Raw genomic sequence first — 57671 nt, forward strand, 5'->3', positions numbered from 1 at the left:
GGCTGCGCGGGCTGCGCGGGAGCCAACTCCATTGCCCGCTCGGCCAGTTCCGCCAGTACCGCCTCCAGCTGCTCGAACCACGCCGCCACGTCCTCGTACGGCTCGGCCAGCACCTCGGCCTCGCGCAGGCGGGCGACGGGCTCGCCGAGGCGGGCGGCGAGGCGCTCCGGGGTCTTGATGCCGTCCAGGTCCGTGCGCAGGGGGGCGAGCACCTGGTCGTCGAAGTCCTCGATCAGGCGGCTGACCGGGCGCGGGTTGGGCACCTCGGGCGTCGGCGGCTCGTCCCCCGGGTCGCCGGGGGCGGCCGGCTCCGCGGTCCAGCGCCGTACCTCGTCCACCAGCTCCTTGAGCGTGGGCGGGGCCGACTTGGGCAGCGAGATCGCGGTGACCTCGTCCTCGCGGTCGATCCGGACGCCCGCCACGGGCAGCAACTTACGCTCCCCGCCCGCCTGTTCACCGAAGACGAAGAGGAGCTGGTCGCCGGTCTGGAGGGAGTTCGCGGTGCCCTCCACGAACAGTTCGGAGCGGCGGTCGAGGTCCTCGGGCGTGACGAGTGAGGGGCGGCGGCGCCGTACCTTCAGCTCGTTCCAGTCCCAGCGGGCGGTGAGGTCGCGGGCGGTCTCGAAGGTCAGCGACTGCTCGTCGGCGGAGGCGGGCACGCTGTGGCTGCGCGCCCCGCGCGGGACGAGCACCTGCAGGGCCTCGGCGCGCGCGTCGCGTTCGAGGGTGTACGCCAGATGGGTGGAGGCCGCCACTCCGGGGCGCGGCCGGTGCCCGACGAGCCGCCCGAGCAGCACCAGGGAGCGGTGTTCGTTGGCGGTACGGATGTAGGCCTCGTCGGCGATCCGCTCGGAGTGGAAGGTGAGCAGGTCACCGAGGACGGCGGTGGCGTCGAGCAGGCCGACGGCCGGGTCGTCCGGGGTGCGGACGGTCAGCCCGGCCAGGGCCGGGTAGGCGGGCGAGGCCAGCCGGTCGAGGAGGGCGGCGAGGAAGGAGCCGTACTCGCCGACCCGGTAGTCGAGCGCGGTGCGGCCGGGCGGGTTGTGCAGGGGGGCGGGGGCAAGGCGCTCGTCGTGGCCGCCGCACGCGCCCCCGCAGGAGCAGGCCTGGCTCATCGGGCGCCTCCCAGGGATATCGCCAGCCGGCCCTGTTCGGGCCGGTCCGGGTCGTTGTCACAGGTGGCGATCTCCAGCGGGCCGAGCCGCAGCACGCCGTCCTCCTTCTCTCCTCGGTCCTGTTCGAACAACCGCCGCAGCCGGGTGACCTCGACGCTCTCCACCCCGGGCACGGCCGCCGCGACGGCGACCAGACGGCTGAGCCGGACCGGCTCGCCGAAGGTCAGCGCGTCGGGGTGGAAGAAGCCGAGCCGTCCGCCGGGGAGGCGCCCGCTGCCCAGCACGCGGTACAGCTCCGCCAGAATCTGCCCGTGCTGATGGCCGGGCAGGGCGCACACGGTGAGCGCGATGTCGAGCGGCACCAGCCGGGCGGGGCCGACCACCAGGTCGTGACCGATGCGCCGGTACGTCTCCAGGGCCTGCGCCGTCGAGGTGAGCAGCTCCTCTGACGGGGTGCCGCTGCCGTACGCGTCGATCGCGATGTGCGCCTCCTGGACGCTGCCGGTCCAGCGGATCTCGGCGGCCGCCCGCTGCACTCCCGGCAGGGCGGAGGCGAGGGCCGCGTAGTCCTCGGCGGTGACCGCGCGCAGCCGGGTGCGGCGCAGGTCGAGCGGTGCCAACTGGCGTACCTGCTCCAGGGGTTCGGGCTCGGTTCCGCCGGTGGCGGGAAGCGGGTTGCGGACCGTGGCGGCCGGTGCCGCGCCGCCCGCCTCGACGACGAGGTGGTTGATGGCCTCCGCGCCGACGTTGCCCGTCAGGCCGCCGCCCAGCCGGTAGCGCACCGCCAGACGTGCTCCGGGCGTCGGCTCGGCACCGTGCCGTCCGTCGCCGAAGCGCAGGGCGAGACGCCCGTCGTCCTCAGGCTCGCCGACGAAGTGCCGGTCGCGGGCCGCGCTGTCGAGCAGGTCGCGGCGCGGCTCCCAGGTCGCGTCACCGTCGTGGAGTCGTACGGCGGGCAGGGCGCGCCGTGGGTCCTGGGCGAGGGCGGCGGTCGCCGGGCCACGCAGGACCGGCTCCTCCGGGTGGAGTCCGGCCGCGTACGCCGGGCCCCAACTGTGCGCGATCTCCCAGGCGATGTGCCCGTCGAGGACCGTTCCGGCGCGGGCGCGGGCGCTGAGGATGTCGACGCGGCGCAGCTTGGCGTCGAGCAACTCATCGGTGCGGTGGAGCAGTTCGCGCAGGGCGCGGACCGGGTGGCGGCGCAGTTCCAGCCGCTCCAGCACCTTCAGGCCGTAGATCAGGGCGAGTTCGGTGATCTCCTCCTCGCCAAGCCCGTCGCGGTCGCGGGCGCTGCGCCACAGGTCGACGAGCCGCTGCCGGACCCGGCCGGGGATGGCGGCGATCCGCTCGGCCTGCCCGGCGGCGACCGTGCCCGGGTCGGGGAACGGCACGGCCTGGGTGACCGGCGCCCGGCCGAGGACGGGGCGGAACCGGGGGCGGATGCCCGGGTAGACAGACTGTGCGAGCAGCGTCCGCAGGGCGGCGGCCTGCGCGTACGCCGTGCCGGGCACGACACTCCCCCAGCCTCCGGCCGGGGGGACCCCCACGTGCCGCTGCCCGGCGCGCTCCAGGCCGAGCCCGGCGCGTACGGTGGCCCGCTCCCCCACGAGCTCGAACAGCTCGCGGATGTCGTCGGGGGTGAGTTCCCGGCCGCTCTCCGCCTTGTCGGTGAGGGAGTCGATGAGCCGTGCGGGTGCGTTGCCCTCGCTGCGGTCGTGGCAGCCGAATACGGGCGGGTCGCAGGGCGCCACGACAGCTGGTACCGGCGGCACGGTGACCGGCTCGTGGAGTCCGGAGCGGCCGTGGTCGACCAGGACGGCGTTGCCGCGGGCGAGGGTGACGTCCTCGACGGGCAGGCAGTCGCGTCCGCCGCGGGTGGCGAGGCAGAGCGGGAAACGCAGGGCGTCCTCGGCGGCCCAGGTGACCTCCAGGACGGGCTGGTCCTCGATGCGGTCCAGGCCCGGGGTGACGGAGGTCAGGCGTACGGCCTGGCGGTGGGCGGGGTCGGCGTCGCCGGGGGTGCCGGTGCGCGGGCCCTTGACCTCCTCCAGGACCAGGACGTCGCCCGGTTTCAGGTCCAGCCGGCGTTCCCGGCAGGTCTCGGGGTCCACCCACTCGTCGCGCAGGGTGGCCGCGGTGGCTCCCCGGGGCAGGGCGCACACCTCGCCGTCCCAGGTCCACAGCCGGATCGCGTTGTGCGCGAGCCGCAGCCGCAGCGGGTCGGCGGTGACGACCGGTTCGAAGACCTCCACCGAGCCTCGCTCGTCCAGGTCGCCGAGGTCGTTCTCGTCGATGACGGTGCCGGGCTCCGGGCGGTCGTGCGGGTCGAGGGTGCGGACGTCGACGGAGGCGAAGCGGTAGGTGCCGGGCGCCAGGGTGTGGTCGGCGGCGGTCTCGACGGTCACGTAGGTGCGGGCGTTGGAGCCGTCGTGCATCGCGTAGTCGATGAGCCGGACGTGCCGGCGCACCGAGACCCGGCGGCGCGCGGTGTCCAGGTACGCCTCGGTGGCGACCGCGTCCTGGTGGTAGCTGATCTGGTCGCCGGTGTGGGCGAGCAGTTCCACGAGGGTCGTGCCCAGGTCGGCGGGGTTGCGCTCCACCCAGTCGGGGGTGGTCAGCGCGAGCCGGTCGAGCAGCAGCTTGCGGATGGTGTCGTAGTCGCGGGCCGTGTAGTCGACGACCGGGGCGGCCGGGAAGGCCGGGGGCTCCTCGGTCTCGTCCACGCAGTCGAAGGGGGTGGGGCAGTCGGGCCGGAAGGCGAAGGACGCGCTGTGGTAGCGCTGGTCGAAGCCGCGGTACGGCACGGTGCCGGGGCGGCCGTAGGGGTCGGCCTCCACCAGGGACAGCCGGTAGCGGGAGGTGTCGCCGGCCCGGTCGAGGGTGACGTAGAGCCGGTCGTCCAGCTCCGGGTCCTCCTCGCGTTCGACGCTGACGTCGACGGCGGTGATACCGATGATGCGCCGGCCGCCGTCGATGCGGACGTTCTCGGGGCCGAGGCCGTGCGGGGCCTTGCCGAGGAAGGTGACGGTGAGCAGCAGCCCGTCGTCGCTGACCTCGACGGCGTCGACCCCGTTGAGCTGCGCGGCCCGTACCTTGGCCCGCCGGGTGGTTCCCGCGCTCATGCCGCCCTCCCCTCGAAGACGTCCTCGCGGACCGCTCCGGTGGCGCGGACGACGTACGACAGATGCACGCGTACGACGTCGTCGCCGCTCTCGATGTCGAGGGCCACGACCTCGACCAGGTCGCCGAGCCAGCGCTGCAGCGCGGCCTGGACGGAGAGTTCGAGGGTGCTGACCAGTTCGGGGCTGCTCGGGGCGAAGACCAGGTCGAGCAGTCCGCAGCCGAAGTCGGGGCGCATCACACGCTCGCCGGGGCTGGTGAACAGCAGCTGTTCGATCAGGTCGTGGACGTGCTCGGCGGGGCGGGCGTGCGCGGTGCGTCCCCGGCGGTCGGTGCGGAAGGGGAACGCGATGTCGGTGCGGATGCGTGGGCTCGTCGGCGTCATCGGACGGTGACCTTTCGCTGCGCGGCCTGGACGACGGGCGGTCCCTGCGGGACGAGGGCCGCGCTGAAGCACTGGGCGGCGGAGGTGTCGAGCAGCACGGGCGCGCCGTCGACGGTGACGCCGGTGGTGTCGGCGGTCCAGCGGACCGCGACGCACGGCGAGGGCACCCCGTCGAGCGTGTGCGGGCAGCCGGTGACGACGTACGTGTGGGCGGCCGTGGCGACGGCGGCGCCGGCGATCCGTGCGCCGCCGGAGGGTGTGGTGGCGGGCGTGGCGCGGCCGCCGTGCGGGCAGCCGATCACGGCGCCCGCGTCCAGCAGACTTCCGGACAACTTCTTTCCCCCGTTGTCTATCGCTTGGAGAGCACGGTCAACTGGCCCTCGTTGATGGTCACTTCGCGGCCGCGCAGGACGACCTCGGCGCCCGCGCCGGTGGCGATGACCACGGCTTCCTTGGTGATCCGGATATAGGCACCGCCCTGCGCCTGCAGGAGGATCCCCTGCTCGGCGCCCGCGGTGTCGTTGAGCACGATCTTGTGGTTGCCCGGGGTCTGCACGACGACCGGCTTGTTCGTCGCGTTGCCCTGGAGTTCGCGGCGCGCGTCGGGCGGCAGTTCACCGGCGTCGCCGTACCAGCAGCCGGTCCACACCGGAAAGCTGGGGTCCCCCTGCTCGAACTCCACCCACACACCCGCGCCCGGCGGCGGCACCACGAACTGCCCCGACTCCGGCCCGGTGAACGGCAGGCAGGGCAGCGCCCAGGTGGACGCCTCGTCGCCGAGGACGTCCGGCACCTCGGCCGTGATCCGGCCGATGTGCAACGGGTCGTCGTTGCTGACCACCCGGCCGCGGAACTTGCCGAGGTAGCGATTGTTGGGTGCCGCCATACTGAACTGCTCCTGGTCGGTGGGTGGTTCAGGTGCTTCGGTCGGTTCGGTCGCTTGGCGCTCTTCGACCGCTCGGGGCGCTTCTTTCGCCCCGGTCGCGTCGGATCACGCTCACGGTCACGGGTCCACGCGGTTGCTGCGCGCCTCCAGCCCCTCCCGGGTGAGGGTGAAGTTCTGCTGGAAGGAACCGGGGCGGAGGTTGTGGGTGACGGACTTGACGTAGTAGTCGCCGTCGTACGCCCGCCCCGCGCCGCGCACGCCGACGAGCCGGCGCGGCTGGAGGAGGTAGCCGTGCCGGTTCACGTCCAGCGAGCCCGAGCCGGAGACGACGTCGGCGGAGACCGCGGCCCTGGCGAGGAGTTCGGCCTCGGCCTGCTCGCGCTGCTGCTTGGCGGTGCCGGACAGCGTCCTGCGCTTGAGGGCCGGCGTCGGGCGCCTGCCGAGAGGCGGGCGCAGGGGGCTGATCGGCGGCTGGGGCAGGAGGGTGGCGTGCCGGGTGCCCGGGTCCTGCCAGCGGGCCTGCGGCTCCTCGCGCGCGGTGCCGTCGTAGGCGAAGGTCAGCTGGTCCACCGTGGAGTTGGCGTCCATGTTGACGTTGAGGGCGTGCTGACGCGCACCGAGACGGACCTCGGGTCCCCAACGGGCGGACGACTGACCCGGGTTGGGACCGGGCTCCAGATAGAAGGTGTATCCGTTGGCTCGGGCCAGGTCGGTGACGTACTGGAGATCGGTACCCGTCTGGTAGTGCACGCGGAGGTCCTGGTGCGGGGGCTGGGACACCTTCTCGGTGTAGACGTCCGGCCGGATGCCGTAGTCCGAGTACCGGCGGAGGATGGCCAGCACGCGCTCGGACGGGGGCAGGTTGGGGTAGCGGGCGGTGCGCTCCTCCAGGTCCATGAGCAGGGTCAGGTCCTCACCGGTGACGGTGAGGGTGGAGTGGCCGGGGATGTTGCTGGCGCCGACCTCCTGACGCACGATCAGCCCGTCGAACAGCACCTCGGGCGTACCGCTCACGCTCACCTGGACGATGACGCGGGTCTTCGGGTCGAAGAACCCCTCCGGCAGCAGCCGCGTGCCGATCATCCCGTTCTTGGTGAGGTCGAACGCGATCTGGAATCCGCTGCGTTCGCCCGCCGTGGCGGTGATCTGGGCGGACAGCAGCGCCTCGGCGACCTCGGCCGGGACCGGGCGGGCCAGCGTGGGCCCCATGAGGAGCTGTATGTGTACGGGGCCCTGCCCCACGCTCTGTTCAGACACGCCGGTCTCCGCGCGAGAACCCACCGGCCGAAGGTATGTCGATCACGCGGCCGGTCTCGTCGGTCAACTCCCGCGGATCGAGGACGGGATTGGCGTCGGCGATCCGCCACCACTGCCCCGGGTCGCCGAAGAACCGCCGCCCGAGCAGATCGGGCCGGTCGCCGGCACCGACGGTGTGCGCCTCGGTCTCCTCACCACTCTGGTCGAGCGGTGGCAGCAACCGGCGCTTGGCATACCGCACTTCGGTCCCGTCGTCCCTCCGATACACCCCGATCTCTGCATCGTGGTACCGGCTGGTGCGCGGGTAGGGATGCGCCCCCGGTATGGAGTCCAGGGCACTCTCATAAGGCTCGATGGTGGACATGGCGTGCTGTGCTCATCCCCTTCCGGTCACGAGGTCGGCGCCGCCGAGCCCGAGCAAGCCGAGGCTGCCACCGCGGGCCATGGCGGCGAGCCGTTCCTTCTGCGCGAGGTGCGCCATGTACAGATCGGCACCGCGATGCCCCGCGGGCAGGTCGCTGACGGTCAGGATCTTCATCCCGATGCTGAGCGAGGCCCGGATGGGGTTGAGATTGACGTCGAAGGCGGACTCATTGACGGACAGCTCGGTCAGTCTGACCGGCATGACCCGCTTGCTCCCCCACGTGAACAGCGTCAACGGCATCTCGATCGGACTGATCTCGATGACGCCCTTCTGCGTCAGCTTGCTCGCGGCCCGCAACTGGGCCGTGGTCGGTTGCACGAGCATCTCGAGCGTGGCCAGTTGGGGGTGGATCCCCTCGGGTGCGGCGATCTCCAGCTGGTCGGTCGCGTCGATCTCGGCGGTGAACTTCCAGGTCTCCTGGGCGGGACCCTTGAGCCGGAGGGCCTCATTGCGGTCCCCACTGCCGGTTCCGCCGCCTCCCGCGTCACCGCCGTCGCCGGCGGACTGCGGCGCGATGCTGCGCTCCAGGGTGTCCGGGTTGAACTGCAGCACGATGATGCGCTGGGGGGTGCCGGTGTCGGGGGCGACGACGACTATTCCGGAGCGGATGGGTTTGGGGATGTCGGCGTAGCGGGTCACAGACGGGCCTCCAGACGCTCACGCAACGGGGTGTAGTCGTACTGGGGAAATGCGACCGGGAACACCTCGAGCATCGCTTCGAGGTTCTCGCTGACCTGTCCGCTGAGGCCGCTCAAGGTTACATCGGAGAAGAGGTATTGCCACCCGAAAGTTCCCTTGGTGACCGAGAGCATCTTCATGTACTCACGATAGTCCAGATCCAAGCGAACATAATCGGAGGAATGACCCGGATAGCGACTCAGATCCTTGTCGTAGTACCAGATCTCAAGCGGGTCGACATTAGGTTGAACTCGGATAGCTGCAAGCAACCCGGCCCCAGAACGAGGCGTGTCGTCAATCGTACGGAACTCTGCAACCAATCGCTTCTCGGAGTCGGGAGCCTTCTCCCAAGCAAGGTCCGGCGCAGACCTCAGAAGCGATTCATAAATGTTACGCACACGGAACTCTCCGTGAATTTCCGGCATTTTCTTTCGGCGCACCGATCGCCAGCAGCACGCGAGCTCAGTGATCCACGGCGTCGCCTCATCGAGGCGCGGAGAGAGAATCACACCGTTCCACTCCGACTGCACTTCGAATCCCGAGGGCCTGCCGGCCGACGGGTCAGTGAAGGCTCCGACCTTCTCGAAGTCCACTTCCAGGGCTTCGGATTCCAGGATCGCATCGAAGGATGCATACAGTTCCGATTCGATCGCCGAGTATTCACGCATTTCTCAGTTCCCTTGATCGTGGAGCACTCACGGCTTCTTATCGAAGGTGAGGTGCCCTGCCGCCGCGGCTTGGATGAGTTTACGAATCTGCCCGTCCCAGCCCTTCTTGCGCCGGCGCTTGAGCATCCTGAGCGTCTTCAGGTCCTCGAGCAGGACAGACAAGTTCGGGATGTTATGACTGTGAGCCTCGGCGACATCCTCGATATCTTCAGAGATCCCCTTTGGAATATTTAGCATGTTTTGCATACGTACGGCTGTGTCGTAGTTGACGTAAACTCGATCTCCGGGGCCGGGCGGCATCTCGAGATCCGACCTCTCGTTGTAATCACGCGCCCGCCTCTCCTTCACCCACTTGTTGTTCTTGTAGTCAGGATAGTAGGCCCCCCATTCCGTCTTGAGGAACGACGGGAAGCCCTCTGGCACTCCGGAGTGGTAACTCACCTTGACGTCGTACCAGGCAATCTTGTTCTTCCCGGATCGAATCCACTGCTCGGCCGGAATCTCAACCTCGTTCTTGAAGTTCTGGTTCACCCTGTTTCTAGCCGGAACGAGATTCCTTCCATCGGCCGTTCCGCCCAGAAGTTCCGTCAGCAAATGCTGCCGGACCCAGAAATTGCTCGAGTCTGCGTTGAGATCGTACTTGTTGATGTAGCGGAACCCCTTGGGTTCATCCTTTCGAGCCTTGTCCGCTTTCTCGCCGCGCCTCTTCGCCCACCCTTCACTTATGGCCTCCGCCGTGAAGTTGCTGGCCAGCACGTTGTTCCTCTTCGACGGTGCGCTTGGCGTGGGAAGCGGAGGGTCCGGCTTCAGGTGATCGATTTTTGTTTCGTAGGTGCTGTACCCAGGAATCACGGGGACAGAAGGATTGAGGTGCGCAATGACAGTGAACTTCTCCCCTCCCTGTTTGTAGAGGGAGGTAAGCCTGTAGTGCCTCCTCATACTGGCCAGGAGTGCCCTGAAGGTACTGAACTCGATTCCAGGATCAAGCCGCTCCCTGAGAGCGTCGCGGATCTTCGCAGCTATCAACTCCAGGCGGGCTTGCTTTGCACTGCTGGAGTCCTCCTCTTCGTTTCGCTTCTTTTTCTTGCTGTCCTTGTCGCCCTTTGGTTTGTGCGGTCCCCGTTTCTTCGGGTCGTCCTCCTTGCCGTGCTTGGGCTTCTTCGGGTCGTCCTCCTTGCCGTGCTTCGGCTTCTTCGGGTCGTCCTCCTTGCCGTGCTTCGGCTTCTTCGGGTCCTCGCCCTTACCGCCCTTGGGCTTCTTCGGGTCGTCCGCGTGCTCGCCCGGCTTGGGCTTGGCCGGTTTGCCGTCGTCCTTGGCGTCCTTGGGCTTGTTCGGAGCGTCCTTGCCCTCGCCTTCGGCGTTCTTCGGCTTGGTCGGTTCGGACTCCTTGCCCGTGGAGGGCTTCTGGTCGTCCTTGGGCTTGGCCGGGTTCTTGTCGTCCTTCGGCCTGCCGGGAGCTTCGTCCTTGTCGAGCTTCGGCTTCGGCCGGGGTTCCGGCTTCGGCTTGGGCTTTGCCGACGGGGTGGGACGCGTCTCCGGCCTGCCGGTGGGCTTGTTCGTCGGACGGGTGGCGCCCGGCTCCTCGGTCTTCGGTCGTGTCGCCCCGTCTGTGTCGCCACCCGCGGGCTTGCGGCCGGCGCCCTCGGTGTCCTTGGGCCGAGTCGTCGGACGTTCGCCCGGAGTCTTCTCCGTCGGCCGGTTCCCACTCGGGGCACCGCCCTCCTCGGAGCCCCCGGCATGCCTGCCCGGCCGCCCTCCTTCCTTGCCGCCCCGCCCGAGCTTCGCCGCCACCCCCTTCAGACGCTTGCCCACCTTCGCGACGTACTTGCCGATGCCGTCCAGCAGTGCCTGGTAGGCCAGTTCCAGGAGGGCGACGATGCCTGCCGCGACCGCCTTGGCGAACAGGATGCCCGCGCCGCCCTGGCGGACCGCGCGGAGCCAGGCGAGGACCGCGCCCATGGCGCTCAGGATCTGGCCCAGGGCGCCGATCGCCGTGCGGATCGCGTCGATGACGGCCGTCACCCAGCCCGCGCCCGGGATCAGCTTCGCGATGACCTTGGTGATCACGATCTCGCCGATGATGAACGGGAGCTGGGGCACCACGGCGTCCCAGGTCTCCTTCACGATCCGCTCGAGCGAGAAACCGCCCTTGATCAGCTTGTCGATGATGGCCTTGGGTACGCCGATGATCTCCTCGATCTTCGACTGGAACCACTGCTTGACGGCGGACTGGACCTCGCGGAACAGGTGGTTCTTCGCGCCGTCCACCGCGGAGTTCTTTGCGCCGCTCAGCCAGCCGCCGGGGTCGTCCAGGAAGTCGATCGCGATCATCATGAACTCGCCGAACGCGCCCAGGAGTTTGGAGGCGTAGTCGAGGATCGTCTTGACCGCGTCGATCACGGACTTGATGACGTCCATGAGCATCTTCTTGAGGATGTTCAGGATGTCGCTGAGCATCTTGGCGAGGGCGTTGAGCAGGTCCGTGACGATCTGCTTCAGCGCTGCCGCGAGCCTGGTGACGAACGCGATCGCCGCAGCGATGAGATTGGTGATGAACTTCCGGATGCGGGCGGCCAGTTCGATGACGGCCCGGACCATCGCCTTGGCGAACTCGATCAGGTCGTTGATCAGGTTCTTGACGGTGTCGACGATGAACTTCCGGGCCTCGTTGATCCAGCGTTCGACGGTCTCCTTGAAGTTCTTGATGAAGCCGACGACCGCGTCACGCGCCTCCCGGATGATCCGGACGATCGCGTTCTTGATCTCGATGACCTTCTCTTTGATCCAGTCGAAGGCCTTCGTGAGCCAGTTGCCGGAGTCCTTGGCCGCGCTGTCCGTCTTGTTCTTGGCGTCCGTCTCGGCCTGGTCGCCCTTGTCCTTGATCTGTTTGTCGCTGTCGGTCTTCTGCTTCGAGACGTCGTCGTCGGTCTTCTTCTCGCGGTCCTCGACGTCCTTGCGCAGCTTCTGAGACCGCTCGGTCTTCTTGCTGCCGAGCTTCTGGAGCTCCTGGTCCTGCTCCTTGCGCCAGTCGGTGCGCTGTGCCGTGACCTCGTCGAGGGCCTTCGTCCGCTGACCCGACTGTTCCCGCGTGTTCTTGCCGATCTCGCCGTCGACCTGCTGCTTGTGCTTCTGCTGCGAGTCGCGGAAGTCCTTGTCCTTGGTCTGACGGCTGTCGGACATGCCCTTCTGGCCCTGGCTGAACGCCGCCTGGAACTCGGGCCCGCGGTCGTGCTCCGCCACCGCGGACGCCGCGTCCGGGGGCACCGCGCCCGTGGACGCCTTGCCGGGCGCGGCGGCCTTGGCGCCGTCCGCGCCGGGCACCTTGCCCTTCAGCTGCTCCTGGGGGGCGTCGGGGTAGACCTGGTCCTCGCCCATCCCACGGCCGGAGTCGTCCCGAGCGGTGTCGACGGTCTCCTGGCCCTTCGCGTCGACGGCGGAACCCTGTTCGCCGGTCGTCTGCTCCGCGGCACTCTGCATCTGCACGCCGGGCGCGTTGCCCGCCTGGGCCTGCTTGAGGGCTTCGTCCTTGGTGGGCAACCCGGCGAACTTGGCCGCCAGCTCCTGCTTGTCGACCTTGAAGCCGAGCTTCTCGGCGAGCCAGCCGATGCCGAAGCCGAGCGCCATCTTGAAGGTCTGCCAGCCGCTGGGCTCCTCGGCCTTCTCCGCCTCGATCTGGCCTTCGGGCTGCTTCGCCCCCGTGACCTCGGCGTTCTCCTGCTCGGGCGCGTCCGACTTCTGCGCCGGGTCCTGGGAGTACTGGGCGGGTGAGTCGGTCTTCGGCTTGCCCTCCAGGGTCTGCGGCGCGCCCGCGGGACGCTGCATCGAGGGCGGCGCGGCGGCGAGTTGCTTGTGCTCGTCGCCGACGCTGCGGTCGACCGAGCCGCCGACCCCGCCCATCGCCTCCAGCGCCTGGTGGGGTTTCAACCGGGCGGCCGTGCTCAGCCCGGCCTCGGGCGAGACCTGGGAGAGGTTCGGGGCCGGCCCCGAATCCTTCTTCCCCTTGCCCTTGCCGGCCGGCTTGCTGGCGACGCCGCCGCCCGTGGTGCCGGAGGCAGCGGGTGCCGACTTCGGGACCGCGGTCCTGGGTGCCCGTTCCTCCGTCGCCGCGGGCTCGGCGTCGGCTGCCTTGGGCTCGGACGCCGGGGCGGGGGCGGTCGCCCGTGTCGGAGCGGGCTGCGGTGCCGCGCTCTGCTCGCTCGGAGTGCGGTCGGCCTCGGGCGCGGCCCCGCTCCGCGGCCCACTGGTGGAGCTGCCGGGGCGGTCCGCGTTGGATCCGCCGGTGATATGGGAGTCGCGGGCTGCCGAGGGCGACTTGGCGTCGTCCGTACGCTCGGTTCCGGCGGCCGCGGCCGCGGGGGCCGGCTGCTGCTCGCTCTTCGGCGCGGGCGCGGCGGCCGTACCGCCCACCGCCTGCGGGGAACTCTTCTCCTGACCGGCTGCCGCCCCGTCCCCCGCGGCCGGAGTGCCCTTCTCCTGCTTGGCCGCGGTCTCCTTCGCGGCCCCGCTCTCCTCCGACTTCCCGCCGTCCTGCGCGCCGGGCGCCTGCTGCACCGTGGTCTGTGCCGTGACCGGTCCGACCTTCGGATCGTCTCCGTGCTTCGGGTCCTTGGAGACCGCACTGGTGCCCGCCGGAGTCGTGACCGTCCGGTCCGCACCCAGATCGGCGAGCAGGGTGTCACCCGGTCCGCCCTCCGTCTCCCGGGACGTAGAGGGCTCGGTCGCCGCTTCCTCGGCGGTGTCGTCCTCGGACTCCGCCTCCGCTTCGGCCGCCGCGTCCTCGGCGTCCTCGGCATCGCGCTCGGCCTGCACCCGGTCGGCCTTGGTCAACGGGGGTGCGGGGAAGTCGGGGAGCGACGCGCCGCCGGCTGCGGCGTCCTGGCTCGCGTCCGCCGTCGGAACCCCGGACAGGTCGGGATCCTGCTCCGGCAGGAAGTCCTCCGGCTGGAGCTTGGTGTCCCAGGCGCTCGCCTCGCCGCCTCCGACCTCCACCTCCGAGGCGCTGTCGGACTCGGCCGCGTCCTCGTCCGCCGACTCCTCGGGGACGTCGAGATCCTGGTTGCGTACCCCGTCCAGCCTGCTCGACCGAGCGGGTAGCTCGGTGTCCCGGCCCACCGTGGGCGAAGCGGTCGGCTGTTCCGGGCCGCGCTTGTCCTCCTTGCTCACCTGCTTGCCGGTGACGAACTGCTCGGCGGCTCCGGGGCGGTTCCGAGCGGCGGACTCCTCCGCGCCGGCTGTCGGGGCGCCCTGCTGGTCGCCCGTCTCCTTGGCGCCCTCGTCCTTCTGCTGCCCCTGGCCGGCTCCCTGGGCCTGTGTCTTCTCCTCGGCCTGCGCGCCCTGACCGCCCTGCGCGGAGGTGGCCCCTCCCGCCGGTCCGGTGGCCGCCGGCTCCCGCTGCCCGGCTCCGGAGGACGACCGGGCTCCGCCGCCGCCCGCCTCGGAGCGCGACTGCTTCCGCTGCTCCTCGCGGGTGCCGCCGTTCGGCGGAGTGCTTCCGGGCGCGCCCTCGTGGTCGGTCCGGTCCTTCTCCGGACCGGGCGCGGTCTCCGGCTTGTCCTTCCGGGCCCGCTCCTCCGCGTCGTCGCGCCGGGTGCTGTCCCGCTCGGCCTGGATCTCCTCGGCCGTGTCGGGCTCGATCTCGGGGGCGTCGTGGGCGTCGCGCTCCACCCGGTCGTCGGCGAAGTCGTCGTACGCGTCGATGTCGTCGACGAGGTCCAGCACGCGGTCCTGTTCGGAACCGAGCAGCCGGTTCTCCAGCCGGTCGAGGACCTGGTCGAGCAACTCCTCGGGCAGCCCGGCCAGTTGCTTGCGGGTGCGCTTGGACAGGTCTTCCGGGTCGCCGCGCAGCGAGCGTACGACCGAGTTGGCGAGCCGGTCGACGAGGGTCGCCGGATCGATCGCCTCCGTGCGCCTGCGGTCCGCGTCCAGGGTGGCGTACCGCAGCCAACCGGGCGTCGCCTGCCCCTCCTTCACCTCCGGGGCGGACTGCTCCCGCTCCGGCCGTACGAGGCTCTGCGCCGCAGCCTCCGCCTCCCGCTCGATCGCCTGCTGCGGCAGACTCACCGCCCCCGGCTCGCGGCCGGCTCGCAGCGCGCCCAGGCCGTGCGGGTTCTGCACGGTGTGCAGCAACTCATGGGCGAGGAGGCGGCGGCCCTCGTCAGTGCCCGGCTTGAAGGCGCCCTCGCGGAAGAGGATGTCCTGGCCGACGGCGACGGCGTCCGCGCCGAGGAGTTGCGTGAGCTGTGCGGCGTCGCGGCCGCTGTGCAGGCGTACCCGGCTGAGGTCGTGGCCGAGCTGCTCCTCCAGTTCGCGTCGTACGCCCGGGTCGAGGGGCTGTCCGGCGCCGCTGACGATGTTCTTCGGTTCGGGGGCGCGGGACTTGGCGGCCTGCTCCTTGCGCTTGCGCCGGCGCTGTTCGGCACTCTGCTCCGCGTTGTCCTGCTGTGCCTGGGAGCTCACGGCGTCACCTCCCCGTGGCCGCTGAGTCCCTCGTGCACCGCGCGGGCCAGTTCCTGGCCGAGCCGGCGTGCGGACAGCCCGGCGGGCAGCGGCGCGAGGCCGGTCAGCGCGTCGACCGTCAGGGCGCCGTGCGCGGCAAGGGGTACACCGTGCAGCCGTACCAGCCGGGTGAGTTCGCGTTCGAACGAGGCCGAGACGCGGGCCGGGTCCGCGCGGAAACCGTCGAGTACGAGTTCGCCGATCTCCACGCGGATCGCCGAAGGCCTTCTGCTCACACCCATCCGCGGACCTCCGTCGGCGTCAGCGAGCGCTCCAGCTTGAGGTACTCGGTGCGGGCGGCCGCGAGCATGTGCCGCATCTGCAGCCGGTCGCCCTCCTCGGCGGCGAGGAACGCCCCGGACAGCGCGATGTTACGGATCGAGCCGCCGGCGACGGTGAGCCGGGCGAGGAGGGCGGGGTCGATGTCCTTGACGGGGGCCTGCGGTGGCAGCACGCGGCGCCAGATCTCGGCGCGTTCGTTCTCGGCCGGGAAGGGGAAGTCGACCACGAAGCGGATGCGGCGCAGGAAGGCCGTGTCGAGGGCCTGCTTCATGTTGGTGGTGAGGATGGCGAGGCCGCGGTAGGCCTCCATCCGCATGAGCAGATAGCTGACCTCGAGGTTGGCGTACCGGTCGTGGCTGTCCTTGACCTCGCTGCGCTTGCCGAAGAGGGCGTCGGCCTCGTCGAACAGCAGCAGTGCGCCGCCGCGTTCGGCGGCGTCGAAGACCCGGCGGAGGTTCTTCTCGGTCTCGCCGATGTACTTGCTGACCACCTGGGAGAGGTCCACGACGAACAGGTCGAGGCCCAGCTCCTTCGCCATGACCTCGGCCGCGAGGGTCTTGCCGGTGCCGGAGCCGCCCGCGAACAGGGCGGTGACGCCGAGTCCGCGGCGCAGGGTCGCGGCGAAGCCCCACTCCTGGTGGACGGTCGAACGCTGCCGCACGTGCGCGACGATCTCCCGCAGCACGGCCGTCTGCCGCTCGTGCAGCACGAGGTCGTCCCAGCCGGCCCTGGGCTCGATCCGGCGGCCGAGTTCGTCCATGCCGATGCGGGCCTCGTCCAGACCGGCCAGCCAGGCGAGTTCGGCGGCGTCCAGTTCGTCCTCGTGGGGCAGCCGGCGGCGTACGGCGGCAGCGGCGGACCGTACGACGTGCGGCGGCAGCTGGAACTGCGCGACCAGGGACCGGAGTTCGCTTTCTTCCAGATCGGCGACCTGCTCGAACGCGTCTGCCCAGAGCGCGAGTTGCTCGTCGTCGTCCAGGCGGGGGACGGGCACCCGCAGGCCGTGCGGGCGCTCGGTGCGCAACGGGTCCTCGCTGGACACCACGACGGGTACGGCGGCCCCGGCCAGGAACGCCTCGGTCGCCGCCCGCTGGTCCCGGTCCAGTTCGCCGGCCTCCACCAGCAGCGCGGCCGGCAGCAGGATCGCCTCCCGCTGCCACAGCCGGGCCAGCCGGTCGCGTTCGACGGGGTCGGCCGGCACGTCCTCGGCGCTCATGGCGTACACCCCGAGCCCGCAGCGGGCGGCCGCGGCGGCGGCGATGTCGGCCCGGCTGCGCAGGTCCCCGCCGGTCACCTCGACCAGAAGCGGTGCGTCGGGGCTGCGGCCCTCCTCCGTCCAGCCCTCGGCGAGCCGGCTCGCGGCCAGGTCGTACGACGGCGGGAGCGCCTCCGGTGCCGGGGTGCGGCGGAGCCTGCCGTGCAGCCGGGCGTCCAGGTAGGGCGAGCCCAGCAGGAAGTGCAGGATGCGCTCGTCCAGCCGGAGCCGGGAGACGGTCAGCCGGGTCTCGTCCTCCAGTTCGACGATCCGCCAGCGCCTGAGCGGGGCCACGGGGGTGAGCGCGCTCCAGTGCGGGCCGTCCAGGGCGGCCAGCGCGAGCGAGAAGGTGGGGTACGCCCGCTGCGGGTCTCCGGCGGCCGCCGCACACCGGGCGGCGGTCGTGGGGTCCAGTTCGTCGGCGGCGGTGAGCAGGACGAGGTCGCGTTCGAAGGGGGTCAGGCCGAAGCAGCTGACGAGGGCGTCGAGGGCTGCGGTGACCAGGGCGGCGGGTACGACGGCGGTCTCGGCTTCGTCGCTGTTCCCCGGCCCGGCGGCAGCGCCTGCGGCGGCGTCGTGCCGGGCCTCGCCGGCGGGGGTCGCGTGCGCGTCAACTTGACCCCCGTGCGCATCGCCTCGAGCCCCGTGCGCATCGGCTCGGGCAGCGTGCGCATCGGCTCGGGCAGCGTGCGCGTCGACGCGAGCGAGGACGCGCCGGATCTCGGCCGTCAGCGTCGTGCCGCCGTCGGCCGCCGTCGCCGTGCCCGGCTCGTATGTGCCCATGTCCTCACCTGCCCCCGTAGGTCCCACGTCGTCTCAGTTCTCCGCGCCCTCGTCGCCGTCCGCCGCCCGCCTTCCGGAGCCGGAGTCCGTCTCCTCGGCGGGCCGTGCGCTCCTCGGCGTCCGCTTCGCGGTCCTCGCCGGCTGCGCCGCTTTCCGCGTACGGGCGGGTGCCTTGGGCGTGGTCTTGGCGACGGCTTTGGTGGTCTTCTTCGGGGCGGGCTCTTCGGGTGCCTCAACTTCCGCGTCCGACCTGTCCACTGACGGTTCATCGGATTTCGGCTCACCCCCCGGAGGGACCGGCGCACCCGGTGCCCCGAACGGCAGCACCCGTACCTCGGACCGTTCGACCGGCTTCGCCGGTACCGGGGTCTCGCGGCCGTCGATGAAGACGAGGGAGGCCTGGTAGACCACCGACAGCGCGTACGGGGTCTGGTAGAGCATCCCCCACAGCTTCGACGTCTCGTCGACGTCCATGACCGTCGGCGTGAACCGCACCCGCTGGACCGACTCCGCGAGATTGCTGTCCGCCAAGTAGGGCTTCTCACCGGCGAGTTCGATGACGTCCTTGGGCAGGACGGGTATCTCGTGCAGGGTGCGCACCACCGAACCGATGAGCCGCTGCCCGACCAGTTCGGTCTCGTCGCCGTACGCGGTGATCAGGTACTGCAGGTCGAGTGCGGCGGCGGCACGGCGCACCAGCTTGCCGTCGGGCGCGCGGGTGGGCAGGTCGTTGTTGCGCTGCGAGGTGTTGGGGGTGATCTGGTAGAGGAAGACGGAGATGGTGGGGTCCGTCGGCGGTTCGGTGGGCGGCTTGCGCGGCTCCACCTTGACGGCCATGTCGATCTCCGGCTGCAGGTGGGACTCGATCAGCAGGGCCAGGGCCTGGCTGACATGGGCGAGGGCGAGTGCGTTGCTCATGGCGTCAGTTCCCCGGTTCCTCTCGTGTTGCCTCTCCCGCCGCTTCCACTGCGGTGCGGCTCACTCGCGCCCCCGTGCCAGGTAGTCCGCCAGGCTGAGGGCCGCCCCGGGCCGCTCCGCCGACCGGGTCGGCCGGCCTGGCCCGTTCCTCGTCGGTGACGGCCCGGCCGTCACCTCGAGCCGGCCGATCTGCACCTGCACCACCTGTTCGGGCGCCTTCCCCGGCCGGCGTGCGGCGGCCTGCCGTACGGCCTCGCGGGCGGCCGTCGTGTCCGCTGCGCTGGGCCGCGGTGCCGCGGAGACGGCGGTGGGGGGAGCGGCGCCCGTACCCGGGGGGATGGGTACGGGCGCCGCGGCGCGGTTCGCGTCCTGTTCCGGGCCTCCCCGCCCGGAGGTGCGCGGACCGGTCCGGGGCACCGCGAGCGGCCCGGGCGCCAGGGGCGCGGCGGGGCGCAGCAGCGGCGCTTCGGGCAGGGCGGTCGGTGCGGGGCGCGGTGCCGGCTCGGCGGGGGCCCGTTCCGTGTGTACGACGGTCCGCTCCCGTTCCGTGTGGAGCCGGGCCTCGGCTGCGGGCCGTGGCGCGTCCCGGTCCGGTGCGGGTGAGGGCGTGGCGGTGGGCCACAGCACGGAGTCCGTGGCGTCCGGGTCCGGGGTGCCGGCCCGTACCGCCTCGACGCGTTCGAACGGCCCGGGCAGCCGCGGCCGTACCCGGACGGTGTCCGGGGCCGGGGCGGTGTGCCGGGCGATCAGCCGGTCGAGGAAGTCGGGCTCCGCCTCGGGCGCCCGGGAGGAGGAGTCAGACATCCGCACACAGCTCCAGGTAGTAGCGGCGCCGCAGCGGGCTGAGCGCCAGGATCTCCGGCTCGCTCCAGCCGTAGGCGGTGGCGAGCAGATGGACGTCGAGGAGCAGGTCCCTGGCCCAGGCGTCCAGTTCGGTCCACAGGTAGGAGGCGATGTCGAGTTCGGCCCGGGTGGCCGTACCGCACTCGGGGCAGCCGATGCCGAGCGTGACGTCGGCGCCCGGGTCGGCGGCCTCGACGGCCTCGGCGATCCGCCGTTGCACCGGCGCCGGAAGGGCGTCGGCGGTCCTGGGCGTCCCGTCGAGCACCGCCGAGACCAGGCAGCGGGCGAGCAGCGCGGCGCGTGGGTCCGCGGTGCGGGCCGCGGTCGTCAGGTCGGCGGCGGCGGGCAGCCGGAACGTGATGTCCCAGCCGCCCTCCGTCAGCCGTACGACCGTGTCCTCGGGGCCGCCGAGGGACCGGGCGACCTCCCCGGCGTCCAGCTCGAACTCCATGTCCGCGCCGCACGCCCGGCACTCCAGCCGCACCTGCATCCGCTCCCCGAACAGGGCGCGGCGCAGGGCGAACAGATCGGACTCGCGCACGCCGACCGGCATCGCCGGCAGCGCCGCGGCGTCGAGGTCCGGGCGCGCCGTGCGGTGCAGCAGCAGGGCGCGTCCGGTGACCGTCTCGGCGAGCCCCGCCTCCCAGGTGGCCAGCAGCCCGGCCGCCCCGGTGATCGCCATGTGTTCCCCCCGGCTTCCTCACCTCACTTCACGTCAGGCCGGGTTGAGGAAGGAGGGCTCCTCGGGCTCGGGCACCTCGTAGTCCCGCTCCCAGCCCTCGCACTCGAGCTTGAGCGACTGGATGGCCACCGCGTTGGCGTTGGCGTCCAGTTCGCCGAGGACCTGGTACTCGCTGGGCCAGGTCCGGTAGAGCTTGTGCGAGACGGCGACCTGGCCGGCCTCGTTGAGGACCTGGATGACGATGTCCTTGCGGAAGTCGGCGAGGGACACCTCGGAGCCGAGGCCCGCGCCGACCTGCCAGACCTTGTTGGCCCAGCGGTCGAACTCGGGGTCGTGGGTGACCCCGCGCTCCAGGGTGATGCCCTCGAACTCGGAGCGGCCCGGCGACTTGCGCGGGGAGGACGGGTCGCCGCCGTGGCGGTGCTTGACGACCTCGGTGGTGCGCTTCAGCGGGCTGATCTTGCTGATGCCGGCGACCGTACGACCGTCCCACAGGACCAGGAACTTGAAGTTCTTGTAGGGGTCGAAACGATGGGCGTTGACGGTGAACTCTGCCATCGGATTCCTTCAGCTCTCCAAGATTTCCGTGGGCCTACAGCTCGAACTGCCCGGACGTCTGCTGGATTTTGACGATCACGAACTCCGCCGGGCGCACCGGTGCGATGCCGACCAGGACGTTCACGATGCCGTTCGCGATGTCCTCGTCGGTGGTGGTGTCGCTGTCGCACTTGACGAAGTAGGCCTCGCGCGGGGTGCCGCCCTTGAAGGCGCCCTGCCGGAAGAGCGTGTGCAGGTACGAGGAGGCGGCGAGGCGGATTTGCTGCCACAGGTTCTCGTCGTTGGGCTCGAACACCACCCACTGCAGGCCGCGCTGGAGGCTCTCCTCGACGTGCAGGGCGAGCCGCCGTACGGGCACGTACTTCCACTCGCTGTCGAGCGCGTCGGCGCCCTCCAGAGTGCGGGCGCCCCAGACCGTCGGGCCGGTCAGCGGGAAGCTGCGCAGGCAGTTGACGCCGAGCGGGTTGAGCAGTCCGGTCTCGCGGTCGGTGAGGTTGACGGTGAGCGAGTGGACGCCCGCGAGTCGTGCCTCGGTGCCGGCCGGTGCCTTCCAGACGCCGCGCTCGGAGTCGGTGCGCGCGATGACGCCCGCGATCGCGCCGGAGGGCGGGAAGGAACGCAGCCGCCCGGTGAGCGGGTCGGTGAGCTGGAGGTGCGGGAAGTAGAGGGCCGCGTGGTTGCCGCGTACGGCGTCGAAGGCGGCGACGCCGGCCCGTGCGCTGTCCACGCTGACCCAGGTGCCGGGCGCGTCGACGAGCAGGAAGATCCGCCGCTCCTGGCACAGGCGCTGGGCCGCCGAGACGACCGTGATCGCGTCCTCGGTCTTCTCGTACGCGGCCAGCTCGGGCAGGACGAGCAGGTTGACATCGGCCACGCCGCGCAGCGCCTGGATGCCGGTCTTGTCGGCCTCGGAGCCGATGAGGTCGCGCGGGCCGGGGGCCTCGCCGTCCTCGCCGCCCGCCAGCGGGAAGACGGGCGGGTTGACGGAGGCCTCCAGGCCGAGGTCGTTGGCGCACTCACCGAGGAAGCGGACGACGTCCTCGGGGTCGGTGGAGCCGGCGACCACCTGGATGCGGCGGCCGAAGGCGGTCACCTCGGCGCCCGCGAAGGCGTGCTTGCCCGGGGCGTCGGGCAGCGCGCGCAGCTTGCGTTCGAGCAGCAGCGCCAGCTCGGCCACGCTGGTGGGGGCTTCGCCGTCGCAGTCAGGGTCGTAGAGCGTGAACTCGCGCTCCACGTCGCCGATCTTGACGGTGAGGTCGACGGCCAGGTCGGGCAGCTCGTGACCGAACGGCTTGGAGACGGTGCCGGACGGGTCGGGGCGGCCCTCGCCGAGGACCTCGACGCGGATCAGCCGGGAGCCGGCGTTGATCACGGTCTGTGCGTAGCGGCCGCTGGACGGGTCCATGGACAGGCCGGTGAAGCTCTCGCGGGCCTCGCCCCGGGCGTCGTAGACCCGCAGGTTGAAGGTTTCGTCGGGGCAGGGCGTGTCCTGGTCGACGGCCACGCGCAGGCCGTTGCCCCAGAGGCCGGGCTCCTTGGCGTGCACCTCCAGAACCGGGCTGTCGCTGTGGCCCTCGGTGGACTTGAGGGTGACGCAGGCGGCCTTGCCACTGCCGGCCTTGGTGACGCGGACGACGACGGCGACGGTGCCGCCGTTGCCGAAGAACTGGTGGACCGCGTAGCCGACTGCGCTGCGCGCGCTCAGGCCGCCGAAGCGGCGCTCGAACTCCGCGAAGCTGGTGACGCGTACCGGCTCGTTGAGCGGACCCCGCCGGGTGTGACCCACGAAAGCGGTCACCGACGTGGTCAGGGTCGAGATGGTGCGGGTGCTGCTGGGAAGCTCTTCGACGTAGACGCCGGGATACGTCGGCTTGGCGGCGCTCACCGCGCTCATCGGCTTTCCCCCTCCTGTCCCTGTCTTTCGGGCACCGGACGAAGGCACCAAGAGAGTGACAGCGGAGGGACATGTTCCGGATCGGTGCGGCAAACGGCCCCGTGCGACTGGACGACGGTGGCCGAGCGCGCACCGCATCAGTTCCCCCGTCGACGCCCGGACGGTCGGTGTCCGGGTCAAGCAGTGCGCTTGCGACTCCTGATGCTCAAGTGCTCAACCCACCTTGTTGCGTCGCGAGTTGACCCAACAAGGCGTCTTCCGGCCACGCAAAGAGGAGGTTTCGTGAAGGTCAACTCGCGGGCTTCACACATCGTGCCCGCGCGCCCCCGACAGGTGGTGCACAGCTTTCCCACAGGGGGTGTCGGGTCGGCGAACGAAGCCTGCCCGGGCGGCCGTAGCCACCGGGGAGATGGCACACCGACTAGGTGGCGCACGGATCCGGGGTCCCCGGGTCCTCCTCGACTCGTACACAATCCACCGTGGCTGGTTCCGCCGGGGTGCGTGTCTCCCGGGCGCCGGACGGCGTTGTCAGTGGCTGCCCCTAGAGTTCCCGTCACTTGATCACTGCGCATGCGGGGAGGCATGTATGGGGTGGGTTGCTGCGGGCGACTACGAGGTCGCCCTCGACGGCGGGAAGGTGGTGTGCCGCAACGCGGCCGGGCGACGGCTGAAGTCCGTGCCCGCCAAGCTCGGTGACGATCCGGCGGTCGTGGGCCTCAGGCAGCTGGCCGAGTGGCTGGAGCGGCACGAGCGGCAGTGCCTGGCCGATGTGGAGCGGTGGATGGTCCGCTCGCTGCCGGTGCCGCTCGCCGTCGTCGCCCGGGTGTGGCCGGACCCCGCCTGGCAGGCCGCGCTGCGCGACCTCGTCGTCACCGGCGACGACGGACAGGTCGCCGGCTTCCTGCGGGACGCCGACCCCGAGCGCGGTCTGGGCCTCGTCGACCTGGACGGCGACACCGTCCGGGTCTCCCCCGACCTCGTCCGCATCCCGCACCCGGTCCTCCTGGACGACCTGGAGGAACTGCGGGAGTTCGCCGTCGAGCTGGGTGTCGAGCAGCGCGCCCAGCAGCTCTTCCGCGAGGTCTGGCACCGCCCGGCCGGCCTGGACGCCGAGGGCACCCAGGTGGAGGAGTACGCGGGCGGCTCGTACAAGGAACTGCGCTTCCTGCACGGCAGGGCCGCCCAGCTCGGCTACCGGGTGCGCGGCGGACACGCCGTGTGCTCCGTCCTGGAGGACGGCCGCGGCATCGAGGCCCGCGTCTGGGTCGGCGACTACGACGGCTGGGAGGAGACCGAGACCGGGTCGCTGGTGTGGGCCGACCCCGCCGGACGCGCGCTGAAGCTCGGTCAGGTGGGGCCGGTCGCCTGGTCGGAGGGCATGCGCATGGCGGCCGCGCTGTACGCCGGGCGGGACATCCAGGACGAGGAGCAGGCGGCATGAACACGTACGACGAGACCACCGCGGCCGCGCTGCTGGACGCTGGCGCCGTACTGCCCCCGGGCAGCACCGCGCGCGAGGACGCCGACAGCCTCACCGTCCGCACCTACACCCACCCCGCCCTGGACGACCGGCAGGTGGTCCGCCTGGTGCCGGGCACCCTCGGCGAGGCCGAGGACCTGGCGCTGGAGTTCCTGGGCCTGGGCCGCGAGCCGGAGACGCCCGAGGTCGGGCAGGTGCGCAAGGAGACGCTGGGCTTCCCGGCCTGGGCGCTGGTGAACGACCCGGCCAACGGCCACCACGCGCTCGCCCTGGTCAAGGACGTCGAGCGGCTCGCCCGGCAGGCCAAGTCCCGTCCCGGCCACGCCAAGGAGGGCTTCGAGGCGCTCGGCGAACGGCTCGGCCGTGCCGTGCCGCACTTCCTGCCGACCTTCTACGAGCAGGCCGCCCGGGTCTTCCTGCAGCACGAGAACACCACGTACGCGGCCGCCTTCTTCGGCAAGGCCCGCGAGGCCGAGCGGGTGCACGCGCTCACCGTGGACGAGGAGCGGCAGCGGGCGGTGTTCCTGGAGTTCGCCTTCGCCGGGGCGCTGACCGTCAAGGCCCTCAAGGAACATGTGAAGGACCTCGCCCGGCGCCTCGACCCGTGCGCCGCGTGGGCGCAGTTCCGGCAGCTGACGGTCGAGCGCTGCGCGGCCGGCATGCCGCCGTACGCCTCGCTGCCGCAGGACGCGCGGGGGCTGATCAAGGCGGCCGGTCTGAACCGGGTCACCGAGGAGTGCGGCCTGGTCGCCGACCTGATCGCCTCACCCGCCGCCGTCCGGGCGCCCGCGTCCTTCTGGAACTCCTACCGCGCGACCCTCGCGGTCCTCACCGAAGAACGGCCGGAGGTGCTGGCGCGACTGCTGGAGATCATGCCGGCCGGGCTCGGCCGGGAGGTCGAGGACGACGAGTTCTGGCTGACGCTGCTCGCGGAGTGCGGGGCCGAGCGGCTGCTGACGGACAAGGCGGCCGAGGAGTACGACGTCGATCCCGCGGACTGGCTGAGCCGCTGGGCCGCTTTCCGCAAGCACGGCGGGTCCTTCTCCCGCCGCTCGCCGGCCACGCTGGCGCTCGTCGAGCGGATGGCTCCGCGGTTGCGCGCCGACGGGCGGCCCGTGGACCTGTTCACCGGCCGCTGGCACGCGGGCGCCGACCTCGACCTGCTGGACCTGTGCGCGGCCGAGGGCGTCCCGCTCTCGGTGCCCGGCCCTGACGTGCACGTGTATCTGCCGCTCTCCGACTGGCTGAAGGACACCCGGAGCGGTCGCCGGGACCTGGTGGCCGTGGGCGCCGACCCGCACTTCCGACGCCTGCTGCACACAGCCCTCGGCACGGACAGCTCGGGCCGGCTGGACTCCGACCTGCTGAAGGCCGTCGCCGCCCACCCGGTCCTGGCCGGCGTGCTGCGGGAGTGGCTCGGCGAGGCCGCCGACGACTTCACCCGTGCGGTGGGCCTGCCGGGTGCGCGTGCCGCACTCGACCGGCTGCGGCCCTTCCGGACGGTCGCCGCCGAGGCCAACCCGGACGCCGTCACCCGTATCGCCGAGCACGAAGTCGCCGCGCTGCTGGGCCGCACCCTGCGCGCCGGCATCCTGGACGAGCTGGGCTGGCCGGCCCTGGAAGAGGCGCTGACGCTGCTCGACGGCGAGACCAGGAAGGGCGAGGACAACACCCTGACGGTCCAGGAGGCCTGGCCCGCGCTGATCCTGGTCCGCCGGCACAGGGTGATCGTCGTGGGCCCGGAGAAGATCGTCCTCGACCACGAGCTGCGCCTGCCCCAGGAACTGGAGCGCTGGCAGCGCCCCCGGTTCCGGTACGTGGACGGGGAGTTGCTGGCGATGTGGCGCCAGGGCAGCAAGCAGTACGGCTACTGGTCGGCCCGGCCCGCCGAGGTGTTCGAACTCGGCGGCGAGCAACTGCCCTCCTACTGGTCCGGCAACAACGTCGGCACGCCCTCGATCCCGTTGCCCGGCGGTGGCCGCGCCACCGGCGGACGCACACTGCACCCCGGTGACACCGTGCTGCCGCCCACCCGTACCGTGATCGGCGACGGAACCACGTACTGGCGCCAGGGCAGGCAGGGCCGGGAGACGGTGTGGCTGGAGTACGACCCGGCCACTGGCACGCACGGCCGCGCGTCCCTGCCCGCGCTGCTGCGCTCGGGTGTCCGCGAGGACGCCTCACTGCTGCACGACTTCTGCGAGGTACTGCCGCTGCAACCGGGGCTGGAAAACAGCCCGTTCGGCACCGACGGCACGGTCCTCGGTCGCTGGGTGCGCACGGAGGGCGAGGGGACCGAGGCCCGCAAGGTCGCCGGTACGCCGGACGGGCGCACCGTGTCGATACCGGCCGGCTCGAGCGCGGCCCCGCTCGGCGCACTGCGGCTGCCCGGCGGCGCCGAACCGGTCGTCGCGCAGATGTACCAGCACATCGGTCTGTTCGCAGCCGCCGACACCTCCCCGGACGGTGAACTGGGCCGGATGCCCACCGGCGAGCGCGGCAGCGAGTTCGCCGCCGGCACCCGGCTCGTGCCCCCGGTCTCCTTCTGGCACGCCCTGCGCCCCCGCGACGAGCAGGGCTCGGCGGTGCTGCGCGCCCTGACCGACGCGCAGGCGGGCGAGGTGCTGGACATCACGGCGAAGGCGCTGCTCGGACGGCAGGAAGCGCTGGCCCGCGCCGGCACGGACGAGGCCGCCAAGGCCGCCGTACCGCCCGCGGACGAGGTCGCCCTCGGTGCCGTGGCCCTCGCCCTGCCGGACGTCACCGACGGACGGCTGCTCATCGGTGTCACCGCCCTGGTGCGCGCGACCCTGCGCGTCACCGAGTCGGCCACCGCGCTCGCGACTCCTCCCAAGGAGCGGACGCACAAGGCACGCAGCGGCAGCGAGGAGATGTTCGCCGACTACAACCCCCCGAACGGCGACGACCGCACCCTGCACGACGCCCTGTCCGGTGTCGTCGGCCTGCACGGCTGGTGGTACCAGGAGCGCCGGAGCGCGCTGCGGCAGATCCGGGCGGTGAACCACGTGCTGTCCGGCAAGCCCGCCGAGGGCAGGCAACTGCGCGGCCCGGAGCGGCTCGACGCCCTCGGCGACGGCTGGCGCAGCGACGAGCGCACCATCCCCGGGATCGGCATGGTGTGGCCGCCCGTTCTGGGCGTCCTGCGGGCGCTCACCGTACGGGCCGCCTCGCCCGCGTTGACCGATGCCCAACGGGAGTCGCTGCTCCTGCTGTTCGAGGCGGTCGCCGAAGGACCGCTCGCCGCGGCCGACGGGGTCCTTCGCGAGGTCGTACTCACCGAGCCGCACGACAAGCAGGAGCGCACCGGCCAGGTGCTGCGCCGTGCCGGCCGCACGGTGGTGATCCTCGGCTGCCAGAGCATCGACAGCGAGCGGGACCGCGTCAACTGGCTGGCGCTGGAGCACGATCCGTCCGGCGCGTTCGGTGCGATCGGCCGCTTCACGCTGCAGAGTGAGGTCCGGCACGCCCCGACGATCTCCGCCGAGGACCTCGCCACCGTCGCCCGGCTGATCCGGGACAAGGGCGCCGCCCCCTGGCGCCCCGAGGCCTCCGAGGCGCTGGTGGCGGCGACCGGCGGCGGGCTGGGGCCGCTCCAGGCCACCGTGCTGCTGGCCGGTCTGCCGCAGGCGCCGAGCGCGGAGGCACTTGCCCTGCTCGGACTCAAGCCCAAGCAGAGCCAGTTCGGCCACGCCAGGGTGAACGCCCTGAGGTCCGAGGAGCGGACGGCGCTCCTGGGCGCCCTGCTGCCCGCGGACCCCGCCGACCTGTGGTCCACCGGACCGGACACGGAGGCCGCCGGCCGGGTCTGGGCCGAGCGCCTCGGCTCGCTCGTCCGCGTGCCGGAGGAACTCGCCGCCGACCTGGCCGGGACGGGCGCCGGATACGCCGAGGAGGTGCTCAACCCGTCCCGCACCCCGTGGCTGGCCCGCACCACGGTCCAGCGGCCCGACAAGGACGGCAACCTCGTCTGGGCGGACCCGAGCGCGATCCCCGGCCGGAACGATCTGACGGCCGCCGTGAACGCCCTGGCCGCGCTGGCCTACGTCCTGCCGTACGGCCACCCGCTGCGCGCGTCCCTGCCCGAGGGACTCGCCGCCCTGCGCCGCCGGATGGCCGATCCGCAGCTGCTGCTCGACCTGGACGTCGAGTGGACGGAGAAGGGCGGCTCGACCGCCGTCGAACTGCGCAAGGCCTACGGCCTCCCGGCGACCGGGGGCGCCGACGCGCACGGCAGCACGCGGGTCGGCGAGGCGATCGTGCTGCGCCCCTGGTACCAGGACACGGAGACGGTCCTGATCCGCCCGGCCGCGCTCAGCGGCCCGGACGACGCCGTGTTCGGGCTGCTGGAAGGCCTGCTCGGCGGCGCGCGCGGGAACGGACTGCGGATGCTGCGCACGCTCCTCGGCGACGAGCTGACCCGGGCGGTCGAGGCCGGCGTCGGCGCCGAAGGCCCCTCGGGGTACGCCCAGGACCCGGCCGTCAGCGCGCCCGCGCTCGTCGCCGAGGTCGCCGCTGAGCACGGTCTGGGCGAGGACGCGGCCGCGCTCTACCTCCTGCTGCTGGCCCTGCCCGACCCCACGGACCGCAACTGCGCCCGCTGGACCGGCTGGAAGCCCGCACGCATGAAGAAGGCCCGTGCGGAGCTGGCCGCGACGGGCCTGGTCGTGGAGGCCAAGCGGCAGCGCGCCGGGCGGAGCCTGTTCCTGCCCTGCGGCTGGCGCGAGCTGAAGGCGCCCGCGCTGCCGGTGGAGATCTGGAAGGAGGGCCTGTACCCGGTCCTCGACCACCGGCGGGCCCTGCCCCTGCTGCCGGTGCCGGAGCTGTTCGCCCGTGCCTGGGACCGCGTCCGCGCCGGGGAAGCCCCGGCGTACGAGGAGCTGACCACGCGGGCGACGCGCAGGGGGCGGCGCCGATGATCCCCTCCTCACCGACCACCACTCGTACCACCCCGAAGGGCACCTGCCGATGACCACCGTCCTCGTTCCCGACGCGACCCGTCAGATCGTCCCGCCGGAGGACCGGTACGCCACCGAACTGGCCTTCCTCGCCGCGTACGACGCCGGTCCGCGCCCGCCCGCCTGGTGGCTCACTCCCCGGGCCGTCGTCACCTTCGTCATGGGCAGCGGAGGGCAGGCGCTGCGCCTGCCCGAGGACGCCGAGGTGCCGGACGGGGTGCCGCGGCGCCTGGTGGTGGAGGGCAAGTTCGTCGGCGACCGGGCGCTGGTGGAGCGGTGTGTCGTCACGCTCGCCGGTGAGCGGGGCCTGCTGCTCGTCGGCGAGCCCGGCACCGCCAAGTCCATGCTGTCCGAGCTGCTGTCGGCAGCCGTCTGCGGGACCAGCGGACTGGTGGTGCAGGGTACGGCGGGGACGACCGAGGACCAGCTCAAGTACGGCTGGAACTACGCCCTGTTGCTCGCGCAGGGGCCCAGTCGGCAGGCGCTGGTGCCGTCGCCGGTGCTCACCGCGATGTCCCGGGGTGCGATCGCCCGGGTCGAGGAGGTCACCCGCTGTCTGCCCGAAGTGCAGGACTCCCTGGTGTCGCTGCTGTCGGAGCGGCGGATCGCGGTACCCGAACTGGCGGGCAGCGAGGACGCGTTGGCGCACGCGGCGCCCGGGTTCAACCTCATCGCCACCGCCAACCTGCGGGACAAGGGCGTCTCGGAGATGTCCGCCGCGCTCAAGCGCCGGTTCAACTTCGAGACCGTGGGCCCCATCGGGGACCTCGACGCCGAGACCGCGCTGGTGCGCAGCCAGGCCAGGGCGTCGGTGGAGCGGGCCGGGGCGCCCTTCCAGGTCGACGACGCCGTACTGGAGGCTCTGGTCACCGCGTTCCGGGATCTGCGGGAGGGGCGGTCGGCGGAGGGCTGGGAGGTGGAGCGGCCCTCCACCGTGATGAGCACCGCGGAGGCCGTGTCCGTCGCCGGCGCGCTGGGCCTGGCCGCGGCGTACTTCCCCGGTGACCGCGACGTGCTCGACCTGCTCCCGGGCCATCTCCTCGGTGTCGTGCGCAAGGACGACCCGGCCGACGCGGCCCGGCTGCGCGGCTACTGGGACGGTCCCGTCCGGCGCCGTGCCGAGCAGGGCTCCGCCACCTGGCGGACCCTGTGGGACCTGCGCACGGTCCTGGAGGGCTGACGGCCGTGCCCCATCCTTCGCCCGAGGCCGCAGTGCTGGCCCTCACCGACCCGGCGGCGCCGTACCTCATCGGCGTACGGCACCATGCGCCGTCCCTGGCCGCCGCCGTACCGGCGCTGCTGGACGCGGCGAAACCGGACGTCCTGCTCGTCGAACTCCCCGCTGAACTGCAGGACTGGCTGCCGTGGCTCGCCCACGAGGAGACCCGCGCACCGGTCGCCCTCGCCGCCGCGCCCGGCGACGGGGGCGGCGGTCCGGCGTTCTATCCCTTCGCCGACTTCTCACCGGAACTGGTGGCGGTGCGGTGGGCGGCACGGCACGGCGTACCGGTCGTCGCCTGCGATCTGCCGCTCGCCGACCGGGCGTGGGGCGGGGAGGGCCGCGCGGAGACCGACGGCCCTGGAAACCCGGCGGCGGAGGGTTCCGTCGCCGGGCTGGCCGGCGCCCTCCGCTCCCGTCTCACCGGCCGGCCCGGTGACGATCTCTGGGACCGGCTGGTCGAGGCCACCGCCCCGGGTTCCTCTCCGGAGGCCCTGCGGCGGGCCGCGCTGCTCACGGGGTGGGCGCTGCGCGAGGACGCGGCGGGCTCGGGCGGGGTGCCGGAGCTGGATCTGCGGCGGGAGCGGTGGATGCGGTCGTGTCTTGCCGGGGCCACCGCGAACGGGGAGCGTGCCGCCGTGGTGGTGGGTGCGTTCCACGCGCCGGCGCTGCTGGCACCGGCCGAGAACACGCCCTCGCCCGTGGCCGACGGAGCCACCCCAACCTGGACCACCTCGCTCATCCCCTACACCTACGCCCTCCTCGACGAGCGCTCCGGCTATCCCGCCGGCATCCGCGACCCCGAGTGGCAGCAGAGGGTGCTCGAGGCCGCCGGTGATCCGGCCGCGCTGGAGGACGTGCTGACCGGTGCGGCCGTGCGGGTGTGTGCCGAGCTGCGGGCGCTCGGCCATCCCTCCGGGCCCGCCGACGCCCGGGAGATCGTGCGGCTCGCCGGTGATCTGGCCCGGCTGCGGGGGCTGCCCGCCGCAGGGCGGGGCGAGTTGGTGGAGGCCGTGCAGACGGTGCTCGCGCAGGGCGAGCCGTACGGGAGGGGGCGGACCGTCGCCCGGGCGATGGAGAAGGTGCTCGTCGGCACACGTGCCGGACGTCCGGCGCCGGACGCGCCGCGCAGCGGGCTCGCTCCGGCGGTCGAGGCGGAGCTGGCCGCGCTGGGCCTGCCCGGTCCGGCGGACTCCGGCCCCGGCACCGCCCGCGATCTGCGCCTCGACCCGCTCCGCTCCGACCTGGACCGCGGCCGCGAACTCCTGCTGCGCCGCCTGACGGTGTGCGCGGTGCCGTACGCGGAGCCCAAGGAGGTCACCGGCGCGGGCGGCGCCGAGGCGCTGACGTCCCGCTGGGAGGTGCGCTGGACGCCCGCGACGGCGGCCATGCTCACCGCGGCGGGCGTCCGTGGCGTCACCCCGGCCCAGGCCGCCGAGGGTCTGCTCCGGGAACGGCGGCGCACGGAGCAGGACGAGGGCGGACCCACCGCGGCGCAGGCCCTGCGCGGCCTGGAGCAGGCGGCGGAGTGCGGACTGCCGGGCCTGACGGACGAACGGCTCGACGACACGGCCGAGGTGCTGCCGAACTCCGGCACACTGCCCGAACTGCTCGCGGGTCTCGCCCTGTTGGACCGGGTGCGCGCCGGTCACATCGCGGGACTGCCGGCCGACGGGGACCGTACGACACGGGCGGCGGCCGTGGCTGAGCTGCTCACTGCCGCCGCCGTGCGCCAGGTCGACGGCCTCACCGGCTCCGAGGACCCCGCAGACGCCCACGCCCTGCTGGAACTCGCCCACCGGGCCGACCTGTTGGGCGGCATCCGGCTCACCGACGCGCTGGCCCGCCTGGCCGCCGACGGGTCCCCGCTGATGCGCGGCGCCGCGGGTGCCGTGCGCGTGCTGCTCGGGCACGAGGAGCCGCGCGGCTTCGGTGACCGGGTGGCGTCCTGGGTGGACGGCGCCTGCGACCTCGAGACCCGGTCCGCGCTGACGGCACGGCTCACGGGATTGCTGACCGCAGCGGGCCAGTTGCTGGAGTCCGCGGCGCCCGCGCTGGAGCCGCTGCTGGGCCGGGTGTCGGAGCTGTCCGACCGGGACTTCCTGGACCGGCTGCCCGCGCTGCGGGGCGGTTTCGACACGCTCAGCCCTGCCGCCCGCGACCGGCTCCTGTCCGCCGTCGAGGAGCGCCTGGACGAACGCCACCTGGCCGACACGGGCGCCGTCGACCCCGTCGCGCTGGCCGCCTGGACCCGCGCCGACCTCGCGGCCCGCGAGGCCCTCGGTGCCTGGGGGCTGCTGCCGCCACCCCGGCAGCCGGAGGCCGTGCGGGCGGCGGCCGACGGAGCGGCCGACCCGACCTCCAGCCAGGCCGCAGCCGACGGAGCGGCCGACCACGCCTCCGGCGCAGGCCATCGGCTCGCGTCGGCTGACCACCGGCTCGCGCCGACCGACCGCTGGCGCCTCCTGCTGGGCCGTCGCACCGACCAACTGCCCAACTCCGCCCGCCCCTTGGCGACCGCACTGGACGAGCTGTACGGCAGCGGACGCGGGGAGGGCAGCCGGGGCGACCTCACCGGTGCGGGGCGCGGCGGCGGCCGGGAGGCGTCGTATCCGGGGGTGCGGGAGTGGTCCGAGGAGCTGGCGGCGCTCTTCGGGCCGGGCATCCGGGAGGAGGTGCTGGCGGCCGCCGCCGCGACCGGCCGGCCGGACGTGTTCACGGAACTCGACCCCGACACCGTACGGCCCTCGGTCGATCTGCTCCGCTCGGTGCTCCGGCACGCGGGCGGACTGCCGGAGGCCCGGCTGGCCGCACTGCGTCCACTCGTCCGGCGCCTGGTCGACGCGCTGACCCGGCAACTGGCCACGCGGCTGCGCCCGGCGCTGCACGGCACCGCGCTGCCGCGGCCCAGCCGCCGTCCGGGCGGCGGACTCGACCTGCCCCGCACGCTGCGGGCCAACCTGGCGACCGCGCGCCGTACGCCGGACGGCACGGTCCAGGTGATCCCCGAGCGTCCCGTCTTCCGCACCCGGGCCCGCAAGGCCGCCGACTGGCGGCTGGTCCTCGTCACCGACGTGTCGGGGTCCATGGAGGCGTCCACGATCTGGGCGGCGCTCACGGCCTCCGTGCTGGCCGGGGTGCCCACCCTGTCCACGCACTTCCTGGCCTTCTCCACCGAGGTCATCGACCTGACCGACCATGTCGAGGACCCGCTGTCGCTGCTGCTGGAGGTCAGCGTGGGCGGCGGCACCCACATCGCGGCCGGGCTGCGGCACGCTCGCGAACTGGTGACCGTGCCCTCACGGACCCTCGTCGTGGTCGTCAGCGACTTCGAGGAGGGCTACCCCCTCGGTGGGCTGCTCGCCGAGGTCCGCGCCCTGGTCGGCTCCGGCTGCCATGTCCTCGGGTGCGCGAGCCTGGACGACGCCGGGCGTCCCCGGTACTCGACCGGGGTCGCGAGCCAACTGGTCGCGGCGGGAATGCCGGTGGCCGCCCTCAGCCCGCTCGAACTCGCCCGCTGGGTAGGGGAGAAGATCGCATGAGCCAGGATCTCGGGAACGAGCAGCGGGTGAGCGCGGCTCTGCCGCCGGTCGCCCCGTCGGTGACCGCCGAACTCGTCGCGGCGCTCTCGCCCCGGCTGCGCAAGCGGCTCGACGCGGGCACAGCCAAACTGGCGGACCGCCCGGCCGTCCGCGACGGCGACACCGTGCGGATCGCCGTCGACGACAGTACCGACGTCGAACTCCACGCCCCCGGCGGCACGGTGACCAGCGCCGAGGCCATCCGCTGCGGCTGCCTGCTGGCCCCGGACTGCCTCCATCGGGCCGCGGCGGCCTCGGCGGCACCCATTGCGGAACCGATCGAGGTAGCCGACTCCGGTGAGGTGGAGACCGGTTCACAGGAACCGGTGGACACGACGGAGCCCGAGCGGGCCACACCCCAGCAATGCGCCGCCGCCCGCGCCGTCCACGCCGCCGCGACCGCCGTACTCGAAGCCGGTACGGACGGTTCCGGGGCGGTGCTCCAGGCGGAGCTGCTGCGCGCCGCGCACACGGCACGCCTCGCGGGTCTCCCCAGGACCGCCGCCACGGCCGTCTCCGTGGTCACCGCGCTGCGCGCCGCCCGCTCCGCCGACCCTGCCCACCGCCTGGCCGACCTCGTCACCGCGCTCCGCGACGCCCTGTCGGCGGCCCACCGCATCCCGCACGCCGAGGGCCCGGAACTGACCGAGCTGCGCGGCACGGTCCGGCAGCCGTACCGCCCGGACGGCTCGCTGCGGCTGTACGGCCTCTTCTCCGAGCCGGTGCTCACGGCGAGCGGGTACGCGGGCGCCGTCACCTGGACCGCCGACGCCGAGGGCCGCCTGTTCCAGGTGTCGGACGTGGCACCGGGCGGCGCCGGGCGGGCGACGGGCGCGGCCGACCGGGCCGTACGCGTCGGTGACACGGCGCTGACGCACCGGGAACTGTCCCGGGCGGGGCTCGCGGTGTCGGGGGCGACGGTCTCTCCGACGGGTCGGCTCGGCGCGGGCGCGGGGGTACGGGCGGTGCGCGCGTCCGGTGCCGACTGGCGCGAGGAGGCCCTGGACCGGCTCTGGGCGGTGCCGGTCGCCGACCAGGTGTCCCGTGCCCTGGGCGGTGGCCACGACCTGCTCTTCCTGGACGTCACCCTCACGGGCACGGTCCGGGAGGCGGCGGGCGACTGCCTGCTCGCCGACTGCGGGGGCGTCCCGCTGCGGCTGACCGCGGCGCACGACCACCCGGCGCTCCCCCACCGCGACAACCTCCGGCTGCTGGCCGCCGCCCGGGGCAGCAGGCTCCGGGTCGTGGCCCGGCTCGTCCCGGCCCCGCACCCCAGGGCCCAGCTGCTGGCGACCGAGCATCCCACCCTCCCGGGCACCCGCGTCGACGCCGGCCTGGACCGGCTGCTCCACGCCGACCTGCCCGCCTCCCCGGCGCCCCCGGCCGCAGCGCCCACGCCCGACGAGGCACCCGTGCACCTGCTGCGCCGACGCGTGCACCAGGCGGCCTCGGGCGGCCGGCTCGTGCTGTCCTTCCCCGGGAACACGGCGGCCGACGTCCGGCGGCTGAGCCACCACGGTCTGGCGACGGCGGGAGACCTCGTGGACGAACTCCACGCGGCCGCGGCGGAGCGCTCCCGCGATGTCTTCGGCCGGCTGCTCCCGGCGGACACCGACCGGTTCGCCCGGGCCTGGCTGGCCGCGGCCCGCTACACCGACGAGGTCGACCGCGCGCTGTGCGCGGCGGCCTGGGGGGCCTGAGGCAGGCGTAGGCGAGGGGGTGGCGGCCACGCCGGGCGGGCCGCCGATCCCCCGCACCGGCGGCCCACCCGGCGTGCGTCCGAGCAGGTCGCTGCCGCCGGGTTGAAGTCTGCGGCAGCAGGGGACGGCAGGGGTATGCGTACAAGTACGTACGCGGCGCCGGGCGGGAGGACGGCGAGCAGAAGACTCACGCGGAGAGAAACACGTGGTACACGGGCTGAACAAGGCCTACGAACGCCTGGTGGCGGTCGCCGTGGCGGCGCTCCACGAACGGGAGCCGGGGCGTCTGTGGCCGCTGCTCGGCACCGCGCTCACGGACCTGTGCGGCGGCGAGGCGGTGGTCCACAAGCTGGACGACTGGAGCGAGGACGAGGGCACCGTCGGGGTGGCCCCCGACGCCGCCGCGACGGAACTGGGCCGGCTCCGTGACGCGGACCTGGGGCTGCTGCGCGCGGGCTACCCCCTCGCCGACCACTACACGGCCCGGGCCGACCGGGCCCCGGTCACGGCGTACCGGGCGGTGGGCCGCGACTGGCCGGGCAGCGCGACGGCCCGTCTGCTCGGTGACGTCCTCGACGTCGACCACGTGCTCGGCGTACCGCTCCCCGGAAGCAGCGCCCCGATCACCGGCTGCCTCGTCTACCGCTCCGGTACGGACTTCACCGACGACCACCTCACGATGGCCGAGCGCGCGCAGCCGTTGCTGGCCGGTGTGGAGCGGCAGCGGCAGCTGCTGGAGGAGTGGCGGCGGTCGCTGGCCCCGGCCGGAGCACCGGACGAGCGGGCGGTGGACTGTGCGCTGACGCCCCGCGAGACGACCGTGCTGCTCCTGCTCGCCGACGCGCTGACGGCGGACGCCATCGGCCGCCGCCTCGGCATCTCGGCCCGCACGGTGCACAAGCACGTGGAGAACATCTACCGCAAGCTGGGCACCCGCGACCGGGTCGGCACGGTGCTGCGCGCTCAGCGGCTCGGTCTGGTCCCGTCCCCAGGCGCCCAGGAGCTCTGTGCCGGTCCTCCCTGATTGGTTACCGTGGAGCGGTCCGCCAGGAGCGAGCAGACCTGAAGGGTTGTCAGCCAACTTGCCATTTGATAGGCCGACTGTGCCCGCGAGCCGCGAGCCGCGAGCCGCGAGCCGCGAGCCGCGAGCCGCGAGCCGCGAGCCGCTGGTCCGGTGCGGAAGCCGGGGGTGCGGGCGTGGTGTCCGGTAGCCCCTTCCTGCGGGTTCCGGTAGGCCCCGACGCCCATCGCTGGCGCACCTTCCCCGCCGAGCGGACCCTGGTCGTCGCCGCCCGCACCGTCACCTCCACGGTGCGCGTCCTCGAATCGCTCCCCGCCCTGCTGCGCGACGACCCCCGGGTGAGCGTCGTCTTCGCCCACGACCCCACCTCCGCGTTCGCCGCAGGGGTGCTCGACCTCCTGCACGCGTCCGGCTGCCGGGTCATGCCCTGGGAGCAGCTGGCCCACGTCAAGGCCGACCTCGTGCTCACGGCGAGCGAGAACGTGGAGCTGCCGGAGGGCGACTGCCCGGTCCTGGTGCTGCCCCACGGCGTGGGCTTCCAGAAGCGGGTCCCGGACGCGCGCGGACCGCACGACCGGCTGTCCGGCCTCGTACCGGACGCGCTCCTGGAGTCCGGCCGGGCCTGGCTCGCCGTCTCGCACCCCGACCAGGAGCGGCAACTCCTCGCCGCCCACCCGAAGACCGCGGGCCGCACCCTCCTGCTGGGCGACCCCTGCTTCGACGAGCTGCTGGCCGGCCGGCCGCGCAGGCACGCGTACCGGGAGGCCCTCGGTGTCTCGGAGGGTCAGCGGCTCGTCGTGGTCAGCTCCACCTGGGGGACCACCTCTCTCCTTGGCCGCCACCCCGACCTGCCGGTCCGCCTCCTCGGCGGGCTCCCGCACGACGAGTACCGGGTCGCCGCCGTCGTCCACCCCAACGTCTGGTCAGCCCACGGCGCCTGGCAGATCAGGGCCCTGCAGTCCTCGGCGCTGGACGCGGGGCTGATCCTGCTGCCACCCGTCCACGCCTGGCGCTCCGCCCTGGTCGCCGCGGACGTCGTCATCGGCGACCACGGCTCGGTGACGCTGTACGGTGCCGCGCTCGGAACTCCGGTGCTGCTCGGGGCGTTCGGCGCCGACGCGGTGCCGGGAACCGCCGTCCACGACCTGGCCGCGGCCGCCCCGCGACTCGACCCGGACGCGGAGTTGAGAGCGCAGGTCGAGAGCGTCGTACGGGATCACGCTTCCGATCGGTATGCCGAGGTCGCACGCCGGGCCTTCGCCGATCCGGGGAGCGCCCTCGCGCGGCTCCGCGCGGCCGTCTACGAGCTGCTGAAGCTGCCGGAGCCCGCGTCCGCGCCCCCGCCGGACCTGTTGCTGCCCGCTCCGGAACCGGCCACCCGGACCGTCACCTCGTCGCTGGTCGTCACCGAGGTGAGCGAGGAGGGGCACGGTCCGGTCGTCACCGTACGGCGGTTCCCGGCGGCCGCGTATGCGCACGCGCAGGGGGTTCCGCATGCCGGGGACACCGCGCACCTCGCCTGCTCGGACGGTGAACGGGACCGCCGGCTGCTGGAGAGCGCCTCCGTGGTCGAGCGGGCCTGCCCTGCCGACGGCGCAGCCGAGGCCCTGCGCTGGATCCGTGGCACGGCGGCGGAACTGCCCGGCAGCCTGCTGGCCGCCTGTGCGGTGCGCGGCGGCGGCCATCTGGTGGGGCTGCGCGACGGCCGTGTGGCGGAGGTGTCCGTGACCGGTCCCCCGATCGCGCCCGGGCTCGCCGCGGCCGTCGTCTACGCGTGCCTGCGCGAGGGCCATTCACTGACCGACGCGTTGCTGACGCTGCGGGTCGGTGAGGTGCGGGACGAGGACGTGGTGCTGCGGCTGCGGCCCGCGCCTCCTGTGGTCAGCTGAGGTCCCGCAGCCGTCGGCGCACCTCCTCGGCGCCCGGGGTGCCGCTCGCCTCGTAGATCTCGATCACCCGGGTCAGCCAGGTGCGCACGCTCTCCTGATGGCGGCCGGTCCGCTCGGCGATGTCGAGGAGCGCGAGCAGGGCCTCGGCTTCGTAGTGGGTCGCGTTCTGTTCCCGCAGGGTGCCTGCGGCGGTGCGCAGCGCGTCGACGGCTTCCTCGGTGTGGCCGAGGTGGTCCTGGGCGAGGCCGATGGCCAGGTGGACGCGGGCCGCCATGCGGTGGTCGGGTTCGGGGAGGCCCAGCAGGTCCAGCCGGGCCTCGGTGAGCGTGGCCAGGGCCGTCGCGTGGTCCCCGCGGGCGTCCAGCGCGCAGCCGAGGAAGAAGGCGGCCAGCGCTTCGCCACGCCGGTCCCCGGCACGCCGGTTGAGGTCGAGGGAGTAGCGGTACGTCTCCACCGCGCGGGGCGGGTCGAAGCGGTCCAGGTAGCGGCCGAGGAACTCCTGGACGGACGCGCGCAGCAGCAGGCGGTCGGTCGACTCGGCGAGCGCGACCGAGCGCTCCAGCTCGGTGCGGGCGCGGTCGTACTCGCCCAGGTCCGTCAACGGGCGGGAGAGCAGGCTGCGCAGGCGGGCCTCGCCCGCCACGGCCTCGGCCGCGCGCTCGCCCGGGGTGTCCGGGGCCGCGGCGAGTGCGCCGGCGGCCTCGGCGCCCAGTTCCAGGGACTCCTTCCAGGCGCCCAGGTACCGGTGGTGGAGGAACAGGGCCGTGAACGCCTCGGCCAACGGCCAGGCGACGGCGTGCAGACCGTGGCGTACGGCGGCCCGCAGGACGGCCAGGATCGCGGCGCACTCGGCGTCGAGCCAGGTCAGCGGGGCGGGGCCGGCGGCGGCGGAGAAGGGGTCGGAGGCGCCCGCCAGGCGCGCGGACAGGTCGGCGATCCGGAGCCGGTCCCTGCGCAGGGCGCGGTCGGCGAGTGCGACGAGGACGAGGTAGTGGGTGGCCACCCGTTCGACCAGCGCGGTCTCCTCGCTGGCCGACTCCTCCTCGACCGCACGCTCACGGGCGTACAGGCGGACGAGGTCGTGCATGCGGTAGCGGCCGTCGCGTTCGGTCTCCAGCAGGCTCGCGGCCGCGAGTTCGCGCAGCAGCCGCCTGGCCGTGCGGGTGTCGACGCCGGCCGCCGCGGCGGCGACCCCGGTGTCGAAGAGGCCGGCCGGTACCCAGCCTAGGAGGCGGAACATGCGGGCCGGGCCGGGCGGCAGCAGCCGGTAGGAGGGTCCGAGGACGGCGGACACCGAGTAGGTGCTGCCGGGCAGGGACATGCCGTCCAGCCGGTCGGCCTCGTCCGCCAGTTCGTCGGCGAGGTCGGCCGGGGTCAGGGAGTCGTCGGTGAGCAGCCGGGTGGCCACGATGCGCAGGGCGACGGGCAGGCCGCCGCAGAGGTCGACGAGGCGTCCGGCCGCCGCCGGGTCGGCCGCCACGGTCTCCCGTCCGCACTGGTCGGCCAGCAGGGTCAGGCCGCTCTCCTTGTCGAGGGGCTTCAGCGCGATGAGTTCGGCTCCGTCGACCGCCACCAGCTCGGTGAGCCTGCTGTGGCTGGTGACGACGACCGTGCTGCCGGGCCCGCTGGGGATCAGGGGCCGTACCTGGGCGGGCAGGGTGACGTTGTCGATGAGGACGAGGATGCGCCGGTCGCGCGAGTGGGAGACGTACTGCCGGGTCAGTTCGGCGAGTGTGGCCGGGACGTGCTCGTCGCTGCGCAGGAGCGCCTTGAGGATGGCGGCGAGGGCCTGGGAGACGTCGGCACCCATGGCGGCGCCGACGGCGGACTCGTCACGCAGGGCGGCGTAGTCGACGTAGAACAGGCCGTCCGGGAACCGGTCCCGCTCCTTGTCGGCCCAGCGGCAGGCGAAGGCGGTCTTGCCGACCCCGGGCAGCCCGGCCAGCACCGCGAGGCTGACCCGGCCCGGCTCGTCGCACAGGGCGTCCATCCGGTCGAGTTCGGCGACCCGGTTGCTGAACGTGCCGGTCAGGGCCGGGATGTGGTCGGGAGGCGCGTCGCCGGCGGCCGGTCGCGCGTCGAAGGTGATGTCGTACGACGTTCCCGGCATGAGTTCGGACAGGAGGCGCCGCAGCTCCTCGGCCGCCTCGGGGTCGCTCCGCAGGATGTCGAGCAGGCGCCGTTCCCATGCGGCGGCGACCCGGTTCGCCGCCGGCTCCTCCTCGCCCCGCTCCCGGGCCGCGTCCAACTCCTCGCGGGAGGAGTCCAGTTCGTCGCCCGCACCGCGTCCCGGGCGCCGGCGGGTCACCCACCGGGCTAAGTCCTTCGTCTTCACCCAGGAGTCCGCGACCAGGAGCCCGATCAGAGCCGTGGCCCCCTGCGCGGCGAGCGTCCCCAACTCGGCGTCCACCAAGCCCCCTTCACGTCGTCCACCAGCACCGGGACAGGCGCAGCCCACGGTAGAAGGATCTCCGCCGGATTCCCAGTCGGACCCGCCGTCAAGTCAGTTCCCGGGAGTTGACCATGACCCGGCTCAGGACGTCTGTCAGCGGTTACCCTGACCGTTCACAGCGGTGGAGGCCGTGACGGTCCGGGTACGGGGGAGGCAACAATGGAGCCCGACGAACTCGCTCGGCGTGGATACCTCGTGAGCCGGGGTGAGCGGATCCGCCGGCACTTACGGATGTATCTGCAACGCGCTGTCGTCGGCGCCATCAGCGGCGTGGCGGTCCTGGCGGGCTTTCTCTCGGCAGCTCAGGTGACATGGCCGCTCTACGTCTATCTGTTGCTCACCCTCGGCGCCATCGGCCTCTGCCTGCCGGGCCTGGCCCTCCTCGAACCCGGGCGGCGCCACGTGCTCGTGGGACGTGTGCTGCGTCGCCGTCGCAGGTCTGCCGCCAGGCCCCCTGCGTTACCACCGCTGCCCCCGGTACCGACGGTCGAACCGGCCCCGATCGCCCCGGTGATGGCCACCGCCTGTGATGACCCCGTGTACTTGTCGGGACTGCGGTCCCTGCTTCCCCCCAACCAGCCGCTGATCGTCGTACCGAGCGGTCTCTCGGACGTCAGCCGCCCGGAGGAACTGCTGTGGCCGTTGTTCGAACACCGGCTGAACCGCTCCCACCTGCGAGTCGACGTACGCGACTTCGGGATACCACTCTCCCCCTACGTGGTGGAGCGGGAGTTGTCGGGTGGCAACGGCAGCGCCCAACGGCTCCTTCCCGTGCGGGATCTCACCTTCACCACCGGGCTCGCCACGGCGCTGGTGGCCGGCACCGACCAGCCGGTCCCGCAACTCACGCCCGAGCACTGTGTCGATCCCGTCCAGATCGCTCGGCACGACGTGGTGATCGTCGGGGGGCCGGACACGAATTTCTGGCACGCCGTGCTCTTCGAACCCCTCCACAGGGAATTCGCGTTCCCGGCGTCCTCGGTGCCCCTGGCCTTCGGTATGCGGCGCGAGCGCGACGGGGGCGTCCCGGTGTACGGGAACGCGATCGCCTCCGTGGTGTCGGTCGACGCGGGGAGCGATCCGCGACACGCCCCAGGGGCGGTGTTCGGCCACGTCTTGCAGCCGACATACGGAATGATTCTGGCATGCCGCAATCCGCTCGCCGCAGCCCTGGGGATCTCCCGGTGGTGCGTGTTCGTCGCCGGGACGACCTCCTTGGGAACAGCCGGGGCAGTGCTCGCGCTGAGCCGCATCCTGGGGCGCCTGTCCGGTGATCCCGATGCCAATGTCTCGACCGTGGTCCCCACCGTGCACCCGCAGGTGAGAGCCCAGGTGTCGGCGGTGCTGTGCCGGGTCACGGAAGTGGAGCAGTCTTATGTGCGCAGCAACGGCCGGGTGATACCGCGTCAGAGGCGGCCGCTTCCCGGTGAAGGGCCGGTGCCGGCCGAGTTCGACGACTTCTGGCTGCCGACCCGATGCGAGGTCCTCGACTGCTCGGACCTGCAGCCCCGGTGGAGCCCAGTGTGAAGCAGGTTCGACAACAGGAACACCAGGAGGAACGCACAATGAACGGCACAGGGCCTCGGCCTGGGGGCTCCGTTCCGGTACGTGAGGCTGTCCTTGGCTGCCGGGTGGGCGGAGCCGATGACTGAACCTGTTCCGGTCGGCCCGAACAGTGGGCTCCCGGAGCGTTGCCGTATCGCCGTGGTGGGCTCCGGCCTCGCCGGTCTGAGTCTGGCGCGCGAGCTCGCGGACCTCGGGGCGGACGGGGTGGTCGTGCTGGAGGCAGGTCCCGACCGGGGCCACGCGCACAAGGAACGGCTGACGCGGGACGAGTCACTGCGTCTGTGGCATACCGAGGATCCGGACTTCCACCGCAACTGGTCCAGCGAGCGGCCACCGCATTACGTGCACAGTTCCGGACTGCGCAGGCGGCTGGGGGGTCGCTCCCTGTACTGGCACGGCGTCTGCCTTCCCATCGAGGAGCATGTGCTGCGTTCCGGAGTCTGGCCGCAGGAACTGGCCGCGGAGCTGCTCGGCGAGCGGTTGGCGGGTGGATCCTTGTACACCGAGGTCGCCGCGCAGCTGGCCGGCTGGGCGGAGGCTCCGATGGGGCACTGCCGGAGCGCGCGGGAGCGCTGGCTTCTGGCGCGTCTGCGCGAGCTGGGTTACCCGGTGGAACCGACCCCGCAGGCGGCCCGCTCCGAGCGGGTGCCGGGAAGAGAGATCCGGCAGGTCCCGTTCACCCCTCTCACGCACTGGCGCGGGCCGATGCCGCAGCCTTTGCGCTACCCGGTGCTGTCCGACTGCCCGGTCACCCATCTGCGGACCGGTTCCGGGGGGCTTGTCGAGGTGACGATCGAGCGTGCCGACTGGTCGTCCGAGGTGCTGCTGGCCGAACACGTCGTGCTGGCGGCAGGGACCTTCGAGAACACGCGCTTGGTCGGCCGCGCCTTGGCCGAGACGCACGGTCAGAACTTCTGGGAGTTCGACAATCTGACGGATCATGTGAATCAGGGCTTCCTGGCCGCTGTGCCGCGCAGTGCGATGCCTCTGCCCACGGAACCGGGCAGGGCGTTCTGCTTCACACCCGTGCACGACACCTGTCGTTCGTACCTGTTCTTCGACGTACTGGAGTCCCCGCGTCCGGACACGGTGCTGATGTGTGTGTGGACCATGGGCGAACAGGCCTCGACGGAGAGTCGGGTCCGCGTCGAACGGGTATCTCCTGGAGGACAGTGGGAGCTGAGGGTGCAGCCGACGATCTCGCCGGCCGACGACAGGGTCGTGGAGCGGCAGGCGGGCCAGCTGGCCGAGGTCGCCGAGCGGGTGTTCGGGGTCGCGCGCTCGGCCTACTCCCTTCGCAAGGAGGACTTCCGGGAGGGCAGTCCGTTGTTCCTGCCGCAACTGGAGGCGGCTCTTGAGCACGATCCGGCGGTGTCAGGCGGCGCGGTCTTTCCTTATGTCTATCCGCTGGGCAGTGTGGACCACGAAGCGGGAACGCTCGCACTGGGAGGGGACGCGGTCGCAGAGGACGGCACCGTGCGGGTCATGCCCCGGGTCTCGGTCCTGGGCCCGGCCGTGTTTCCGCGCCAGGGTGCGGCCAATCCTTCCCTGACCACGCTGGCACTCGCGAAGTGGTACGCCCGCAGGCTGGGGAATCGCTGATCACAGCCCGGGCAGCCGGCCGGGGCACGAGTTTCGAGGGGGCGGGGGACATGGAGTTACCCACGGATCTGGTCAGCGCGTTCAAGCGGGGGCTGGGCGCCGTGTTTCTCGGGGCCGGAGCCTCCGCTTCGGCCGGCCTGCCTGACCGTCAGCAGGTCGCCACGGCGCTGGCACGTGATCTGCGGCTTCCCAGACCCGACAACGGAAGGGGCTTCCCGGCGAGCGAGCTGATAAAGATCCCCCAGTACTACGAGAACCGATACAACCGGCGCCGGCTGGTCAATCGCCTCCAGGAACTGATGGAGGTGAAGCGCTTCGCGGATTCCGAGGTGCACAACCTCATCACTCAGTTGCCCTGCGACACGTACTACACGACGAACCACGACGAACTCCTCGAGGAGACGCTGCGCCAGCAGCACCAGGGCTTCGCAGCCGTGGTGTCCGAGGAGGCGGCCCGCACCTTCGCCGAGCGGCGGGGCAAAGTGGTACGCAAGATCCACGGCACCATCTCGCAGCCCGACACGCTCATCGTGACCCGCAGTGACTACGCGGACTTCGCGAGCGAGAGCCGGTTCTCCATCGACGCCCTGCGCAACGACCTCACACAGCGCGTCTTCCTGTTCGTCGGCTACAGCCTCACCGATCCCGACTTCAACAGCATCTACGACCATGTCCTCTACGGCATGGGGCGCATGCGCCAGACCCACTTCATCTGCATCAACGGCCCCACGGACCTGGAGGTCCAGGATCTGCGCCAGTGCGGTATCGAAGTGATCGACCTCGCGCTGTGGCCAGGCCGCACGGAGGCGCAGCGGCTGATCTCCTTCCTCCAGGCACTGGCCGAGGCCACCAGCGCGATGGTGCACGTGGAGCGGTTCTTCTGCGGAGTCCGGCAGGGCGAGCGGGTGCCCATGATCGTACGGTCCGTGCTGAACGAGGAGGAGACCTCCGTCTACTACCCCGACTGCGACATCCGCGTGGCCCAGGAAGTCGAGAAGGCACTGCAGGCGATGGGCTGCGAGCCCGAACTCGTCCCCTCTGTGCTGGCCGAGGCCCGATTCGACGAATATCTCCAGCAAAATCTGGTCCTCATCTGCTCACCGCTCGGCAATTCCTTCACCGCCCGGGTCTTCGACCGCCTGGAGGAGCGGACCACCAACATCTGCATACGCTTTCGCATGGACGACGACCGCGGCTACCTGGAGGACATCAAGACCGGCACGCGCTACGTCCCCGACCGCCCGGCCGACGCCGACCCGCAGCGCATCCAGTACGACTACAGCGTCATCGCCCGCTACCGCAATCCGTGGGCCGACGACAAGTACCTGTTCATCATGGCCGGGCTCAACGCCATCGGAACGCACGCGGTCTCCCGGTTTCTGTCGAACCTCATGAACTACCGGAAACTTCCCCGCAGTCAGGACGACTCCGTCCTTCTCCTGCGCGTCAGCTACCGGGCCTACGACCCCTACCGGTTCATTTCGGAGGAGGAGCCCTTCGCGGAGCTGTGACCCCAGGGCAGTCAGCCCAGGAAGCGCGGCCGCACCTACGGTCTGGGGCCGGCTCAACGCACCGCCGGAGACACATAGGCTCTGCGTGGGCTCCGGGACGGAGGCCGGAATTCCAGGAACAGGAACAAGGGCAGCTTCTATGGTGACAGCGCGCCGGTTTCCGATCGGCTCCGCGACCACGCTCGCGGAGCTGGAGGACGACCCCCACCCCCGGCTGGCCCTGCTGCGCGCCCGCGAACCGGTCTCGTGGCTCCCCGTGCTGGGCGGCTGGCTGGTGACCCGGCGTGATCTCGCCCTGCGCGTCATGCGCGACGCGGCGACCTTCACTGTGGACGACCCCCGCTTCTCGACCGCCCAGGTGGTGGGTCCGAGCATGCTCTCCCTGGAGGGCGCCGAGCACAAGCGGCACCGCGCCCCCTTCACCGACCCGTTCCGCACGCAGGATGTGCACGACCGGTTCACCGGGTTCGTGGAACAGGAAGCCGCCCGGCTCGTGGACGGCATCCGGCCGCGTGGCAGCGCCGAACTGCGCCGGGAGGTGGCCGGGCCGCTGGCCGTCGCCGTCGTCGCCGAGTCGCTGGGCCTGGTCGACGCGGACACCGAGGCGGTGCTCTCCTGGTACGACGCCATCGTGAGCGCGGTCTCGGACATCACCGCCGGGCGGTCGGCGAACCCTGCCGGGGCGGCGGCGTTCGACCAGCTGCGCGGAAGCGTCGAGGCGACGGTCGCGGCAGGAAGCCATGCTTCGCTGCTGGTCGCGGCGGCCGAGAGCGGGCGCCTGAAGCTGCCGGAGGTGGTCGCCAACGCCGCCGTGCTGATGTTCGGCGGTATCGAGACCACCGAGGGCATGATCGCCAACGCCGTACTGCACCTGCTGGCACACCCTGGTCAACTCGCCCTCGTACGTGCCGATCCGGACCTGGTCGACGCGACGATCGAGGAATCGCTCCGCCTGGAACCCGCCGCGGCGGTCGTGGACCGCTACGCCACCGCCGACGTGACGATCGGCGGGGCCGACGTGCGGCGCGGAGATCTGGTGGTCGTCTCGCTCGCCGGCGCGAACCGCGACCCCGAGATCTTCCAGGACCCCGACAGTTTCGATCTGCGACGGGACAACTCCCGCCTCCAGCTGGCCTTCGCGCACGGCCCGCACTTCTGTCTGGGCGCCCACCTCGCCCGCCTGGAAACCCGCGCCTGCCTCCTCGCACTCCTCGACCGCCTGCCCGGCCTGCGGCTCGACCCCGCCTCGTCCACCGCGCCCAAGGGCCTGGTCTTCCGCAAGCCCCCGGCTCTGCGCGTCCGCTGGGACGTGCCGACGCGGCGCTGACGCGTGGACCTACCGGCCCTGGGCCGTACGCACCCGCCACCCCGCCGTGTACGGCGACGTCGAACGGTGATTGGCTGTCCCCCGTTCCGTCAGCCAGTCCATCCACGGGAAGGCCCCAGCCATGAGCACCCCCTCCGCACTCGAGTACAAGGTCGTCACCTTCCGCGAGTCACTGATCGGAGACGCACTGGACAGCGACAAGCTGGAGAAGGTGCTGAACAAGCACGCCGAGGACGGCTGGACCCTCAAGGCGATCACGTCCGCCGATGTCAAGGGCCGTATTGGACCCGGTGCGGTCGAGGGTCTGCTCCTCACTCTGGAGCGTCCGCGCCGCTGACGGCCACAGGTCCTGCACGGCAGGAGTCCCGGCGGATGCCTGCCTCGGCAAGCGCGTCGGAGGCTGGGCCATCGGCTTCGTGGTGACGGCCGCCGACGGTCAGGGCCCGCGGTTGCCCGAGGGCACCGTCGCCGACCTATGCGCCACGGCGGACCCGGGCGGCCTTGCGGGCCTCGGCGATCTGGCGGGCCTCGGCGGACCGGCGGGACTCGCCGCCGCCGGCCCGCCCCGGGCGGGTGCCCAGACCGCGGAAGGGGGCACCGCCGCGCTTCGGGCGCTCCGCGATCGTCCCGCTGCCGCTGACGGGGACACCGGAGGGAGCCTGGGCGCCGGTGATACGGCTCAGCTCGGCCTCGCCGGAGCGGACCTGCGTGATCTGCGGCCTGATGCCCGCGTCGGACATGAGACGGGCCATGTCCCGGCGCTGGTTGGGGAGGACGAGCGTGACGACGCTGCCGGACTCGCCGGCGCGGGCGGTACGGCCACCGCGGTGCAGGTAGTCCTTGTGGTCGTTGGGCGGGTCGACGTTGACGACGAGATCGAGGTCGTCGACGTGGATGCCCCGAGCCGCGACGTTGGTGGCCACCAGCGTCGTGACGTCACCGGTCTTGAACTGTGCCAGGGTGCGGGTGCGCTGGGGCTGGGACTTGCCGCCGTGCAGGGCCGCGGCCTTGACGCCGCTGCTCAGCAGATGCTTGGTGAACTGGTCGACAGCGTGCTTGGTGTCCAGGAACATGATCACGCGTCCGTCACGGGCCGCGATCTCGGTGGCGGTGGCGAACTTGTCGGCGCCGTGCACCTGCAGCACGTGATGCTCCATCGTGGTGACGGCGCCCGCCGACGGGTCGACCGAATGGACCACCGGGTCATGGAGGTATTGACGGACCAGGAGGTCGATGTTGCGGTCCAGCGTGGCCGAGAACAGCATGCGCTGACCGTCGGGACGCACCTGGTCCAGCAGTTCGGTGACCTGCGGCATGAAGCCCATGTCCGCCATCTGGTCGGCTTCGTCCAGGACGGTGATGTTCACTCGGTCCAGGCGGCAGTCCTTGCGCTCGACGAGATCCGCGAGGCGGCCGGGAGTCGCGACGACCACCTCGGCCCCGGCACGCAGTGCGCCGGCCTGCCTGCCGATCGACATGCCGCCGACCACCGTGGCCAGCCGCAGCTTCAGCAACCGGGCGTACGGTGCGAGCGCGTCGGTGACCTGCTGGGCCAGCTCGCGGGTGGGGACGAGGATCAGGGCCAGCGGCTTCCGCGACTCGGCACGCTGCCCGGCCGTACGCACGAGGAGCGCCAGACCGAAGGCGAGCGTCTTGCCCGATCCGGTGCGACCGCGGCCCAGGACGTCGCGTCCCGCGAGGGAGTTCGGCAACGTGGCGGCCTGGATCGGGAACGGCTCGTTCAGGCCGAGACTGGTGAGCATCTTCAACAACTCGGCCGGCATGTCCAGTTCACCGAAGGTCGCCACCGCGGGGAGGGCCGGAGTGACGGTGGCCGGCAACGCGAACTCCCCCTGTGGTGCGGAGGGACGGCGCCCGGTGTCGCCTGAACGGGCGGCGGGGCGCCCCTGACCTCGTGGACGGAAACGGTCGTTCGTGCGAGCTGAACGGCTCATGGAGAACCTTCCTCGACAGGGCACGCATCGAGGAATTCCCGACAAGGACGAGTCGGATGAATTGCAAGAACGAGCCGAATGTAAGACTAAAAGAATTCCACTGGAATGCAGAAAACAGCAAGCTGAGGCCCCGCCACAAGGCGGGGCCTCAGCTGACTCATACGCTTCGTCGTCAGGCGGGAGTGATGTTCTCCGCCTGCGGACCCTTCTGGCCCTGCACGACGTCGAAGCTCACCTTCTGGCCTTCCTGGAGCTCACGGAAGCCCTGGGTGGCGATGTTCGAGTAGTGGGCGAAGACGTCCGGGCCGCCACCGTCCTGCTCGATGAAGCCGAAGCCCTTTTCCGCGTTGAACCACTTGACGGTGCCAGTAGCCATGTCATATCTCCTTGGGGGCAGTGCCCGCGGGCCCACACCGTGTGAGCCCTGTTGCCACAATGAACCCCGTCCGGATAAGCACCGGAGATACAGAAATGCCCGACGATATACGATCGCCCGGGCACTTGAAGTTTCGGGAACCACAACTGCAACTACTAACAAGTTTAGCACGGTACACACATCCGCACTACTTTCACTCGCGGCCACGACCCTTTCGTCACCCGTGGAAAGTCAATCGCGCTCTCGGCTCGGATAACCCCGAGCCGTTTCCGCCTGCTCCGCAAGCACGGCAGGGGCCACCTGTTGCACGAAGCCCCCGGTGACGGGCTCAGCGCGGCCGCAGCCCGTCGAAGACCACCTCGAAGATCCGCTGCCGGGCCGCCGGGTCGGCTCCGAGGTACTCCATCGTCGTACTGGTGCCGACCAGCAGGGCGATGAGCTCCGGCAGGCCCAACTCCGAGCGGACCGCGCCGGCCTGTTGCGCGCCGGCCAGGAGCTCGGCGAGCTGCGCCTGGATCACCTTGCTGGACTCCTGCAGGGCCGCGTGCGCGTCCACCCCGGCAGCGGCGAGCGCCTGGGCGAACTCGTTCTTTCCCTCGGACTGGTCGATCACCAGGCGGAAGCAGCCGAAGAAGGCCTCGGCGGGCTCGGACTCGGCGGCCAGCCGCGCGGTCTGGGCGGCAATCGCCTCCAGCCTGCGCACCATCACCGCCTCCAGCAGCGCCTCCTTGGTCGGGAAGTGCCGGAAGAGCGTGCCGACCCCGACCCCGGCGGACCGGGCGATCTCCTCGGTCGGCACGCCGACGCCACGGGTGGTGAACACCTGCGTGGCGACGTCCAGCAGCCTGGCCCGGTTACGGGCCGCGTCCGCCCGCAGCGGGCGTTCCTGAGCGCCGCTCATCCCTCCCACCCTTCCCGCCGACGGCAGAGTCACCCTGGACAACCGGAGTCGTCAGTCCGTATCGTTTGAAACCGGAGTCGCTAGTCCGATTCTAGCGACGGATCCGGCCGGGGGTTGATCATGTCCGAAACGCTGTCACCGCGCGAGGTCTTCCAGAAGCTGCTCAAGGGCATCACCGAGGGGCGGTTCTCGGAGCTGGCCGAGCTCTACGCCGAGGACGCCGTGGTGGAGACCGTGTTCGAGCCGGTCGGGCCGCGCCGGTTCGAGGGGCGGGCCGTACTGCAGGAGCGGTTCGCGGAGGTCTCCGTGAGTTCGCCCGTGGAGCTGAGCTCGACGAATGTGGTGATCCGGGAGACCGACGACCCGGAGGTGATCGTCGCCGAATGGACCTACCAGGTGCACCACCGGGTGACCGAGCGGAACTTCGAGGTCGCCAACATCCAGGTGCTGCGGGTCCGCGACGGCCTGATCGTCAGCAGCAGGGATTTCCACGATCACCTGGCCCTCATCGTGGCCGGCGGCAACCTGCCGCAGCTGGTGGCTGCGCTGGGTGGCAAGTAGCGCGAGTGCGAGGCTGCGGGCCGGGACTCCTGAGGGATTGTCCCTGTTCGTGTCCACCAACCTCCGCCAAGACAACCCCGACCCTGTAGACAGGCCTGCCGGAGCTCCCATGGGTGATCCACGGCACGGTGCTGTGCGGCCTGGTCGCCGCCACCATGCTCATGAGGGGCCGGCTGCTGCCGGCCCGCGCCTGACCGCCCCGCGTTCCGCACACTTTGCGCTCGTCGAGCTCCATCGCCCCCGGGGCGCGCATCATCAAAGGAGGGCAGACCATCGACGAGGAGTGGCGATGAGGTTGTCGTTCCTTGAACCCCTGTACGCGGAGCCGGGCCCGTTCGCCTCCGTGTACCTGGACACCTCCCGAAACGTCGAGCATCCCGAGCGGGCGATCGCGCTGCGCTGGCGGCGGCTTCGCGAGAGTCTGTCGCGTCAGGGCTCGGACCGAGCACTGCTGAACGTGCTGGAGGAGGTGGTCGGCGCCGACACAGAGGTGCCGGGGATGCACGGGCAGGCCGTCTTCGCCGCCCACGGGACGCTCGTCCTGGAGGGGGAGCTGCCCAGGCCGCCCGAGCACGACTCAGCGCGCTACAGCACCCTGCCGGACGCGATGCCCCTGATCACCCAGCACCTTCCGGAGATCCCCTACATGGCCGTAGTCGTCCACTACGGCGGCCTTCCGACCGCCGAGGCCCACGGCTGGGTAACTGTGGAGGCGGAGACCGGCACCTGGCCCGCGTCCACCGTCACCCCGGGCGAGCGGCTGCACCGCCACGTCACGGTGGCGACCTGGCACCGCACCTCCCTCGGGCTCGGCCACCAACTGGACGAACGGGCTCGGCGCGCCCATGCCGACGCCGTTGTCGTGGGCGGGGACGAGTGGGCGTGCAACGTACTGATCCGCCGCCTGCCGCACACCCTGCGGGACAAGGTCGTACGCGTGGGCGGCAGGACCCCCACCGACACCGGACGCGCCCTGTTGGAGCCGCAGCTCGACGGCGTCTTCCGCGGCCGCATGGCCGCGCACGACCGGGAACTCGTGGACATCTTCATCGGCCGGCGTGCCCTGGACGGACCCATGACGGAGGGGCTGGCCACCACCGTCGCCGCCCTCCAGCGCGGGCAGGTCGCGGCACTGCTGCTGAACCGACCACCAGGGTCTTCGCTGCGGCTCTGGGCGGGCTCCCAACCCACTCAACTCGCCCTGATCGAGGCGGAGCTGATGTCCTTCGGCGTGCGGGCCCCGCGCGAGGAACGCGCCGACGAGGCCCTCGTCCGGGCCCTCGTCGGCACCGGTGCCGAGCTGGTCGTCGTACCGGAGAGCGAGCTGAGGCTGTACGAGGGCGTGGGCGCCCTGCTGCGGTACGCCGACCCGGGAACCACGTCCTGACGCCGACGCGCTGCGCCTCCCGGGTCACAGGTCGCCCCTTGCTCCCGACCGCCCCGGATCGCGCCGCGCGCGGAACGTGCCGACACCGGGCTGGAGCGGCAGTGCGTCGTACGAGCGGCGGGTGGGGCGCACGGACAGGAGCAGGAGCGGCGCGCGCGGAGGAGACCGACGTTCCGATCACCCCGCCCAAGGCCTGGGCGGTAGGCCTGCCGGCGGTGGTCAACCCGTTGCGGCACTCCGTGGAGCAGACGACGGTCCGCCGTACGGCGCTGACGCTGCACGATCACGCCGCGCGGCTTCTGGAACTCACCAGGACCGGGGGCCGCCGGCGCCACCACCACGGCCCCGCAGTCCGATGGCCCATGAGAGGAACCCCCGAGGACCTGGTCCGCGCCGCCCACGCCGCAAGCGTGACCGACGCCCGTCTCCTGGAGGCTGTACGGACCATCCCCCGGGCGGCATTCGTCCCCGCGGACGAGGTGGCATCCGCATACCGGGACACGCCCGTTCCGCTCCCCCACGGGCAGGTGACCACCCAGCCCTCGCCCATCGCCATGATGGTCTCCGCGCTCGGCCTCACCGGATCCTGCTGGAGGGCCGCTCCGGCGCGGGCAAAGCGGCCGCCCTGCGTCGGCTCGCCGCGCTGCTGCCCACCCACGCGGCCACCGGCTTCACCACGGAGGAGATCCGGCAGTCCGGCGCCCGCGCAGAGGTCGACGTCGTCGCCACGGTCCACACGCACCGCGATCCGTTCGCCGACGCCCTCAAGCGACGCGCCGACATCGAGGTCTCCAGCTCACTCCAGCGAACCGGGACGCCCTGCCGGGGAAGCTCGCGGGCCGGTTACAGCAGCCCCGGACGCACCGAAGGCCTCCCTCTCACGGATGAGAGACCCGCCTCCGACCTGCTGAAAGCAGAGTCGGGGCGACGGGATGCGAAGTCGCCCGGTCGGTGCGACGGCGGCGCCCACCACCAAGCGGCTGTGTCAGTCGGGAGACCTCGTCGACAGCCATGGTTCGTGCCATCGCGGATATCCGGCGACGAGCTTGCTCGCGCCCGCCGGTCCCCAGGTCCCCTGCCGGTAGCGCTCGGGGTCGTCGGGCACCTCCAGCAGTGGCTGAACGATTCGCCATGTCTCCTCCACCGAGTCCTCCCGGGTGAAAAGACTCGCGTTGCCTTGCATTGCATCACTGAGCAGGCGCTCGTACGGTTCGGGTGCCTCACCCAGCTCGGCCGCGAAGAGGAGGTCGAGGTCCACCAGCTGCGTGTCCTGCTTGCCCGGCCGCTTGGCCTGGATGCGGAAGTTCATGCCAGGGCTCGGATCGATCCGCAGGATCCACTGGTCGGGCTCAGGTGCGAACCGCTCCGCGAACGCAAGCCTCGGCGGGCGCTTGAACATGATCCGGATCTCGGTCACTCGCTCGGGGAGCGACTTGCCGGCCCGGATGAAGAACGGCACCCCGGACCAGCGCCAGTTCTCGACCTCCAGCCGCAACCCGACGAAGGTCTCGGTGCGCGAGCTCGGCCGCACGCCAGGGACCTGCAGGTACCCCTCGTACTGCCCGCGGACGTAGTGGGCCGGGTCGGCGTCGGGGATCGCCCGGAACACATCGACCCGGCGGTCTCGGAGGGCGTCCGCATCGGCGGCTGACGGCGGCTCGGACGCCACCAGGGCGAGCAGCTGCAGCAGATGGTTCTGCACGACGTCGCGGAGCGCGCCGACCGGGTCGTAGAAGTGGCCGCGGTCCTCGACCCCGAAGTCCTCTGCCATGGTGATCTGCACGCAGGAGACGTGGTCGCGGTTCCACACCGGCTCGAACACGGAGTTGGCGAACCGCAGGAACAGGATGTCCATCGCCGGCTCTTTGCCGAGGAAGTGGTCGATTCTCAGCAACTGATCCTCGTCGAGGAGTTGACGCAGCTCGGCGTTGAGGGCGCGCGCCGACGCGAGGTCATGCCCGAATGGTTTCTCCACGACAACCCGGGCGCCCCTGGTCAGCCCGGCGCCTGCCAGGCCTCCGACGACCCGGGCGAACAGCGACGGCGGGATCTCCAGGTAGAAGACGGGGCGCCGCCTGCCGTTGACCGCCCGGGCGAGGCGATGAAACGTCTCCTCGTCGGCGTAATCGCCCTGCACATAGCTGAGTCGGGCGGCGAACCGGGCGAAGACGCTGTCGTCGAGCGGCTCACCCGCTGCCTTGATCGCCGCGCGGGCATGGTCACGCAGCGCGTCGTCGGACCAGCCGTCGCGCGCCACTCCGACGATCGGGCAGGTCAGCAACTTGCGCCGCTCAAGCCGATAGAGCGAGCGAAACGTCATCTTTCGCGCAAGGTCGCCGGTAATCCCGAAAATGACCAGCACGTCTGCGGGAACGTTCGACGAGTTCACAGCCATCTGATCCCCCTTACGGGGCTGGCACGGCAATAGGGCCGGCGACGACCTGCAGTTCGTGATGCACAGCCCTCAGCCCTTCTTTTCGGCGTGCCCGCCGAACTCCGAGCGCATCGCCGAGAGGATCTTGTCGGTGAACTCCCCGGCCTGCCTGGACTCGAAGCGCTCGTAGAGCGAGGTGGTGATGACCGGTGCAGGGACGCCTTCGTCCACCGCGGCGAGGACGGTCCAGCGGCCTTCCCCGGAGTCGGAGACCCGCCCGGCGAAGCCGTCGAGGGAGGGTGAGCCGGCGAAGGCGTCGGCGATCAGGTCAACCAGCCACGAGCCGACGACCGAGCCGCGTCGCCAGACCTCGGCCACCTCTCCGACGTCGATGTCGTATTGGTAGGCCCACGCATCGCGCAGAGGCGTCGTCTCCGCGTCGACCTCTTGCCTGCTTTTTCCGACGTCCGCGCGCTTGATGATGCTGAGGCCCTCGGCGATCGCGGCCATCATCCCGTACTCGACCCCGTTGTGGACCATCTTCACGAAGTGCCCGGCGCCGTTCGGCCCGCAGTGCAGGTACCCCTGCGGGGCGGTGCCGTCGGTCCGGGTCCGGCTCGGCGTCGGCTCGGCGCAGCCCTCGCCGGGAGCGATCGTCTTGAAGATCGGGTCCAGATGGGCCACGACCTCGTCCTCGCCGCCGATCATCAGGCAGTAGCCGCGCTCCAGGCCCCAGACACCACCGCTGGTCCCGCAGTCAACATAGTGCAGCGACTTGCCGGCAAGACGCTTGGCGCGTGCGATGTCGTCGCGGTAGTAGGAATTGCCGCCGTCGATCAGGATGTCGCCGGGCTCCAGCAACGGCTCGAGCTGGTCGAGGATGGAGTCGACGATCGCTGCCGGAAGCATGAGCCATACGGCCCGTGGCTTGTCCAGTTTCGCGACGAAGTCCCGGGGTGAGTCTGCGCCCGTCGCGCCCTCGCCGGCCAGTTCGGCGACGGCGGCCGCGTTGACGTCGGACACGACACAACGGTGGCCGTCTCGCATCAGCCGACGCACCAGGTTCGCCCCCATCCGGCCGAGCCCGATCATCCCGAGCTGCATGGGCTTGTCTGTCGCCATGTGGCGCCTCCTGGTCCTTGAGTATGCGGTTGCGCCCGCCCGCCGCCTTCGTGCGGATCGCGTCGTCGTGGTCACCGGAGCCGATCGCCATGCCGACGATGTTGTCCGGCCAGATGCTCTGGCCCTGCTCATGGAGCGCCTGGGTTACGTTCACGCCTGCTCCCTACCGGCGGTCACGCACTCGCGGGCTACCTGTGTGACCTTCTCGGGAGTGAAACCGAATTTGGTCAGCAGCATCTTGAGCGGCGCCGAGGCCCCGAACGTGTGCATGCCGACGACCGCGCCTCCGTCGCCGACGTAACGGTCCCAGCCGAGGGTCGCCGCCTGCTCGATGGCTACCCGGGCCCTGACCCCGGGCGGGATGACCAGGTCGCGGTATTCCTTGGGCTGGCGGTCGAACAATTCCCAACAGGGCATGCTGACCACGCGAGCCGCGAGGCCCTCGGCGGCGAGCTCGTCACGGGCCGCGAGCGCGAGTTGCACCTCCGACCCGGTGGCGAGCAGGATGACGTCGGGCTTGCCGTCGGCCGCGTCGACCAGAACATAGGCTCCCCTGGCCACCCCGGATGCGGCCCCCATCTCGGAGCGGTCGAGGGTCGGCAGTGCCTGACGGGAAAGGACCAGCACGGCCGGCTCGTGCCTGAGCGCGGCGACGACCCGCCAGGTCTCGACCACCTCGTTCGCGTCGGCCGGGCGGAACACCAGCAGCCCCGGCATCGCGCGCAGCGACGCGAGCTGCTCGACCGGCTGATGGGTGGGACCGTCCTCGCCGACCCCGATCGAGTCGTGGGTGAAGATGTGCACGACCGGGATCTCCATCAGCGCTGAAAGCCGGATCGCGCCGCGTGCGTAGTCCGAGAAGATCAGGAACCCCGACCAGTAGGGGCGCAGTTTGGTCAGCGCCATCCCGTTCGTGATCGCGGTGGCGGCGTGCTCGCGGATCCCGAAATGGAGGTTGCGCCCCGAGCGGTCATCGGCCTGGAAGTCGCCGGCGCCGGAGAACGTGAGGTCGGTCTTGGTCGACGGCGAAAGGTCCGCCGACCCGCCAAGCATCCACGGCACGGCTTGGGCAAGCGCGTTGAGCACCTGACCGCTGGAGTCACGGCCGGCGATGCCCTTGGGGTCGGCCGGGAAGGTCGGCAGCGCCGACTCCCAGCCTTCCGGCAGGTCACGTCGCTGGATGCGCCCCAGCTCGTCGGCGAGCTCGGGATGGGTGGTCCGGTAGGCCTCGATTCGAGCCTCCCAGCTCGTCCGGGCTTCGCGACCGCGCGCGCCGATGCCTGCGGCGAGGTGCTCGTAGACGCCGTCGGGAACGAAGAAGTCCTCGTCTTCCGGCATCCCGAGGAATCGCTTGGTCGACTTGACGCCCTCCACGCCGAACGGCGCGCCGTGCGCCTTCGGGGTGTCCTCGACCGGTGACCCGTAGCCGATGTGGCTGTGCACCACGATGAGCGTCGGGCGTTCGTTCTCGGACTTGAAGGTGTGCAGCGCGCGGGCCACGGCGTCGAGGTCGTTGGCGTCGGCCACGGTGGTGACGTTCCAGCCGTAGCCGATGAACCGGGCCGCCACATCCTCGGTGAACGCGATGTCGGTGTGGCCCTCGATCGTCACCCGGTTGGAGTCGTAGATCCAGCAGAGGTTCGACAGCCGCTGGTGAGCCGCGAGCGAGGCAGCCTCCGAGGAGATCCCCTCCATCATGCAGCCGTCGCCTGCCATCGCGTACACGTCGAAGTCGAAGACGGTGAAGTCGTCGAGGTTGTACCGGGCGGCGAGCCACTGCCCGGCGATCGCCATCCCGACCGAGGTCGCAACGCCCTGGCCGAGCGGGCCGGTCGTGGTCTCCACACCGCTGGTCCACCGGTACTCCGGGTGCCCGGGGCAGCGCGAGCCTAGCTGGCGGAACGTCCTGAGGTCGTCGAGGGTCACGGCGGGTCGGTCGAGGACCTCGTAGTCGGGGTCGACAGCCTGCACGCCGGTGAGGTGGAGCAGCGACCAGAGCAACGCGGAGGCGTGTCCTTCCGACAGCACGAAGCGGTCGCGGTTGGGCCAGATCGGGTCGGTCGGGTCGAAGCGCAGGAAGTGTTGCCAGAGCGTGTACGCGACCGGGGCGATCCCCATCGGCGTCCCCGGATGTCCGGAGTTGGCCGCCTGGATGGCGTCCATGCACAGAGTGCGGATCGTGTTGACGGAAAGTGTTTCCAGGTCGTTGTTGCTCAACGCGAGCCTCCCTGAAGGTGCTGCCCCTGCGCTCTTGTCGAAAGCGGCAGACTAGGGTTGAGCTTTCCCTGCCGGAGCGAAGAGCGCCGCGCCGACAATGCCCGCATCGTTCAACAGCTGCGCCGGTACGATCTCGGTCCTGAGCTCGATGTACGGCAGGAACTTGTCGGCCTTCTTGCTGACGCCGCCGCCGATGACAATCAGGTCGGGC

At 71.8% G+C, this 57671-nt stretch carries 39 protein-coding genes and 1 pseudogene (1 of these 40 running past the window's edge); 15 read left to right on the forward strand and 25 right to left on the reverse strand.

Translation table 11 applies throughout. From position 1 onward, the window contains the following. The 17 genes and pseudogenes from BEK98_RS42990 to BEK98_RS43070 form a co-directional block, all read right to left on the reverse strand. A pseudogene (locus BEK98_RS42990) lies at positions 1-1115 on the reverse strand (putative baseplate assembly protein); the annotation flags it as partial. Continuing rightward, entirely contained in the window at positions 1112-4237 is a 3126-nt protein-coding gene (locus BEK98_RS42995; RefSeq protein WP_094222271.1) for a putative baseplate assembly protein, read from the reverse strand. The gene BEK98_RS42995 and the pseudogene BEK98_RS42990, both read right to left, overlap by 4 nt. Beyond that, on the reverse strand, positions 4234-4620 hold the full coding sequence (locus BEK98_RS43000) for a GPW/gp25 family protein (RefSeq protein ID WP_094222272.1): 387 nt from the start codon (positions 4618-4620) through the stop codon (positions 4234-4236). The genes BEK98_RS42995 and BEK98_RS43000 overlap by 4 nt, the downstream gene beginning before the upstream one ends. After that, positions 4617-4952, reverse strand: a complete 336-nt coding sequence (locus tag BEK98_RS43005; protein WP_094222273.1) for a hypothetical protein — start codon at positions 4950-4952, stop codon at positions 4617-4619. The genes BEK98_RS43000 and BEK98_RS43005 overlap by 4 nt, the downstream gene beginning before the upstream one ends. Before the next feature lie 17 nt (positions 4953-4969). Further along, on the reverse strand, positions 4970-5506 hold the full coding sequence (locus BEK98_RS43010; RefSeq protein WP_094222274.1) for a phage baseplate assembly protein V: 537 nt from the start codon (positions 5504-5506) through the stop codon (positions 4970-4972). A gap of 117 nt (positions 5507-5623) precedes the next feature. Then, a complete protein-coding gene (locus tag BEK98_RS43015; RefSeq protein ID WP_094222275.1) occupies positions 5624-6763 on the reverse strand; it encodes a hypothetical protein in 1140 nt (379 codons plus the stop codon). Beyond that, on the reverse strand, positions 6756-7127 hold the full coding sequence (locus BEK98_RS43020; protein ID WP_094222276.1) for a LysM peptidoglycan-binding domain-containing protein: 372 nt from the start codon (positions 7125-7127) through the stop codon (positions 6756-6758). Before BEK98_RS43020 ends, BEK98_RS43015 begins: the two co-directional genes overlap by 8 nt. A gap of 12 nt (positions 7128-7139) precedes the next feature. After that, positions 7140-7826 carry a hypothetical protein gene (locus BEK98_RS43025; protein WP_094222277.1) on the reverse strand — a complete coding sequence of 229 codons (687 nt, stop codon included), beginning with the start codon at positions 7824-7826 and terminating at the stop codon, positions 7140-7142. Further along, positions 7823-8533: a hypothetical protein gene (locus tag BEK98_RS43030; RefSeq protein ID WP_094222278.1), complete on the reverse strand. Its 711-nt coding sequence runs from the start codon at positions 8531-8533 to the stop codon at positions 7823-7825. The genes BEK98_RS43025 and BEK98_RS43030 overlap by 4 nt, the downstream gene beginning before the upstream one ends. 27 nt (positions 8534-8560) lie before the next feature. After that, positions 8561-14989 carry an eCIS core domain-containing protein gene (locus BEK98_RS43035; protein ID WP_094222279.1) on the reverse strand — a complete coding sequence of 2143 codons (6429 nt, stop codon included), beginning with the start codon at positions 14987-14989 and terminating at the stop codon, positions 8561-8563. Then, positions 14986-15270 (reverse strand): hypothetical protein, encoded by a 285-nt coding sequence (locus BEK98_RS43040; RefSeq protein WP_094222280.1) that lies wholly within the window; start codon positions 15268-15270, stop codon positions 14986-14988. Before BEK98_RS43040 ends, BEK98_RS43035 begins: the two co-directional genes overlap by 4 nt. Continuing rightward, a complete protein-coding gene (locus tag BEK98_RS43045) occupies positions 15261-17348 on the reverse strand; it encodes an ATP-binding protein (protein WP_208643391.1) in 2088 nt (695 codons plus the stop codon). The genes BEK98_RS43040 and BEK98_RS43045 overlap by 10 nt, the downstream gene beginning before the upstream one ends. A 33-nt stretch (positions 17349-17381) precedes the next feature. Then, the gene (locus tag BEK98_RS43050) at positions 17382-18266 is read right to left on the reverse strand and encodes a Pvc16 family protein (RefSeq protein WP_094222281.1); all 885 of its coding nucleotides are present in this window, start codon (positions 18264-18266) and stop codon (positions 17382-17384) included. Between the two features lie 60 nt (positions 18267-18326). After that, a complete protein-coding gene (locus tag BEK98_RS43055; protein WP_094222282.1) occupies positions 18327-19070 on the reverse strand; it encodes a hypothetical protein in 744 nt (247 codons plus the stop codon). After that, positions 19063-19791, reverse strand: a complete 729-nt coding sequence (locus BEK98_RS43060; protein ID WP_094222283.1) for a T4 family baseplate hub assembly chaperone — start codon at positions 19789-19791, stop codon at positions 19063-19065. Before BEK98_RS43060 ends, BEK98_RS43055 begins: the two co-directional genes overlap by 8 nt. 33 nt (positions 19792-19824) lie before the next feature. Further along, entirely contained in the window at positions 19825-20349 is a 525-nt protein-coding gene (locus tag BEK98_RS43065) for a phage tail protein (protein WP_004003113.1), read from the reverse strand. A gap of 34 nt (positions 20350-20383) precedes the next feature. Next, positions 20384-22243, reverse strand: a complete 1860-nt coding sequence (locus tag BEK98_RS43070; protein WP_094222284.1) for a phage tail sheath subtilisin-like domain-containing protein — start codon at positions 22241-22243, stop codon at positions 20384-20386. Between the two features lie 586 nt (positions 22244-22829). Here BEK98_RS43070 and BEK98_RS43075 point away from each other — a divergent pair. From BEK98_RS43075 to BEK98_RS43105, 7 genes are all read left to right on the forward strand, one after another. Beyond that, positions 22830-23684, forward strand: a complete 855-nt coding sequence (locus BEK98_RS43075) for a DUF4132 domain-containing protein (protein ID WP_094222285.1) — start codon at positions 22830-22832, stop codon at positions 23682-23684. Next, complete coding sequence (locus tag BEK98_RS43080; protein WP_094222286.1) at positions 23681-28660, forward strand: hypothetical protein; 4980 nt, start codon at positions 23681-23683, stop codon at positions 28658-28660. The genes BEK98_RS43075 and BEK98_RS43080 overlap by 4 nt, the downstream gene beginning before the upstream one ends. A 49-nt stretch (positions 28661-28709) precedes the next feature. Next, positions 28710-29879 (forward strand): ATP-binding protein, encoded by a 1170-nt coding sequence (locus tag BEK98_RS43085; protein WP_094222287.1) that lies wholly within the window; start codon positions 28710-28712, stop codon positions 29877-29879. Continuing rightward, positions 29876-33460 (forward strand): DUF5682 family protein, encoded by a 3585-nt coding sequence (locus BEK98_RS43090; RefSeq protein WP_425276659.1) that lies wholly within the window; start codon positions 29876-29878, stop codon positions 33458-33460. The genes BEK98_RS43085 and BEK98_RS43090 overlap by 4 nt, the downstream gene beginning before the upstream one ends. Further along, positions 33457-35199, forward strand: coding sequence for an SWIM zinc finger family protein (locus BEK98_RS43095; protein WP_167444406.1), 1743 nt, complete (start codon positions 33457-33459; stop codon positions 35197-35199). Before BEK98_RS43090 ends, BEK98_RS43095 begins: the two co-directional genes overlap by 4 nt. A 205-nt stretch (positions 35200-35404) precedes the next feature. Beyond that, positions 35405-36223 carry a helix-turn-helix transcriptional regulator gene (locus tag BEK98_RS43100; protein WP_167444407.1) on the forward strand — a complete coding sequence of 273 codons (819 nt, stop codon included), beginning with the start codon at positions 35405-35407 and terminating at the stop codon, positions 36221-36223. Positions 36224-36399: 176 nt separating this feature from the next. Next, the gene (locus tag BEK98_RS43105; protein WP_244202227.1) at positions 36400-38109 is read left to right on the forward strand and encodes a hypothetical protein; all 1710 of its coding nucleotides are present in this window, start codon (positions 36400-36402) and stop codon (positions 38107-38109) included. Here the strand turns inward: BEK98_RS43105 and BEK98_RS43110 are convergent. Beyond that, positions 38102-40519, reverse strand: coding sequence for an ATP-binding protein (locus tag BEK98_RS43110; RefSeq protein WP_094222289.1), 2418 nt, complete (start codon positions 40517-40519; stop codon positions 38102-38104). The genes BEK98_RS43105 and BEK98_RS43110 overlap by 8 nt on opposite strands. Before the next feature lie 201 nt (positions 40520-40720). On the opposite strand from BEK98_RS43110, the gene BEK98_RS43115 reads away from it, so the two are divergent. From BEK98_RS43115 to BEK98_RS43135, 5 genes are all read left to right on the forward strand, one after another. Then, positions 40721-42088 (forward strand): hypothetical protein, encoded by a 1368-nt coding sequence (locus tag BEK98_RS43115; RefSeq protein ID WP_094222290.1) that lies wholly within the window; start codon positions 40721-40723, stop codon positions 42086-42088. A gap of 117 nt (positions 42089-42205) precedes the next feature. Beyond that, positions 42206-43729: a GMC oxidoreductase gene (locus tag BEK98_RS43120; protein ID WP_094222291.1), complete on the forward strand. Its 1524-nt coding sequence runs from the start codon at positions 42206-42208 to the stop codon at positions 43727-43729. 50 nt (positions 43730-43779) lie between these two features. After that, complete coding sequence (locus tag BEK98_RS43125) at positions 43780-45240, forward strand: SIR2 family protein (RefSeq protein ID WP_094222292.1); 1461 nt, start codon at positions 43780-43782, stop codon at positions 45238-45240. 139 nt (positions 45241-45379) lie between these two features. After that, positions 45380-46567 carry a cytochrome P450 gene (locus BEK98_RS43130; RefSeq protein WP_094222293.1) on the forward strand — a complete coding sequence of 396 codons (1188 nt, stop codon included), beginning with the start codon at positions 45380-45382 and terminating at the stop codon, positions 46565-46567. A 121-nt stretch (positions 46568-46688) separates the two neighbouring features. Continuing rightward, positions 46689-46904 carry a DUF4177 domain-containing protein gene (locus BEK98_RS43135; RefSeq protein WP_094222294.1) on the forward strand — a complete coding sequence of 72 codons (216 nt, stop codon included), beginning with the start codon at positions 46689-46691 and terminating at the stop codon, positions 46902-46904. Between the two features lie 136 nt (positions 46905-47040). Here the strand turns inward: BEK98_RS43135 and BEK98_RS43140 are convergent, their stop codons facing one another. The 3 genes from BEK98_RS43140 to BEK98_RS43150 form a co-directional block, all read right to left on the reverse strand. Further along, the gene (locus BEK98_RS43140; protein ID WP_094222295.1) at positions 47041-48522 is read right to left on the reverse strand and encodes a DEAD/DEAH box helicase; all 1482 of its coding nucleotides are present in this window, start codon (positions 48520-48522) and stop codon (positions 47041-47043) included. Between the two features lie 172 nt (positions 48523-48694). Beyond that, a complete protein-coding gene (locus tag BEK98_RS43145) occupies positions 48695-48898 on the reverse strand; it encodes a cold-shock protein (protein WP_094222296.1) in 204 nt (67 codons plus the stop codon). Between the two features lie 328 nt (positions 48899-49226). Beyond that, the gene (locus BEK98_RS43150; protein WP_094222297.1) at positions 49227-49799 is read right to left on the reverse strand and encodes a TetR/AcrR family transcriptional regulator; all 573 of its coding nucleotides are present in this window, start codon (positions 49797-49799) and stop codon (positions 49227-49229) included. A gap of 120 nt (positions 49800-49919) precedes the next feature. Between BEK98_RS43150 and BEK98_RS43155 the strand changes: the two genes are divergently transcribed. From BEK98_RS43155 to BEK98_RS50460, 3 genes are all read left to right on the forward strand, one after another. Continuing rightward, positions 49920-50360: a nuclear transport factor 2 family protein gene (locus BEK98_RS43155; RefSeq protein ID WP_143684241.1), complete on the forward strand. Its 441-nt coding sequence runs from the start codon at positions 49920-49922 to the stop codon at positions 50358-50360. A gap of 289 nt (positions 50361-50649) precedes the next feature. Next, on the forward strand, positions 50650-51747 hold the full coding sequence (locus BEK98_RS43160) for a baeRF2 domain-containing protein (protein WP_094222299.1): 1098 nt from the start codon (positions 50650-50652) through the stop codon (positions 51745-51747). Positions 51748-52109: 362 nt separating this feature from the next. Beyond that, on the forward strand, positions 52110-52658 hold the full coding sequence (locus tag BEK98_RS50460; RefSeq protein ID WP_244202229.1) for a hypothetical protein: 549 nt from the start codon (positions 52110-52112) through the stop codon (positions 52656-52658). Between the two features lie 74 nt (positions 52659-52732). Here the strand turns inward: BEK98_RS50460 and zwf are convergent, their stop codons facing one another. The 4 genes from zwf to ppgK form a co-directional block, all read right to left on the reverse strand. Next, the gene (zwf, locus tag BEK98_RS43170; RefSeq protein WP_094222300.1) at positions 52733-54142 is read right to left on the reverse strand and encodes a glucose-6-phosphate dehydrogenase; all 1410 of its coding nucleotides are present in this window, start codon (positions 54140-54142) and stop codon (positions 52733-52735) included. Between the two features lie 69 nt (positions 54143-54211). Next, the gene (gnd, locus tag BEK98_RS43175) at positions 54212-55243 is read right to left on the reverse strand and encodes a phosphogluconate dehydrogenase (NAD(+)-dependent, decarboxylating) (protein ID WP_094222301.1); all 1032 of its coding nucleotides are present in this window, start codon (positions 55241-55243) and stop codon (positions 54212-54214) included. A 150-nt stretch (positions 55244-55393) separates the two neighbouring features. Further along, positions 55394-57460 carry a transketolase gene (gene tkt / locus BEK98_RS43180; protein ID WP_094222302.1) on the reverse strand — a complete coding sequence of 689 codons (2067 nt, stop codon included), beginning with the start codon at positions 57458-57460 and terminating at the stop codon, positions 55394-55396. Positions 57461-57511: 51 nt separating this feature from the next. Then, on the reverse strand, positions 57512-57671 hold the final stretch of the coding sequence (gene ppgK, locus BEK98_RS43185; RefSeq protein ID WP_094222303.1) for a polyphosphate--glucose phosphotransferase. It continues 614 nt past the right edge of the window; only the last 160 of its 774 coding nucleotides appear in the window; its start codon lies off the right edge, out of view; the stop codon is at positions 57512-57514.

This window comes from Streptomyces diastatochromogenes (assembly GCF_002242805.1).
GTDB lineage: Bacteria > Actinomycetota > Actinomycetes > Streptomycetales > Streptomycetaceae > Streptomyces > Streptomyces diastatochromogenes.

Excerpts from the sequence above, each read along its gene's own strand:
- BEK98_RS43095 (WP_167444406.1), top strand. The coding sequence starts at position 33,457 with ATGAGCCAGGATCTCGGGAACGAGCAGCGGGTGAGCGCGGCTCTGCCG.
- BEK98_RS43030 (WP_094222278.1), bottom strand. The coding sequence starts at position 8,533 with ATGCGTGAATACTCGGCGATCGAATCGGAACTGTATGCATCCTTCGAT.
- BEK98_RS43050 (WP_094222281.1), bottom strand. The coding sequence starts at position 18,266 with ATGAGCAACGCACTCGCCCTCGCCCATGTCAGCCAGGCCCTGGCCCTG.
- BEK98_RS43080 (WP_094222286.1), top strand. The coding sequence starts at position 23,681 with ATGAACACGTACGACGAGACCACCGCGGCCGCGCTGCTGGACGCTGGC.
- BEK98_RS43040 (WP_094222280.1), bottom strand. The coding sequence starts at position 15,270 with ATGGGTGTGAGCAGAAGGCCTTCGGCGATCCGCGTGGAGATCGGCGAA.
- BEK98_RS43060 (WP_094222283.1), bottom strand. The coding sequence starts at position 19,791 with ATGGCGATCACCGGGGCGGCCGGGCTGCTGGCCACCTGGGAGGCGGGG.
- BEK98_RS43150 (WP_094222297.1), bottom strand. The coding sequence starts at position 49,799 with ATGAGCGGCGCTCAGGAACGCCCGCTGCGGGCGGACGCGGCCCGTAAC.
- BEK98_RS43070 (WP_094222284.1), bottom strand. The coding sequence starts at position 22,243 with ATGAGCGCGGTGAGCGCCGCCAAGCCGACGTATCCCGGCGTCTACGTC.
- BEK98_RS42995 (WP_094222271.1), bottom strand. The coding sequence starts at position 4,237 with ATGAGCGCGGGAACCACCCGGCGGGCCAAGGTACGGGCCGCGCAGCTC.
- zwf (WP_094222300.1), bottom strand. The coding sequence starts at position 54,142 with ATGGCTGTGAACTCGTCGAACGTTCCCGCAGACGTGCTGGTCATTTTC.
- BEK98_RS43120 (WP_094222291.1), top strand. The coding sequence starts at position 42,206 with ATGACTGAACCTGTTCCGGTCGGCCCGAACAGTGGGCTCCCGGAGCGT.
- BEK98_RS43010 (WP_094222274.1), bottom strand. The coding sequence starts at position 5,506 with ATGGCGGCACCCAACAATCGCTACCTCGGCAAGTTCCGCGGCCGGGTG.
- BEK98_RS43055 (WP_094222282.1), bottom strand. The coding sequence starts at position 19,070 with ATGTCTGACTCCTCCTCCCGGGCGCCCGAGGCGGAGCCCGACTTCCTC.
- BEK98_RS43160 (WP_094222299.1), top strand. The coding sequence starts at position 50,650 with ATGAGGTTGTCGTTCCTTGAACCCCTGTACGCGGAGCCGGGCCCGTTC.
- BEK98_RS43000 (WP_094222272.1), bottom strand. The coding sequence starts at position 4,620 with ATGACGCCGACGAGCCCACGCATCCGCACCGACATCGCGTTCCCCTTC.
- BEK98_RS43140 (WP_094222295.1), bottom strand. The coding sequence starts at position 48,522 with ATGAGCCGTTCAGCTCGCACGAACGACCGTTTCCGTCCACGAGGTCAG.
- BEK98_RS43135 (WP_094222294.1), top strand. The coding sequence starts at position 46,689 with ATGAGCACCCCCTCCGCACTCGAGTACAAGGTCGTCACCTTCCGCGAG.
- BEK98_RS43045 (WP_208643391.1), bottom strand. The coding sequence starts at position 17,348 with ATGGGCACATACGAGCCGGGCACGGCGACGGCGGCCGACGGCGGCACG.
- BEK98_RS43020 (WP_094222276.1), bottom strand. The coding sequence starts at position 7,127 with ATGTCCACCATCGAGCCTTATGAGAGTGCCCTGGACTCCATACCGGGG.
- BEK98_RS43085 (WP_094222287.1), top strand. The coding sequence starts at position 28,710 with ATGACCACCGTCCTCGTTCCCGACGCGACCCGTCAGATCGTCCCGCCG.
- BEK98_RS43155 (WP_143684241.1), top strand. The coding sequence starts at position 49,920 with ATGTCCGAAACGCTGTCACCGCGCGAGGTCTTCCAGAAGCTGCTCAAG.
- BEK98_RS43065 (WP_004003113.1), bottom strand. The coding sequence starts at position 20,349 with ATGGCAGAGTTCACCGTCAACGCCCATCGTTTCGACCCCTACAAGAAC.
- BEK98_RS43075 (WP_094222285.1), top strand. The coding sequence starts at position 22,830 with ATGGGGTGGGTTGCTGCGGGCGACTACGAGGTCGCCCTCGACGGCGGG.
- BEK98_RS50460 (WP_244202229.1), top strand. The coding sequence starts at position 52,110 with ATGAGAGGAACCCCCGAGGACCTGGTCCGCGCCGCCCACGCCGCAAGC.
- BEK98_RS43145 (WP_094222296.1), bottom strand. The coding sequence starts at position 48,898 with ATGGCTACTGGCACCGTCAAGTGGTTCAACGCGGAAAAGGGCTTCGGC.
- gnd (WP_094222301.1), bottom strand. The coding sequence starts at position 55,243 with ATGGCGACAGACAAGCCCATGCAGCTCGGGATGATCGGGCTCGGCCGG.
- BEK98_RS43130 (WP_094222293.1), top strand. The coding sequence starts at position 45,380 with ATGGTGACAGCGCGCCGGTTTCCGATCGGCTCCGCGACCACGCTCGCG.
- BEK98_RS43125 (WP_094222292.1), top strand. The coding sequence starts at position 43,780 with ATGGAGTTACCCACGGATCTGGTCAGCGCGTTCAAGCGGGGGCTGGGC.
- BEK98_RS43115 (WP_094222290.1), top strand. The coding sequence starts at position 40,721 with ATGGAGCCCGACGAACTCGCTCGGCGTGGATACCTCGTGAGCCGGGGT.